Source organism: Pseudomonas rhizozeae (genome assembly GCF_031583775.1).
Lineage (GTDB): Bacteria > Pseudomonadota > Gammaproteobacteria > Pseudomonadales > Pseudomonadaceae > Aquipseudomonas.
In genome coordinates, this window is the sequence record NZ_JAVLSB010000069.1 from 115,002 (window position 1) to 171,483 (window position 56,482).

At 60.3% G+C, this 56,482-nt stretch carries 54 protein-coding genes and 1 pseudogene (2 of these 55 only partly in view); 20 read left to right on the forward strand and 35 right to left on the reverse strand.

The annotated features are described in order from the left end of the window. The 8 genes from aauS to glpK form a co-directional block, all read right to left on the reverse strand. Positions 1–1,212, reverse strand: the 5' portion of a protein-coding gene (gene aauS / locus RG836_RS24095; RefSeq protein ID WP_310850167.1) for a two-component sensor histidine kinase AauS. The gene continues 690 nt to the left of window position 1, outside the view; 1,212 of the gene's 1,902 nt are visible here — the first part of the coding sequence; the start codon lies at positions 1,210–1,212; its stop codon lies off the left edge, out of view. A gap of 216 nt (positions 1,213–1,428) precedes the next feature. Further along, on the reverse strand, positions 1,429–2,163 hold the full coding sequence (locus tag RG836_RS24100) for an amino acid ABC transporter ATP-binding protein (RefSeq protein WP_016773390.1): 735 nt from the start codon (positions 2,161–2,163) through the stop codon (positions 1,429–1,431). Further along, on the reverse strand, positions 2,160–2,831 hold the full coding sequence (locus RG836_RS24105) for an amino acid ABC transporter permease (RefSeq protein WP_310850179.1): 672 nt from the start codon (positions 2,829–2,831) through the stop codon (positions 2,160–2,162). Before RG836_RS24105 ends, RG836_RS24100 begins: the two co-directional genes overlap by 4 nt. Then, the gene (locus RG836_RS24110; RefSeq protein ID WP_310850181.1) at positions 2,831–3,577 is read right to left on the reverse strand and encodes an amino acid ABC transporter permease; all 747 of its coding nucleotides are present in this window, start codon (positions 3,575–3,577) and stop codon (positions 2,831–2,833) included. Before RG836_RS24110 ends, RG836_RS24105 begins: the two co-directional genes overlap by 1 nt. Before the next feature lie 192 nt (positions 3,578–3,769). Beyond that, positions 3,770–4,684 (reverse strand): glutamate/aspartate ABC transporter substrate-binding protein, encoded by a 915-nt coding sequence (locus RG836_RS24115; protein ID WP_310850183.1) that lies wholly within the window; start codon positions 4,682–4,684, stop codon positions 3,770–3,772. Between the two features lie 445 nt (positions 4,685–5,129). Continuing rightward, positions 5,130–6,665, reverse strand: a complete 1,536-nt coding sequence (gene glpD, locus RG836_RS24120; protein WP_310850185.1) for a glycerol-3-phosphate dehydrogenase — start codon at positions 6,663–6,665, stop codon at positions 5,130–5,132. A 239-nt stretch (positions 6,666–6,904) separates the two neighbouring features. Then, positions 6,905–7,660 (reverse strand): DeoR family transcriptional regulator, encoded by a 756-nt coding sequence (locus RG836_RS24125; protein ID WP_310850187.1) that lies wholly within the window; start codon positions 7,658–7,660, stop codon positions 6,905–6,907. Positions 7,661–7,755: 95 nt separating this feature from the next. Continuing rightward, positions 7,756–9,261, reverse strand: a complete 1,506-nt coding sequence (gene glpK, locus RG836_RS24130; RefSeq protein ID WP_310850189.1) for a glycerol kinase GlpK — start codon at positions 9,259–9,261, stop codon at positions 7,756–7,758. Positions 9,262–9,503: 242 nt separating this feature from the next. On the opposite strand from glpK, the gene ybaK reads away from it, so the two are divergent. Beyond that, the gene (gene ybaK, locus RG836_RS24135) at positions 9,504–9,974 is read left to right on the forward strand and encodes a Cys-tRNA(Pro) deacylase (protein ID WP_310850191.1); all 471 of its coding nucleotides are present in this window, start codon (positions 9,504–9,506) and stop codon (positions 9,972–9,974) included. 121 nt (positions 9,975–10,095) lie between these two features. Here ybaK and RG836_RS24140 read toward each other — a convergent pair whose 3' ends face one another. After that, the gene (locus tag RG836_RS24140) at positions 10,096–11,205 is read right to left on the reverse strand and encodes an ABC transporter ATP-binding protein (RefSeq protein WP_310850193.1); all 1,110 of its coding nucleotides are present in this window, start codon (positions 11,203–11,205) and stop codon (positions 10,096–10,098) included. Next, on the reverse strand, positions 11,202–12,122 hold the full coding sequence (gene argF, locus RG836_RS24145; RefSeq protein ID WP_310850195.1) for an ornithine carbamoyltransferase: 921 nt from the start codon (positions 12,120–12,122) through the stop codon (positions 11,202–11,204). The genes RG836_RS24140 and argF overlap by 4 nt, the downstream gene beginning before the upstream one ends. Before the next feature lie 407 nt (positions 12,123–12,529). Here argF and RG836_RS24150 point away from each other — a divergent pair, with 407 nt between their 5' ends. From RG836_RS24150 to grxD, 3 genes are all read left to right on the forward strand, one after another. After that, entirely contained in the window at positions 12,530–12,820 is a 291-nt protein-coding gene (locus RG836_RS24150; protein WP_310850196.1) for a hypothetical protein, read from the forward strand. Positions 12,821–12,951: 131 nt separating this feature from the next. Beyond that, positions 12,952–15,060 carry a molybdopterin oxidoreductase family protein gene (locus RG836_RS24155; RefSeq protein ID WP_310850198.1) on the forward strand — a complete coding sequence of 703 codons (2,109 nt, stop codon included), beginning with the start codon at positions 12,952–12,954 and terminating at the stop codon, positions 15,058–15,060. A 97-nt stretch (positions 15,061–15,157) separates the two neighbouring features. Next, positions 15,158–15,499 (forward strand): Grx4 family monothiol glutaredoxin, encoded by a 342-nt coding sequence (grxD, locus tag RG836_RS24160; RefSeq protein ID WP_310850199.1) that lies wholly within the window; start codon positions 15,158–15,160, stop codon positions 15,497–15,499. 106 nt (positions 15,500–15,605) lie between these two features. Here the strand turns inward: grxD and bfr are convergent, their stop codons facing one another. Together bfr and RG836_RS24170 are read right to left on the reverse strand one after the other, a co-directional pair. Continuing rightward, entirely contained in the window at positions 15,606–16,079 is a 474-nt protein-coding gene (bfr, locus tag RG836_RS24165; protein WP_310850202.1) for a bacterioferritin, read from the reverse strand. A gap of 199 nt (positions 16,080–16,278) precedes the next feature. After that, positions 16,279–16,497 (reverse strand): bacterioferritin-associated ferredoxin, encoded by a 219-nt coding sequence (locus RG836_RS24170; protein ID WP_310850204.1) that lies wholly within the window; start codon positions 16,495–16,497, stop codon positions 16,279–16,281. A 302-nt stretch (positions 16,498–16,799) separates the two neighbouring features. Between RG836_RS24170 and RG836_RS24175 the strand changes: the two genes are divergently transcribed. Next, complete coding sequence (locus RG836_RS24175) at positions 16,800–17,402, forward strand: peroxiredoxin (RefSeq protein WP_310850206.1); 603 nt, start codon at positions 16,800–16,802, stop codon at positions 17,400–17,402. Positions 17,403–17,475: 73 nt separating this feature from the next. Here the strand turns inward: RG836_RS24175 and rnt are convergent, their stop codons facing one another. Both rnt and pyrC read right to left on the reverse strand, forming a co-directional pair. Then, the gene (gene rnt, locus RG836_RS24180) at positions 17,476–18,153 is read right to left on the reverse strand and encodes a ribonuclease T (RefSeq protein WP_310850208.1); all 678 of its coding nucleotides are present in this window, start codon (positions 18,151–18,153) and stop codon (positions 17,476–17,478) included. Beyond that, the gene (pyrC, locus tag RG836_RS24185; protein ID WP_310850210.1) at positions 18,150–19,196 is read right to left on the reverse strand and encodes a dihydroorotase; all 1,047 of its coding nucleotides are present in this window, start codon (positions 19,194–19,196) and stop codon (positions 18,150–18,152) included. The genes rnt and pyrC overlap by 4 nt, the downstream gene beginning before the upstream one ends. 157 nt (positions 19,197–19,353) lie before the next feature. Between pyrC and RG836_RS24190 the strand changes: the two genes are divergently transcribed. Next, positions 19,354–20,274, forward strand: coding sequence for a flagellar protein MotY (locus RG836_RS24190; RefSeq protein ID WP_310850211.1), 921 nt, complete (start codon positions 19,354–19,356; stop codon positions 20,272–20,274). Between the two features lie 129 nt (positions 20,275–20,403). After that, positions 20,404–21,621, forward strand: coding sequence for an argininosuccinate synthase (locus tag RG836_RS24195; protein ID WP_007938916.1), 1,218 nt, complete (start codon positions 20,404–20,406; stop codon positions 21,619–21,621). A 96-nt stretch (positions 21,622–21,717) separates the two neighbouring features. Here RG836_RS24195 and RG836_RS24200 read toward each other — a convergent pair whose 3' ends face one another. Then, entirely contained in the window at positions 21,718–22,428 is a 711-nt protein-coding gene (locus RG836_RS24200) for a hypothetical protein (protein WP_310850212.1), read from the reverse strand. 594 nt (positions 22,429–23,022) lie between these two features. Between RG836_RS24200 and RG836_RS24205 the strand changes: the two genes are divergently transcribed. Beyond that, entirely contained in the window at positions 23,023–23,649 is a 627-nt protein-coding gene (locus RG836_RS24205) for a response regulator transcription factor (protein ID WP_310850213.1), read from the forward strand. 149 nt (positions 23,650–23,798) lie between these two features. Here RG836_RS24205 and RG836_RS24210 read toward each other — a convergent pair whose 3' ends face one another. The 8 genes and pseudogenes from RG836_RS24210 to metG all read right to left on the reverse strand — a co-directional run bounded on the left by RG836_RS24210 (position 23,799) and on the right by metG (position 30,507). Next, a complete protein-coding gene (locus tag RG836_RS24210) occupies positions 23,799–23,978 on the reverse strand; it encodes a PA3496 family putative envelope integrity protein (RefSeq protein WP_310850214.1) in 180 nt (59 codons plus the stop codon). A 107-nt stretch (positions 23,979–24,085) separates the two neighbouring features. Continuing rightward, entirely contained in the window at positions 24,086–24,724 is a 639-nt protein-coding gene (gene nth, locus RG836_RS24215; RefSeq protein WP_310850215.1) for an endonuclease III, read from the reverse strand. 25 nt (positions 24,725–24,749) lie between these two features. Next, positions 24,750–25,337, reverse strand: coding sequence for an Rnf-Nqr domain containing protein (locus RG836_RS24220; RefSeq protein ID WP_310850216.1), 588 nt, complete (start codon positions 25,335–25,337; stop codon positions 24,750–24,752). Beyond that, positions 25,334–25,942 (reverse strand): RnfABCDGE type electron transport complex subunit G, encoded by a 609-nt coding sequence (locus RG836_RS24225; protein ID WP_310850217.1) that lies wholly within the window; start codon positions 25,940–25,942, stop codon positions 25,334–25,336. Before RG836_RS24225 ends, RG836_RS24220 begins: the two co-directional genes overlap by 4 nt. Beyond that, positions 25,939–26,931, reverse strand: coding sequence for an RnfABCDGE type electron transport complex subunit D (locus tag RG836_RS24230; RefSeq protein ID WP_310850218.1), 993 nt, complete (start codon positions 26,929–26,931; stop codon positions 25,939–25,941). The genes RG836_RS24225 and RG836_RS24230 overlap by 4 nt, the downstream gene beginning before the upstream one ends. Position 26,932: 1 nt before the next feature. Further along, positions 26,933–27,754 (reverse strand): annotated as a pseudogene (rsxB, locus tag RG836_RS24235) (electron transport complex subunit RsxB); the annotation flags it as partial. Then, positions 27,751–28,326 carry an electron transport complex protein RnfA gene (locus RG836_RS24240; RefSeq protein ID WP_310850219.1) on the reverse strand — a complete coding sequence of 192 codons (576 nt, stop codon included), beginning with the start codon at positions 28,324–28,326 and terminating at the stop codon, positions 27,751–27,753. The pseudogene rsxB and the gene RG836_RS24240, both read right to left, overlap by 4 nt. Before the next feature lie 129 nt (positions 28,327–28,455). Beyond that, positions 28,456–30,507, reverse strand: a complete 2,052-nt coding sequence (gene metG, locus RG836_RS24245) for a methionine--tRNA ligase (protein WP_310850221.1) — start codon at positions 30,505–30,507, stop codon at positions 28,456–28,458. A gap of 227 nt (positions 30,508–30,734) precedes the next feature. Here metG and apbC point away from each other — a divergent pair, with 227 nt between their 5' ends. Beyond that, entirely contained in the window at positions 30,735–31,829 is a 1,095-nt protein-coding gene (gene apbC / locus RG836_RS24250; protein ID WP_310850223.1) for an iron-sulfur cluster carrier protein ApbC, read from the forward strand. Positions 31,830–31,956: 127 nt separating this feature from the next. Here the strand turns inward: apbC and RG836_RS24255 are convergent, their stop codons facing one another. Further along, positions 31,957–32,715 (reverse strand): SDR family oxidoreductase, encoded by a 759-nt coding sequence (locus RG836_RS24255; protein ID WP_310850224.1) that lies wholly within the window; start codon positions 32,713–32,715, stop codon positions 31,957–31,959. 164 nt (positions 32,716–32,879) lie between these two features. On the opposite strand from RG836_RS24255, the gene RG836_RS24260 reads away from it, so the two are divergent. The 4 genes from RG836_RS24260 (at position 32,880) to groL (ending at position 36,387) form a co-directional block, all read left to right on the forward strand. Further along, the gene (locus tag RG836_RS24260) at positions 32,880–33,611 is read left to right on the forward strand and encodes a HugZ family pyridoxamine 5'-phosphate oxidase (protein ID WP_310850226.1); all 732 of its coding nucleotides are present in this window, start codon (positions 32,880–32,882) and stop codon (positions 33,609–33,611) included. A gap of 66 nt (positions 33,612–33,677) precedes the next feature. Continuing rightward, positions 33,678–34,154 carry an FxsA family protein gene (locus tag RG836_RS24265; RefSeq protein WP_310850228.1) on the forward strand — a complete coding sequence of 159 codons (477 nt, stop codon included), beginning with the start codon at positions 33,678–33,680 and terminating at the stop codon, positions 34,152–34,154. 246 nt (positions 34,155–34,400) lie between these two features. Next, positions 34,401–34,694: a co-chaperone GroES gene (locus RG836_RS24270; protein ID WP_310850229.1), complete on the forward strand. Its 294-nt coding sequence runs from the start codon at positions 34,401–34,403 to the stop codon at positions 34,692–34,694. 49 nt (positions 34,695–34,743) lie between these two features. Continuing rightward, positions 34,744–36,387, forward strand: coding sequence for a chaperonin GroEL (gene groL, locus RG836_RS24275; RefSeq protein WP_305446705.1), 1,644 nt, complete (start codon positions 34,744–34,746; stop codon positions 36,385–36,387). A 123-nt stretch (positions 36,388–36,510) separates the two neighbouring features. Here the strand turns inward: groL and RG836_RS24280 are convergent, their stop codons facing one another. Next, entirely contained in the window at positions 36,511–37,254 is a 744-nt protein-coding gene (locus tag RG836_RS24280) for a phosphatase PAP2 family protein (RefSeq protein WP_310850232.1), read from the reverse strand. Positions 37,255–37,472: 218 nt separating this feature from the next. Between RG836_RS24280 and colR the strand changes: the two genes are divergently transcribed. The 5 genes from colR (at position 37,473) to RG836_RS24305 (ending at position 41,185) form a co-directional block, all read left to right on the forward strand. Next, positions 37,473–38,156 carry a two-component system response regulator ColR gene (colR, locus tag RG836_RS24285; RefSeq protein ID WP_054045155.1) on the forward strand — a complete coding sequence of 228 codons (684 nt, stop codon included), beginning with the start codon at positions 37,473–37,475 and terminating at the stop codon, positions 38,154–38,156. Further along, positions 38,146–39,417, forward strand: coding sequence for a sensor histidine kinase (locus RG836_RS24290; protein WP_310850234.1), 1,272 nt, complete (start codon positions 38,146–38,148; stop codon positions 39,415–39,417). The genes colR and RG836_RS24290 overlap by 11 nt, the downstream gene beginning before the upstream one ends. Before the next feature lie 148 nt (positions 39,418–39,565). Then, positions 39,566–40,234 carry a class I SAM-dependent methyltransferase gene (locus RG836_RS24295; RefSeq protein WP_310850236.1) on the forward strand — a complete coding sequence of 223 codons (669 nt, stop codon included), beginning with the start codon at positions 39,566–39,568 and terminating at the stop codon, positions 40,232–40,234. Positions 40,235–40,238: 4 nt separating this feature from the next. Further along, a complete protein-coding gene (locus tag RG836_RS24300) occupies positions 40,239–40,952 on the forward strand; it encodes a lipopolysaccharide kinase InaA family protein (RefSeq protein ID WP_310850238.1) in 714 nt (237 codons plus the stop codon). A 2-nt stretch (positions 40,953–40,954) separates the two neighbouring features. After that, complete coding sequence (locus RG836_RS24305; protein WP_310850239.1) at positions 40,955–41,185, forward strand: hypothetical protein; 231 nt, start codon at positions 40,955–40,957, stop codon at positions 41,183–41,185. Between the two features lie 69 nt (positions 41,186–41,254). On the opposite strand, the gene RG836_RS24310 is transcribed toward RG836_RS24305, so the two are convergent. The 10 genes from RG836_RS24310 to RG836_RS24355 form a co-directional block, all read right to left on the reverse strand. Then, on the reverse strand, positions 41,255–44,281 hold the full coding sequence (locus tag RG836_RS24310; RefSeq protein WP_310850240.1) for a multidrug efflux RND transporter permease subunit: 3,027 nt from the start codon (positions 44,279–44,281) through the stop codon (positions 41,255–41,257). Positions 44,282–44,294: 13 nt separating this feature from the next. Then, on the reverse strand, positions 44,295–45,443 hold the full coding sequence (locus tag RG836_RS24315; protein WP_310850242.1) for an efflux RND transporter periplasmic adaptor subunit: 1,149 nt from the start codon (positions 45,441–45,443) through the stop codon (positions 44,295–44,297). Between the two features lie 125 nt (positions 45,444–45,568). Beyond that, positions 45,569–46,666, reverse strand: coding sequence for a DUF1513 domain-containing protein (locus RG836_RS24320; protein ID WP_310850243.1), 1,098 nt, complete (start codon positions 46,664–46,666; stop codon positions 45,569–45,571). Positions 46,667–46,677: 11 nt separating this feature from the next. After that, positions 46,678–47,742: an imelysin family protein gene (locus tag RG836_RS24325; RefSeq protein WP_310850244.1), complete on the reverse strand. Its 1,065-nt coding sequence runs from the start codon at positions 47,740–47,742 to the stop codon at positions 46,678–46,680. Between the two features lie 23 nt (positions 47,743–47,765). Beyond that, the gene (locus tag RG836_RS24330; protein WP_310850245.1) at positions 47,766–49,193 is read right to left on the reverse strand and encodes a di-heme oxidoreductase family protein; all 1,428 of its coding nucleotides are present in this window, start codon (positions 49,191–49,193) and stop codon (positions 47,766–47,768) included. Positions 49,194–49,372: 179 nt separating this feature from the next. Next, a complete protein-coding gene (locus RG836_RS24335; protein ID WP_310850246.1) occupies positions 49,373–50,740 on the reverse strand; it encodes an imelysin family protein in 1,368 nt (455 codons plus the stop codon). A gap of 151 nt (positions 50,741–50,891) precedes the next feature. Beyond that, positions 50,892–52,943, reverse strand: coding sequence for a putative bifunctional diguanylate cyclase/phosphodiesterase (locus RG836_RS24340; RefSeq protein WP_310850247.1), 2,052 nt, complete (start codon positions 52,941–52,943; stop codon positions 50,892–50,894). A gap of 323 nt (positions 52,944–53,266) precedes the next feature. After that, entirely contained in the window at positions 53,267–53,863 is a 597-nt protein-coding gene (locus tag RG836_RS24345) for a superoxide dismutase (protein ID WP_078049978.1), read from the reverse strand. A 176-nt stretch (positions 53,864–54,039) separates the two neighbouring features. Next, complete coding sequence (locus RG836_RS24350) at positions 54,040–54,642, reverse strand: LysE/ArgO family amino acid transporter (protein ID WP_310850248.1); 603 nt, start codon at positions 54,640–54,642, stop codon at positions 54,040–54,042. 6 nt (positions 54,643–54,648) lie between these two features. Next, positions 54,649–55,050 carry an ACT domain-containing protein gene (locus RG836_RS24355; RefSeq protein ID WP_310850249.1) on the reverse strand — a complete coding sequence of 134 codons (402 nt, stop codon included), beginning with the start codon at positions 55,048–55,050 and terminating at the stop codon, positions 54,649–54,651. Between the two features lie 96 nt (positions 55,051–55,146). On the opposite strand from RG836_RS24355, the gene RG836_RS24360 reads away from it, so the two are divergent. Both RG836_RS24360 and RG836_RS24365 read left to right on the forward strand, forming a co-directional pair. Continuing rightward, a complete protein-coding gene (locus RG836_RS24360; protein ID WP_310850250.1) occupies positions 55,147–56,046 on the forward strand; it encodes a LysR family transcriptional regulator ArgP in 900 nt (299 codons plus the stop codon). Between the two features lie 94 nt (positions 56,047–56,140). Continuing rightward, positions 56,141–56,482 carry the beginning of an NAD-dependent epimerase/dehydratase family protein gene (locus tag RG836_RS24365; RefSeq protein WP_310850251.1) on the forward strand. 651 nt of this gene lie beyond the right edge of the window, so 342 of the gene's 993 nt are visible here — the first part of the coding sequence; it begins with the start codon at positions 56,141–56,143; the stop codon falls past the right edge of the window.

Here is a 56,482-nt window from a genome sequence, read left to right on the forward strand (position 1 = left end):
GGCCTGGACCAATTCATCCTGAGCGTGGCGCAAGGTCTCTTCGGCCTGCCGACGTTCGCGGATCTGCCCCTTCAAACGGTCGTTGCTGGCGCGCAGGTCGCTGGTGCGTTCGGTAATCCGACGCTCCAGTTGGTTGTTGGCTTGCTGCAAGGCTTCCCGGGCGGCAAGGCGCGTGGCGATGACCTTGCGCCGCTCGTTCCAGGCAATCAGCAGGAAGGCCACCAAGGCAAACGCCACCGCTACCAGAATCCCTTGGTTGATGGCTTCGCGACGCAAATCCTGCAATGGCGTGAGCAGGGTGAAATTCCACGGCGTGTCGATCAATGGCCGGGTTTGCGACAGGTAGCTGATGTCCTCCTCGTCCGACTCCAGCTCGGCGTTGGCCGGGAAGGTCAGTTTCTCCACGCCGTCGGCCAGGTGTTCTCGGGCCAGGGGTTGCAACTCGTTGAGCGGGAACCAGTAGTACTGCAGGCTGCGGGCGAGTTTTTCCTTGGTGTCATCGCTTAACGGCCGCACGGCTTTGAGTCGCCGCGCCGGATCGCTGGACAGAATGATGATGCCGTTCTCGTCGCTGACAAACGCTTCCAGGCGCGCCCGTTGCCAGCGCTCTTCCATGGCTTCGAGACGGACTTTGACCACGGCGACTCCGATGATCTTGCCCTGTTCTTCGAGGCCGTGGGCCAGGTAGTAACCGGGTTCGCCGTTGGTGCTGCCGATGCCGTAGAACCGCCCCGGCTGACCGCGCACGGCGCTCTGGAAATAGGCGCGGAAGGCCAGGTCTTCGCCCAGGTAACTGTCGACATCGCGCCAGTTGCTGGTGGCCAGCACCCGACCCGTGGTGTCCATCACGTAGATGGCACGGCTGCGGCTGCGGCGGTTCAGGCCTTCGAGGTAATCGTTGACGGTTTGCCGGTGTTCCGGCGTCGGATCGCTCAGCAACTGCGAAACACTGGACTCCAGTTCCAGCAGGCTGGGCAGGTAGGTGTACTTGCTGATTTCGCTCTCGACCGCGCGCGCATGCAGTTCCAACTGGCGTTCGCCGTTTTCGCTGAGGCTGCGGATGCCGAAGTGTTCACTGGTCCAGAAGCCGACGTAACCCAGGCCGACCATCAGGGCGATGATCAGGGGCGGCAGAAACAGGTGGCGAATCAGACGGGGTTTCACGGCGAGTGATGGCGACGCGTCGCGATAAGGAGTGGGGTCGCATTTCATCACAGATGCCTTGGGTCAACCAGCGTGGCAACAGCGTTGCTCTGGCTTCCAGTCGAACGCGGACCTGTGACGAGGGAGCTTGCTCCCGCCGGGTCGCGTAGCGACCCCAAAACCTGCACAGGCCGATGGCCTGACGTACCGCATTTGCCGGGTTTGTGACTGCTTCGCAGCCAAGCGGGAGCAAGCTCCCTCGCCACAGAGTTCGGTGTGAAGCTCTTAGTGCTGCAAAATCTTCTCAAGGAAGTGTTGCGCACGTTCGGAGCGGGCGCTGATGTCGCCGAAGAATTCCTCTTTCGGGCAGTCTTCGATGATTTTGCCCTGGTCCATGAAAATCACGCGGTCGGCCACTTTGCGGGCGAAGCCCATTTCGTGGGTCACGCACATCATGGTCATGCCTTCGTGGGCCAACTGCACCATCACATCGAGCACTTCGTTGACCATTTCCGGGTCAAGGGCCGAGGTCGGTTCGTCGAACAACATGACGATCGGGTCCATCGCCAGCGCACGGGCAATCGCCACGCGCTGTTGCTGACCACCGGAAAGTTGGCCGGGGTGCTTGTGGGCGTGGGCGGACAACCCGACCCGCTCCAGCAGCTGCAGCCCTTTCTTGGTGGCTTCTTCCTTGCTGCGGCCCAACACCTTGATCTGCGCGATGGTCAGGTTTTCGGTAATGGTCAGGTGCGGGAACAGTTCGAAATGCTGGAACACCATGCCGACGCGCGAGCGCAGTTTCGGCAGGTTGGTCTTCGGGTCGGCGATGGACGTGCCATCGACCACCACGTCGCCTTTCTGGAACGGTTCCAGCGCGTTGACGCACTTGATCAGGGTCGACTTGCCGGAGCCGGACGGCCCGCACACCACGATCACTTCGCCTTTTTTGACCTCGGTGCTGCAATCAGTCAGCACCTGGAAGTCGCCATACCACTTGTTGATGTTCTTGATAGAGATCATACGGCAAACCTTTTTTGCAGACGCTTGACCAGCAGCGAGGCGGCAAAGCTGATTGTGAAGTACACGATACCCGCGAAGATCAGGAACTCATTGGAGCGACCGATGATGTCGCCACTGGCCCGCGAGGCGTTGAGGAAGTCCACCAGGCCGACGGTGTAAACCAGCGAAGTGTCCTGAAACAGGATGATGCTCTGCTGCAGCAGCAGCGGGGTCATCTTGCGAAACGCTTGCGGCAGAATGATCAGGCGCATCATCTGCCCGTATTCCATGCCCAGCGCCTGGGCAGCGCCCATCTGGCCCTTGGGGATCGACTGAACGCCGGCCCGGACGATTTCGCAGAAGTACGCCGCTTCGAACATCATGAAGGCCACGATGCAGGAGGTGAATGCGCCGATCGGGGTGTCTTCACCGGTGATCCAGCGCAGTACGAACGGCACCGCCAGGTAGAACCAGGTGATGACCAGCAGCAACGGGATCGAACGGAAGTAGTTGACGTAGGCGCCGGCGACGCTCGACAGCACTTTGTTATGGGACAGCCGCATCAGCGCCAGGATCGTGCCGAGAATGATCCCGCCGACGACACCCATGGCCATCAGCTTGAGGGTCATCAGCATGCCGTTCCACAGGCCGGGAATGGCCGGGACGATGCCAGTGAAATCGAATTCCATTATTTACCCCCCACGGAGATCAGGCCCGGCACCGCGACTTTCTTCTCGACCATGCGCATCAGCAGCATCAGGCTCATGTTCAAGGTGAAGTAGATCAGCGTCGCCAAGGTGAAGGCTTCGAACAGGTTGGCGGAGAACTCGGCGGTCTGCTTGGTCTGCGCGAGCAGCTCCATCAGGCCGATCAGCGAGGCCACGGAGGAGTTCTTGAAGACGTTGAGGAATTCCGAGGTGAGCGGCGGAATGATGATCCGGTAGGCCTGGGGCAGCAGCACGTTCCAGTAGATCTGCGGCAGCTTGAAGCCCATCGCGCGGGCGGCGGCTTCCTGGCCGCGAGGCAGCGCCTGGATGCCGGTGCGCACCTGTTCGCAGACCCGGGCGGCGGTAAACAGACCCAGGCACACGACGACGCTCAGGTAGGCCGAGGTAGTCGGGTTCAAATCCTGTTTGTACCAGTCCTGGATGTCTTGCGGCAGCAGGTCGGGCACCAGGAAGTACCAGATGAACAGCTGAACCAGCAGCGGCACGTTGCGAAACAGTTCGACATAGCAGGTGGCGATACCCGATACGAGGCGATTCGGCACGGTGCGCATCACGCCCAGGATCGAGCCCAGCAGCAGGGCGATGATCCAGGCCACGATGGCGATGGCAATGGTCCAGCCCAGACCGGAGATGTACCAGTCGAGATAGGTCTCGCTGCCCACACCGGTGGACTTGAAGAACACACTCCAGTCCCAGTTGTAATTCATTAGGGTCTCCCCTCAGATCAATCGATGTACAAGTGCCCGCTTGGGGAAACTCCGTTCCCGTCTGACCTTGAGGGCCAGGCACACGCGATCGGCTCGACAGCCACCGGTTCGAGTGCTTCCAGAAAATACCAGCAGGGAGTGGCCATCCCCTGAAAGACTGAAGCGCTCTCAGGGGATAAGGTTAGTCAGAAATCAGGATTTCTTGTCGTCAGCCGCTTTATCGGTCGGATTGGCGATCAAGGCCTTGAGCTCGTCGCTCATCGGGAAGTTCAGGTTCAGGCCTTTTGGCGGGATCGGTTGCATGAACCATTTTTCGTAGATCTTGTTGATCGCGCCCGATGCGTAGGTTGCCTTGATGGCGTCATCCACAGCCTTTTTGAATGGCTCGTCGCCTTTGCGCATCATGCAGCCATAGATTTCGTAGGACTGCGGAGTACCGGTCACAGCCCAGTCATCAGCCTTCTTGGCCTTGGCCGCTTCACCGGCGAGCAGGGCATCGTCCATCATGAAGGCTACGGCGCGACCCGATTCCAGCATCTGGAAGGATTCACCGTGGTCCTTGGCGGAAATCACGTTCATGCCCATTTGCTTGTCGGCGTTCATCGACTTGAGCAGGCGCTCGGACGTGGTGCCGGCGGTGGTCACGACGTTCTTGCCTTTGAGGTCTTCAAATTCTTTGTACTTGGAGTCCTTTTTGGACAGCAGACGCGTACCGATTTCGAAGATGCCGACCGAGAAGTCAACCTGTTGCTGACGCTCGACGTTGTTAGTGGTGGAGCCGCACTCGACGTCCACGGTGCCGTTCTGCACCAGCGGGATACGGGTTTGCGAAGTCACCAGGTTGTACTTGACCTGCAGGTTCGGCAGATCCAGGTCTTTCTTGATCGCTTCGACGATGGCCAGCTGGATGTCGTGAGAGTAGCCGACCGGTTTGCCGGAAGCGTCTGCGATGTAGGAAAACGGAATGGAGGCGTCACGATGTCCGAGGGTGATGGTGCCGGACTCTTTGATCTTTTTCAGGGTGCCGGTCAGTTCGGCGGCGAAAACTGGCGTGCTGATCAGAGCGGCAGCAATGGCTGCGCCCAGGAGATGGGGAACGATGCGCATCAAATTTTCCTCGACATTGTTTTTTTTATGGAGCCGGTTCACGGGCCCTTTGAGCTTCGAATGCCTGACGGCTCCTGTTGTGTTGGCGCAACAGGCATTCGTCGAGCAAGTGTAGAGCATGAGTCGTGCCAGGCCAGGGTTGGCAGATCATCTTATTGATCTACAAGGACATTTATTATTTTTCTTGCGGTCGCTGAGGTTGCCACTATCCGGTTATCCGAATGGGCGACGGGATGGCGTTCGGAAAACCGAATGATTGTGGGCCGGGCCCAAAATGATGTAGGAGCGAGCCTGCTCGCGAACGCAGCGACCTGCCACCTTGGCTTTGAATGAAAGTATGTCTTCGCGAGCGGGCTCGCTCCCACATGGGCGAAGGTCGGCGCAGAACGCAAAAAGCCTCTGAATCGTCGGATTCAGAGGCTTTCGTTCATTCAGGTCAAGTCAATCAAGCCGCTTCAATTTTGCTGCGATTCAGTTGCACTGTGGCCAGGTAGTGCTGCAAGCGTTCCTGTTCCACCGGAGTGGTAAACAGCCCCAATTTGCTGCGGCGCCAGAGGATGTCCTGAGCGCTGATGGCCCATTCTTCGCTGCACAAATAATCGACTTCCCGAGTGTAAAGGCCGCCACCCAGGTGTTCGCCGAGGTCGCCGAGGTTCTGCACGCCTTCGAGCATGCGCCAGGTGCGGCTGCCGTAGGTGGTGGCCCAGCGGCAGGCGATTTCGTTGGGCACCCAGTCGTACTTGTCGCGGATCAGCGCGCACAGGGCTTGTGGCGTGGTCATGTCCTCGCCGCCGGGCAGAGTGGCCGTGGCGGTCCAGCTTGGCTTGATGTGCGGGAAGTACGGGGCCAACTGCGCCAGGGCTGACTCGGCAAGCTTGCGGTAAGTGGTCAGCTTGCCGCCGAACACCGACAGCAGCGGTGCTTCTTTAGCGCCGCCGGACAATGCCAAGGTGTAGTCGCGAGTCACTGCTGACGGGTTGTCAGATTCGTCGTTGCACAACGGCCGCACGCCGGAGTAGCTGTGCAGGATGTCTTCACGGCTGAGCTGTTTCTTGAAGTGTTCGTTGACCACTTTGAGCAAGTAATCGGTTTCGCCTTCGGTGATCGCGACTTTCGCCGGATCGCCAGTGTATTCGCGGTCGGTGGTCCCAATCAGGGTGAAATGATTGAGGTACGGAATGGTGAAAACGATGCGCTGATCCTCGTTTTGCAGGATGTGCGCGTGTTCGCCTTCGTACAGCTTCGGCACGATCAGGTGACTGCCCTGGATCAGGCGAATGCCGTAGGGCGATTCCATTTTCAAGTCATCACGGATGAACTTGGCGACCCACGGACCGGCCGCGTTGACCAGCGCCCTGGCGCGAATCGAAAACAGGCTGCCGTCGGCGCGTTCCAGGTGCAAGTGCCACAAGCCCTGGGTACGGCGTGCGCTGACGCAACGGGTTTGCGTATGAATGTGCGCGCCTTTTTCCCGGGCGGCCATGGCATTCAGTACTACCAGACGGGCGTCGTCAACCCAGCAATCGGAGTATTCGAAGCCTTTGGTGATCTCACTTTTGAGCGCGCTGTCGGCGCCGAACTTGAGGCTTTTCGAACCCTGCAGTTGTTCACGCTTGCCGAGGTTGTCGTAGAGAAACAGACCGGCGCGGATCATCCAGGCTGGGCGCAAGTGCGGGCGATGGGGCAACACGAACCGCATTTGCTTGACGATGTGCGGTGCTTTTTTGAGTAGCACTTCACGTTCGGCCAGGGCCTCGCGCACCAAGCGAAATTCGTAATGTTCCAGGTAGCGCAGGCCGCCATGGATCAATTTGCTGCTAGCCGAAGACGTGTGGCTGGCGAGGTCGTCCTTTTCGCAAAGGAACACCGATAAACCACGCCCGGCGGCGTCTGCGGCGATGCCCACACCATTGATTCCGCCACCGATAACGGCGACATCGTAGATCTCGGCAAGCGGTGGAGTCTGGCTGGAAGGGGGCATTGGCAGGCCTCGGGCGTTCATTTTCGGTATTGATTTCGAACATAAATGTTCATTTGCGAAAATAGTAGCCTATTAAGTCGGGCGCAGCCAGTCGCATTCGATTGAAAATACTCATCGAAAGGGCGGGAAAGGAAAATATTCGAACATTTTAGGTGGGAGGTGCAGGGGGCTGCTTCGCAGCCCAGCGGGAGCAAGCTTCCTCGCCACAAGCAAGCGCCCTCGCCACAGGGGGCTTGCTTTTACACGACTTCGAGGCGGATTTTGTTCAGTGCAAGCAGTTGGGCCAGGGCCGGGACCGGTTGCTGATCGGTGACCAGGCAATCGACGAGGCTGATAGGGCCTAGGCGAATCATGGCGTTGCGCCCGAATTTGCTGGAGTCGGCGGCGAGGATCACTTGTCGGGCGTTGGCGATGATCGCTTGCGACACCCGCACTTCCTGATAATCGAAATCGAGCAGGCTGCCGTCTTCGTCAATCCCGCTGATGCCCACCAGCGCGTAGTCGACCTTGAACTGATTGATGAAATCGACACTCGCCTGACCCACCACGCCGCCATCGCGACGGACATTGCCGCCGGTCAGCAGCACGTCAAAATCGTCTTTGGCGCTGAGCATCGAGGCGACGTGCAGGTTGTTGGTGATGATCTTCAGGTGATTGTGGTTGAGCAGCGCGCGGGCGATGGATTCGGTGGTGGTGCCGATATTGATGAACAGCGAGGCGTGGTCGGGAATCTGCTTGGCGATGGCCTCGCCGATCCGCTGCTTTTCATCGCGCATCTGGTCGGCACGCATCGCGTATGCGGTGTTTTCCACGCTTGAATCGTATGCCGCACCGCCGTGATAGCGGCGCAGCAGATTCACTTCTGCAAGCTGATTGATATCGCGGCGAATGGTCTGGGGTGTCACAACGAACAGCTGAGCCATCTCCTCGATGCTGACATAGCCGCGTTCGCGGACCAGCTCGAGGATTTGCTGCTGACGGGGAGGCAGATTCATGGGGCGTCCTTTGGGCTGCCGTACAAAATTTGCCCATGATGCCGTACGAATCTGTTCCCGACCAGTTACAACCTTTTTCCGGCGTGAGGCGCGGGTTATTCCGCGTCTTCGTGGGGTTCCCAGTCGCGGGTGCGGCTGACGGCTTTTTTCCAGCCAGCGTAGAGTTTTTCCTTGGCGGCTTCGTCCAGGGTCGGCGCGAATTCCCGCTCGATCATTGCCTTGCCACGCAGCTCTTCCAGGCTGCCCCAGAAGCCACACGCCAGGCCCGCGAGGTAAGCGGCACCGAGGGCGGTAGTCTCGCGCATTTTCGGGCGTTCGACCTGGGTGCCGAGGATGTCGGCCTGGAACTGCATCAGGAAATTGTTGGCCACCGCGCCGCCATCGACACGCAATGCCTTGAGGCGCTCGCCGGAATCCTGCTGCATGGCGTCGAGCACGTCGCGGGTCTGGTAGGCGATCGACTCCAGCGCGGCACGGATGATGTGGTCGACGCGTACGCCACGGGTCAGGCCGAACAGCGCGCCACGGGCGTAGGGATCCCAGTACGGCGCGCCGAGCCCTGTGAACGCCGGCACCAGGTACACGCCGTTACTGTCCTTGACCTTGCCGGCGAAGTATTCAGTGTCGTGGGCATCGTTGATGATCTTCAGTTCGTCACGCAGCCATTGCACTGTCGAACCACCGTTGAACACGGCGCCCTCCAGCGCGTACGCCACTTCACCGCGCGGCCCGCAGGCGATGGTAGTGAGCATGCCGTGCCGGGATTTCACGGCTTTTTTGCCGGTGTTCATCAGCAGGAAGCAGCCGGTGCCGTAGGTATTTTTCGCCTGGCCCGCCTCGACACACATCTGGCCGAACAGCGCAGCCTGCTGGTCACCGGCGATGCCACCAATGGCGATGCCGCTTTTGGTCCGGCCGTAGATTTCCGACGACGCTTTAACTTCTGGCAACATTTCGCGGGGGATGTCGAGCAGCTCGAGCATCTTCGCGTCCCACTCCAACGTATGGATATTGAACAGCATGGTGCGCGACGCGTTGGTGTAGTCGGTGACGTGGACCTTGCCACCGGTAAATTTCCAGATCAGCCAACTGTCGACGGTGCCAAACAGCAGTTCGCCATTGCGTGCGCGCTCACGGCTGCCTTCGACGTGGTCGAGAATCCACTTGAGCTTGGTGCCGGAGAAATACGGGTCGGTGACCAGACCCGTGGTTTCGCTGATGTAGTGTTCGTGGCCATCGCGCTTGAGTTGCTGGCAGATCTCGGTGCTGCGCCGGCACTGCCAGACCACGGCGTTATAGATCGGCCGGCCGGTGTTTTTGTCCCAGACTACGGTGGTTTCACGCTGGTTGGTGATGCCGATGGCCGCCACCTGATCGTGATGCAAGCCGGCCTGGGCCAGGGCTTCAACCATCACTGCGCTTTGGGTGGCAAAGATTTCCATCGGGTCATGCTCGACCCAGCCGGCTTGCGGGTAGTGCTGGGCAAATTCGCGCTGGGCGGTGCAGACCACATTGGCGTCGCGGTCGAAGATGATCGCGCGGGAGCTGGTCGTACCCTGATCGAGGGCAATGATGTAGTTCTTATTCTGAAGATCGGTCATGTCGATTGCCTTGGACGAAATCGGGTGGGCCCTGTTTTCATTTGTATTCAGATTCGAAAAAATATAGACAAGGAACGGTGCTGTCAAAGGTCGAAAGTGAACATCGGTGCGGTTACAAGCGTTTAATCCACACCGGTGCGTCGCGTCAGGCCCAAACCGGCAGTTTGCCCCAGGAGCCTTTTGCCGCGCCATCCCCTAGAATCGCGCCATCCGTTTGTGTCACTACCAGGCCTGGAGCCGCCATGACCCCCGCATTGGACCTGTTGAAAAAAGTCCGCGCCACCCACCGTGTGCACAGTTACGAGCATGATCCGAAAGCCGCGTCCTATGGGCTGGAAGCCGCGGAAAAACTCAACCTCGACCCGACACGGGTGTTCAAGACCTTGCTCGCCGCCAGCGAGAAAGGCGAGTTGCTGGTGGCCGTGGTGCCAGTGGTCGGAAGTCTTGATCTGAAGGGGCTGGCACACGCGGCCGGGGTCAAGAAGGTCGAGATGGCCGACCCCGCGGCCGCGCAGCGTGCCACCGGGTACTTGCTGGGCGGGATCAGCCCGTTGGGCCAGAAAAAGCGCTTGCGCACGTTTATCGATACGTCCGCGCAGGGCTTCGAGACGATTTTCGTCAGCGCCGGGCGTCGGGGCCTTGAGGTTGAACTGGCGGCAGCCGTGTTGGCTGAGCACACCCAGGCGCAGTTTGCAGATATTGGGCGGGCTTGAGCCCTGCGAAAACAGTGTGGGAGCGAGCCCGCTCGCGAAGAGCGTGTATCAGTCAACAGCGTTGGCGACTGGCATAACTTCTTCGCGAGCAGGCTCGCTCCCACAGGTTTATTCGGTGCTGTCAGCTAGCGGTGCTGTAACGGCGAACGCCGTTTTCCACCACAGGCAGATGCGCCGCTGTGCTGCCGGAGGCCTGGAACAACACCAGGTGCTCCGCTGCCACGCGAATTCCTACCTCTGCTCCCACCTGATGATCGGCATGGCTGGGGAAAATTGATTCCAGCTGGGCGCCGGTCGGCAACTGCAGACGGTATAGGGTAGACGCGCCGAGGAAGGTCTTGCCGACGATCCGCGCTTTCAAATCGCTGTCTGGCGCGTGGACGATATCGTCGGGCCGCAGCAGTACATCCACCGCGCCTCCGATTGGCCAGGTGTAGGCCCGGTTACCGCGCAAGATGCCGAGTTCGGTCTGTACCGATTCCGGGCTCTGCAACTGCCCACGAATGAAATAACCCTGGCCGATGAAGCTGGCGACAAAGGGCGTCAGCGGTTCGTGATAGAGGTTGTAGGGCGTATCCCATTGCTCCAGGCGACCCTCTTTGAAGACGCCGACATGATCGCTGACGGCAAAGGCTTCTTCCTGGTCGTGGGTCACCAGGATCGCACTGGTGCCGCGGGCCTTGAGGATGTCACGCACTTCATGGCTGAGCTTGCGCCGCAGTTCGCCGTCAAGGTTGGAGAACGGTTCATCCAGCAGCAGCAGTTGCGGTTCCGGCGCCAGTGCGCGGGCGAGGGCCACGCGCTGTTGCTGGCCGCCGGACAGCTCATGGGGAAAGCGCTTGCCGAGGTTGGTCAGGTTGACCAGCTCCAGCAATTCTTCGGTGACGCGATCTTTCTGCGGATGCTTGCGAATGCCAAAACCGATGTTTTCCGCGACGCTCAGATGCGGGAACAGCGCGTAGTCCTGGAACACCATGCCGATCCGGCGTTTCTCCGGCGCCAGGGTGAAACCGGCGCTGGAAATGGTTTCGCCGCCGAGCTGGATCTCGCCTTCGTGCACCGGCTCGAAACCGGCGATGGCGCGCAAGGTGGTGGTCTTGCCGCATCCTGATGAGCCCAGCAGGCAGCCGATATCGCCAGCGTTCAGGTGCAGATTGAGATTCTGCACCACGCGTTGGTCCTGGTAGCCGCAAGCGAGGTTGCGCAGGTTGAGCAATAGAGGCTGAGTCATTCCGGGCGGTACGCCGGCTCGACCAGAAACTCGAGCAGGGCCTTTTGTGCGTGAAGACGGTTTTCCGCTTGATCCCAAGCCACGGAGCGTGGGTCATCGAGCAAGTCGAGGCTGATTTCCTCGCCACGGTGCGCCGGCAGGCAATGCATGAACAGCACCTCGGCATCGGCCTGGTCGAGCAGGGCGCGGGTGACCTGGTACGGGGCAAACAGCGCCAGGCGCTTGGCGGTTTCGTCTTCCTGGCCCATGGAGGTCCAGACGTCGGTGCTCACCAAGTGCGCACCGCTGACGGCGAGCGCAGGGTCGCGGACGAGGGTCACGCGATCACCGGCCTTGGCCAGGAATTCCGGGTTGGGCTCGTAGCCCTCGGGGCAGGCGATGCGTAACTGGAAGTCGAACTGGATTGCCGCTTCTATATAACTGTTGCACATGTTGTTGCCGTCGCCGATCCAGGCCACGGTCTTGCCCTGGATCGAACCACGGTGCTCGAGGAAGGTTTGCATGTCGGCCAGCAACTGGCACGGGTGCAAATCATCGGACAAGCCGTTGATCACCGGTACCCGGGAATTGGCGGCGAACTCAGTCAGCGTGCTGTGGGCAAAGGTACGGATCATCACCGCGTCGAGCATGCGCGACATGACAATCGCGCAGTCGCCGATCGGCTCGCCACGGCCCAGTTGGGTGTCGCGGGGCGAGAGGAAGATCGCCTGGCCACCGAGCTGGATCATGCCGGCCTCGAAGGACAGGCGAGTGCGGGTCGAGGACTTTTCGAAAATCATGCCCAGCACGCGATTTTTCAGGGGCTCGAACAGTACGCCGCGGTTACGCAGGTCTTTGAGCTCAATGCCTCGACGGATGACGCTGACCAGCTCTTGGGGCGTGCAATCCATCAGGGAGAGAAAGTGCCTTGCGCTCATCATTGACTACCTTTTTGCTACAAACCGCAGATGCTCAAAGCCTTGTTTAACGGAACAACGGGCGAGACCTGCGGCGTAAGCCGCACGGGGCGACGAAATAGGGGAAGGCGCGATCTTATAATTAAATGTCGCGTCTTACCAATAGGGCTACGGTTTTTCGGGGATTTCAGAGGGGCTACGGGGGATGGGCAGTAGCGCTTTTGAAGCCGGTTTCCAGACAGCAGCCCGGTCTTTGTACACTGGCCCCGACAGGCTTGGCAATCGGCCGCAACGCGAGCGCTGCGGTACTGATCGATTTTTCGCGGGTCGCGCAATGCAACTCGGCGCGAAGGTGTCTGGTCTGAAACATTTGCTAATGCAAACCGCTGGGTTATAAATAAAACACGAGCGACGCAGGAAGCCTCCCGATGGAATCGAAAGAACAGCAATTAATGGAATTACTTGGCCTCACGGCCCGCTCACTGACCCACCTCACTGCTTCAATGACCTCGATGTCCTTTGAATTGTTGCGCAGCAATGACGAAGTGACCAAAGCCGCCGGGCGGCGGATGATCGATCGCATGGCGACCATCAGCGCCGGCCTCGACGAGCATTGGCGGCTGATCGGTGAGCTCACGGGTGTGCATGTCGCCCATGAGCAGATCGAGACCGTCCAGGAAATCCAGTTGCAGGCGCCACCAGGCTTACCGCATCCCTGACGGCGAGCCATCGGCTGGCCTGATGCCCCCCGATTCACAAGACGAACGTCGCTGGCGTGACGCCGGGTGTGGCGCCATAGTTTTGTTCCCGCGGCCGTGATTGTCCGCCACGAATAAAACAGAGACTGGCCATGACCAAGACTCTTCACCGCCGTGCATGCCACCTGTGCGAGGCCATTTGCGGCCTGACCATCGAAACCGAAGCCACCGAAGGCGCCGGCGTACAGATCACTTCGATCAAGGGCGACCATCAGGACAGCTTCAGCCGGGGGCACATCTGCCCCAAGGCAGTGGCTCTACAAGACATTCAGAATGACCCGGATCGCCTGCGCCAGCCGATGTTGCGTATCGGCAGCGAGTGGCAGCCGATCGCTTGGGATGAAGCATTTACCTTGGTGGCCGAGCGCCTGGCGGCGATTCAGGAACGCCACGGGCAGAACGCCGTCGCGGTGTACCAGGGCAATCCCAGCGTGCACAACTACGGGCTGATGACCCACAGCAATTACTTTCTCGGCCTGTTGAAAACCCGTAATCGTTTCTCCGCGACTTCGGTAGACCAACTGCCGCATCACCTCACCAGCTATCTGATGTACGGCCATGGTCTGTTGCTGCCGATCCCGGACATCGACCACACCGATTTCATGCTGATCCTCGGCGGCAATCCGCTGGCGTCGAACGGCAGCATCATGACTGTGCCGGATGTCGAGAAACGCCTGAAAGCCATCCAGGCCCGTGGCGGTAAAGTGGTGGTGGTCGACCCGCGCCGCAGCGAAACCGCAGCGATCGCCGACCAGCATATTTTTGTACGGCCCGGCGGCGACGCGGCACTGTTGTTTGGCGTGCTGCATACGCTGTTCGCCGAAGGCCTGACCCGCGACAGCCATTTGCCGGTGGATGGCCTGGACGAAGTGCGCCAGGCCGTGGCGAGCTTCAGTGCCGAGGCCATGAGCCCCTTGTGCGCAGTGCCGGCGGAGCAAATCCGCCAGTTGGCCCGCGACTTTGCCGCAGCACCGACGGCGGTGTGTTACGGGCGCATGGGAGTGTCGACCCAGGCGTTCGGTACGTTGTGTCACTGGGTGGTGCAGTTGATCAACCTGGTGACCGGCAACCTTGATCGGATCGGCGGCGCGGTGTGTACGACTCCGGCGGTGGACCTGGTGGCGACCACCTCTGGCGGGCATTTCAACCTGTGGCAGAGTCGGGTGTCGGGGCGGCCGGAATACGGCGGCGAGTTCCCGGTGTCGGCGCTGGCCGAAGAAATGCTCACCGAGGGCGATGGCCAAGTGCGCGCGCTGATCACCGTGGCGGGCAACCCGGTGCTGTCGACGCCCAACGGCCGGCAACTGGAGCAGGCGCTCGATGGCCTTGAGTTCATGCTCAGCGTCGACCTCTATATCAACGAAACCACGCGTTACGCTGACCTGATTCTGCCGTCGACCTCGGCGCTGGAAAACGATCACTACGACACCACCTTCAACATGTTCGCGGTGCGCAACGTCAGCCGTTTCAACCGCGCGATCCTGGCCAAGCCCGACGGTGCGCTGCACGACTGGGAGATTTTCGTCGGCCTGGCCCAAGCCTTTGCTGCGCGCACCGGCAAGGAGCTGAAACCGACCATCGCCCCGGCGCAAATGATTGAGCGCGGGTTGCGTGGCGGCGTCTACGGCGATGGGTCGGAATACGGATTGTCCCTGGCGACCCTGGCCGAACATCCGCACGGGATCGATTTGGGGCCGCTCACGGCGAACCTGGCATCTCGCCTGAAAACCCCTAACCAGCGTGTCCAGGCCGCGCCGCCGGAAATTCTCGCCGACCTGGCGCGTTTCGCCGAACTGCAAGCACCGGCCGCCGATGAGTTGCTGATGATTGGCCGGCGCCACGTGCGCAGCAATAATTCGTGGATGCACAATTTCCATCGGCTGGTGAAGGGCAAGCCCCGACATCAGTTGCTGATGCACCCAGAGGATTTGCTCAGCCGTAGCCTTGCCGACGGCCAACGGGTGCGGGTGACCTCACGGGTCGGGGTAATTGAAGTAGAAGTGCTGGCCAGCCTGGACATGATGCGCGGCGTGGTCAGCCTGCCCCACGGTTGGGGGCATGCGCGCCCGGGCGTACGGATGACCATTGCCAGCGGCCAGCCCGGATCGAGTGCCAATGACCTGACCGATGAGCGCCAGCTCGACGAGTTATCGGGCAACGCAGCGCTCAATGGCGTGCCAGTCACCGTGGCAGCCGCGTAGGCATGTCTGTCGGGGAGACCGAGCATGGCGCTCGGGTTTCCGTTACAATGCGCCACCGTGCCGACCCCAGCGTCGGAAAGTTCAGCCGAGGTGCTCCATGGATATCATCGAAACGATTAAAGAGCAGATTGCCAACAACACCATTCTGCTTTACATGAAAGGCTCGCCGAATGCCCCACAGTGTGGCTTCTCTTCGAAAGCCGCACAGGCAGTGATGGCCTGTGGCGAGAAGTTTGCTTACGTGGACATCCTGCAGAACCCGGAAATCCGCGCCAACCTGCCTAAATACGCCAACTGGCCGACTTTCCCGCAACTGTGGGTCGGTGGCGAGCTGGTCGGTGGTAGCGACATCATTACCGAGATGCACGCTGATGGGTCGCTGCAAAGCACCATCAAATCTGCTGTCGAAGCCGCTGCCGCAAACAAGACTGAAGCCTGATTGGCGGGTTAGGGTTTCAGGTCAGCCTGAAGCCCGGCCAACAAAAAGCCCCGCACTCTTAACAGAGGCGGGGCTTTTTAATGCCTGGCGTTCAGCGGGCGCTGACTTACTCTTCGCCCATCTGCGATTGCAGGTAGTTCTCGATGCCGATTTTGTCGATCAGGCCTAGTTGGGTTTCCAGCCAGTCGATATGCTCTTCCTCGGATTCGAGAATGTCTTCCAGCAGTTCACGGCTGCCGAAATCGCCGACGGTTTCGCAATGGGCGATCGCGACCTTCAAATCCGCATGACCGGTGCGCTCGATACGCAGGTCGCATTCCAGCATCTCCTGGGTGTGCTCACCGATGTGCAGCTTGCCCAAGTCCTGGACGTTCGGCAGGCCTTCAAGAAACAAGATGCGCTTGATCAGCTTGTCCGCGTGTTTCATCTCGTCGATGGACTCGTGGTACTCGTGTTTGCCCAGCTTGTTCAGACCCCAGTCTTCGTACATGCGCGCATGCAGGAAGTATTGGTTGATCGCGACCAGTTCATTGGCAAGGATCTTGTTGAGATGCTGGATGACTGTAATGTCGCCTTTCATGATGGGGTCCTGCCCTTTAATAGCTGTCTATAAGCCGGAGTTTGAGCCGCGTAATTCCAAGTGTCAAACCTAAGTTATTGAATAATAAATGAAAATTAATCGGAATAAGAATGTTTGTGTTCCGCGTCTTGAGCGTAAACAGTTGATTTAAAGGCATAAAAAAACCGGACACTAAGTCCGGTTCTTTGAATTCAGGTATTTAGGCGGCAGTAAATTCGACGGGATATGGAATCGCTGCCTGGGCGGTCTGGACTTTGGTCAGGGTTTCGCGAACCACTTCCTTGGCCAGGCAAGCGCATTTGCCGCATTGGCTGGCGACGCCGGTGGCTTGGCGTACTTCGCGGTAGCTGCAGCAACCTTCGTAGATTGCATCGCGGATTTGTCCGTCGGTGACGCCAGTGCAGAGGCAGACATACATAAAGGAAAACCGTCGCTGGGTTATGGCTCAGTTGCGACGGATCTTAATGTTAACGAGAATGATTGTCAAAGTGCTTTGAGAAGGTATTTCCGCCTGTCGATGAACGGTTTTTCTAAGCTGCTGCTTTAGAAGAGAATTCCAAGTCGCGGATTTTTTCACGGCCCGGGGAAATCCGTTAAAGACAGGGCAAATGTGCAGTGTATGATGGTCGGTCCTTGCGAAGTGGGCACCGTCACGCAGCTGTCGCGTCATTGTGACAGCCTCAAGTGCCCGTCCTTCAATCATCACACCAGGAGATATCCATGAGCGTACTCGTAGGCAAACAAGCCCCTGACTTCACCGTACCCGCCGTCCTCGGCAATGGCGAAATCGTCGACAGCTTCACCTTGTCGTCGGCTATCAAAGGCAAATACGGCCTGGTGTTCTTCTACCCGTTGGACTTCACTTTCGTCTGCCCGTCCGAGCTGATCGCCCTGGACCACCGCATCCCTGACTTCAAGGCGCGTAACGTTGAAGTGGTTGCCGTGTCGATCGACTCGCACTTCACCCACAACGCCTGGCGTAACACCCCGATCAACAACGGCGGGATCGGTCAGGTCCAGTACACCATGGCCGCCGACATCAAGCAGGACATCATGAAAGCCTACGACGTGCAGTCCGCTGACGGCGTGGCCTTCCGTGGTGCCTTCCTGATCGACGACAAAGGCGTGGTTCGCTCGCAGATCATCAACGACCTGCCGCTGGGTCGTAACATGGAAGAGCTGATCCGTCTGGTCGACGCCCTGCAATTCCACGAAGAGCACGGCGAAGTCTGCCCGGCCAACTGGAAAAAAGGCGACAAAGGCATGACCGCTTCCACCGAAGGTGTTGCGGCTTACCTGACCGAGAACGCTGGCAAGCTGTAAGCCACGCGTCAGGCAAAAAAAACCGGTCTTGATGGCCGGTTTTTTTTACGGGCTGGATTCAGTCGGCGACGCTTCAGTCGTCGAAATCAGCCCAGCCGCCCATTTGTTTCCAGCGATTGACGATGCCGCAGAACAGCTCGGCGGTCTTCTCGGTGTCGTACCGCGCGGAGTGTGCTTCACGGCCATCGAAGTCGATGTCGGCAGCCTGGCACGCCTTGGCCAGTACGGTCTGACCGTAGGCGAGGCCGGCGAGGGTTGCGGTGTCGAAGCTGGAGAACGGGTGAAACGGGTTGCGTTTCATGTCCAGGCGCGCGACGGCGGCGTTCAGGAAGCCGAGGTCGAAGCTACTGTTGTGGCCCACCAGAATCGCCCGTTTGCAGCCGTTGGCCTTCAGTGCCTTGCGGATGCCACGGAAGATATCGGTCAGCGCGGTTTCTTCACTCACTGCCATGCGCAGCGGATGATCGAGCTTGATCCCGGTGAACTCCAGCGCCGCCGCTTCAATATTGGCGCCTTCAAAGGGTTCCACGCGAAAGAAGTAGGTGTGGTCGGGATATACAAAGCCTTTTTCGTCCATGCCGATGGTGGTGGCAGCGATTTCCAGCAAGGCGTCAGTGGCCGAGTTGAAACCACCGGTTTCAACGTCGACGACAACCGGCAAGTAGCCACGAAAACGCGCGGCCATCGGGTGGCGCGAACCACCTCCGCCGCCTTGGCCATCCTGTTCGTCGTCGAAATGGTCTTCACTCACGCGTGTTCCTCCAGCAGGCGCCAGCGCAGTTTTTCACCGGCGCGCAGCGGGATGACAGTCAGCTCGCCGAAGGGCAGGCTGGCGGGGGCGGTCCATTCTTCACGAACCAGGGTAATGCGATCGGTGTTCACCGGCAGGCCATAGAAGCGCGGGCCGTTGAGGCTGGCGAAGGCTTCGAGTTTGTCCAGCGCGTTGCGTTGTTCAAACGCTTCGGCGTACAGCTCGATCGCCGCGTAAGCGGTGTAGCAACCGGCGCAGCCGCAAGCGGCCTCTTTGGCGTGCTGGGCGTGAGGCGCCGAGTCGGTGCCGAGGAAGAACTTCGCGCTACCGCTGGTGGCGGCGTCGAGCAGGGCTTCCTGGTGCGTGTTGCGCTTGAGGATCGGCAGGCAATAGAAGTGCGGCCGAATCCCACCCACCAGCATGTGGTTGCGGTTGTACAGCAAGTGATGCGCGGTGATGGTTGCGCCGACGTTGGCCGAAGCCTCGTTGACGAACTGCACGGCGTCACCGGTGGTGATGTGTTCGAACACCACCTTCAAGGTCGGGAAACGCTCGACCACGCGGCGCATGTGTTCGTCGATGAAGATTTTCTCGCGGTCGAACACGTCGACATCGCCACGGGTGACTTCACCGTGGATCAACAGGGGCATGCCGACTTCGGCCATGGTCTCCAGCGCCGGGAAAATCTTGTCGATGCTGGTGACGCCCGAATCCGAGTTGGTGGTCGCGCCGGCCGGGTACAGCTTGGCGGCGTGGACGAAACCGCTGGCCTTGGCTTCGCGAATTTCTTCGGGCTGGGTGCGGTCGGTGAGGTACAGGACCATCAGCGGTTCGAAGCGGCTGCCGGCGGGGCGGGCGGCGAGAATGCGCTGGCGATAGCCGTCGGCTTCGGCGGCGTTCCGCACCGGTGGTACCAGGTTCGGCATGATGATGGCGCGACCAAAGGTGCGCGCGACATCGGCCACGGTATTGGGCAACACGGCACCATCGCGAAGATGAATATGCCAGTCGTCGGGACGCAGCAGGGTCAGGCGGTCGGACATGAGGGGATTCCAGGCGGGTCAAACTGAGGGGAATGCTACCGGAAAAGACTCTCTCAGGCACTCGCTATCAAGTTTTGTAGGAAGCAACCGATATCCAATAGGTATGCCGTAAACATCTGTATCGGTCTTTTTGTTGTAGAAGCCAGTGGAGCCTCCCGTGCGCCAGCGTTATTTAGCCTTGCTCAGTGTGTTTGCCAGCCTTCCCGCGATGGCGCTCACTTTCCAGACCCGTCTGGAGAGCATCGAGTGGACGGTCGAAGGGGACAAATTTGAATGCCGGTTGACGCAGCCGATCACTGATTTCGGTACCGGAGAGTTCGTGCGCCGCGCCGGCGAGCAGGCGACATTCCGGCTCAAGGCCTACAACCCGATGATGGGCGGCGGTTCGGCCACGCTGTTGGCCGCCGCCGCGCCTTGGCAACCGGGCCGCGGCGACATCAACCTCGGCTCGGTACGGCTCGGCAGCGGCGACGTATTGTTCAACAGCTCTCAAGTACAGGCCGGGCGCCTGATCAGCGGCTTGATGGATGGGCGCAGCCCGGTGCTGCGGCGCAGCACCGAGGACGGTCGCGTGTCGGAAGTGCGGTTGTTGCCGGTACGCTTCAGCAAGGCCTACAACGATTATCAGGGTTGCGTCGCCAAGCTGCTGCCGAAGAATTTCGAGCAGATCAGGCAGTCCGAAATCGGCTTCCCCGGCGAAGGCATCGAGCTCGACTCGCAAGCCAGGGCCAAGCTGCAAGTGATGCTGGACTTCATGAAGGCCGATCCGACGGTCAATCACATCGAACTCGATGGCCACTCCGACAACAGCGGCAATCGCCTGACCAACCGTGAGCTGTCGCGTCGACGTGCGTTGGCGGTGGTGGATTTCTTCAAGGCCAACGGCGTCCAGGAGTCGCAGATTACCGTGCGTTTTCACGGTGAGCGTTATCCATTGGTGCCAAACTCCAATGCCGCCAACCGGGCGAAGAATCGTCGGGTCGCGGTGCGCCTGGAGCGAGGTGCGCCGGTCGAGAAGGTCGCCCCGCAAACCACCCCGCCAGCCACTACGGCATCCAACCCGGCGGCGACGTCCTGACCGCACGGTCATCGTCGCGCGCTCGACAGATTCTGTCGCTTCGTCGTCATAAGCTGTCGCGCCTCTGTAAATTAGTGCGCATGACCGGTAGACTTCACGGCTTTCCGTAGAACCCCGTGGAGTGATGGCATGGCGGACGTAAACAAGGTCGTTCTGGCGTATTCCGGCGGCCTGGACACTTCGGTGATCCTCAAGTGGCTGCAGGATACTTACAACTGTGAAGTGGTGACCTTTACCGCTGACCTGGGTCAGGGCGAAGAGGTTGAACCTGCACGCGCCAAGGCACAGGCCATGGGCGTCAAAGAAATCTACATCGACGACCTGCGCGAAGAATTCGTGCGCGATTTCGTGTTCCCGATGTTCCGCGCCAACACCGTTTACGAAGGCGAGTACCTGCTGGGTACTTCCATCGCCCGTCCGTTGATCGCCAAGCGCCTGATCGAAATCGCCAACGAAACCGGGGCTGACGCCATTTCCCACGGCGCCACCGGTAAAGGCAACGACCAGGTGCGTTTCGAACTCGGCGCCTACGCCCTCAAGCCCGGCGTGAAAGTGATCGCCCCTTGGCGCGAGTGGGACCTGCTGTCCCGCGAGAAGCTGATGGACTACGCCGAGAAGCACGCGATCCCGATCGAACGCCACGGCAAGAAAAAATCCCCGTACTCGATGGACGCCAACCTCCTGCACATCTCCTATGAGGGCGGCGTGCTGGAAGACACCTGGACCGAGCACGAAGAAGACATGTGGCGCTGGACCGTCTCCCCGGAGAACGCTCCTGATAAACCGCAATACCTGGAACTGACCTACCGCAACGGCGACATCGTCGCGCTTGACGGCGTCGAAATGACCCCGGCCACGGTGCTGGCGACCCTGAACCGGATCGGCGGCGAACACGGTATCGGCCGTCTCGACATCGTCGAGAACCGCTATGTCGGCATGAAGTCCCGTGGTTGCTATGAAACCCCGGGCGGCACCATCATGCTGCGCGCGCACCGTGCGATCGAATCGATCACCCTGGACCGTGAAGTGGCTCACCTCAAAGACGAGTTGATGCCTAAATACGCCAGCTTGATCTACACCGGTTACTGGTGGAGCCCTGAGCGTTTGATGCTGCAACAGATGATCGACGCGTCCCAGGCTCACGTGAATGGCGTGGTTCGCCTGAAATTGTACAAAGGCAATGTGATTGTCACTGGGCGCAAGTCCGACGAGTCGCTGTTCGACGCCAACATCGCCACGTTCGAAGAAGACGGCGGTGCGTACAACCAGGCTGACGCGGCCGGCTTCATCAAACTCAATGCCTTGCGCATGCGCATTGCTGCCAACAAAGGCCGCAAGCTGTTCTGAGTGATGCCGTGGTCGATACCACAGCGCTGAAATGACGAAGGCCCTGTCTTGCTCCAAGACAGGGTCTTCGCGTTTCTGGAGGACACCGGGCGGATTTCACGCCGGATGCACTCGTGTCAGGTCCAGGGTGCTCAGGTTGTACATCAGGTGCAGCGATGAATGGCCTCGCGGCAGGTGCGGCGGCTCGTTGGGCACCGACAGGCGATCATCGATCAGGTACAGCACCATTTGCGCGACCGTACCGTTCTGAGAATCCTGTATCAGCGTCGCCAATTCCTCGCCACTGCTCAGGCATCGAGCATCGATCAACCGTACCTGTTTCAAATGCTTGGGTGGCGCCCAGTGAAACTCAGTGCACTGACAGTCACCCCCGACGTTCGCCACGGGCGGATCGGTGGTGGTTCGCGGGCGATGTCTGGGTTTTCTCGAACCGCTGCTCTCCGGTTGCGCGCAGGTTGAAGGGTTGGCCGGGCTGCGCTTCTTGAGGCTCTGGCGCATAGCCGTCCTTTTCTTCGGCGTCGCGCTGGGCGTTTTACCGTTCTCCGTGCGCGGGGCGTCGTCCATAGCCTTGATAAAGTGCTTGCCCTTTTCAAAGTCCGACGGTGCATACAGTGAGCGGTAGTTGAAATTCAGCGTGATAAAGAAAAGAAACAGCAGATAAAAAGGAAAGCTGATCAGGAACCAGACATAGGTTTCCCTCTCCTGATTGCCCAGAAAAGGCAAAGACACGGCTGCCGAGGTTTCAGATATTGCCGCAAAGATAGCGATAACCGTCATGGGGTTGGATATTCTCTTTTGAGATTTCATCTATAAGTGTGCTCGTGGGTGGTGAGTGGTCTCGAATATAAAGTTATGAGTGTTGTTGGATGTGCCGTGTTGTTGGTTCGTTAAGTTATTCCGTTGTATTAGCACTCGTTGTTGTCTGATTAATAGTGATGAATTCAGTACAGCTAAGATCAAACGCTTGCTTGATTCTATTTTAAGTATGGATAAGTAAGTTTTTTTGTGGGTGGCCATGTGTTATCAATTGTTTCAACTTGATCAATTGAAATATTCGAGTATTCAACGCCTGCGCAGGGGCGGCGCTGTTATTGAAAATATCGGTAACTCATTGAAGGTATTGTCAGCAGGGCCAAGTCACGAGAATGGCGTGTTATGGCGAATGTGGCCTGCTCCTCAGGTCGCTTAACGATACAAAATCAAATTGATTTTTTGCCGGGTGCCTGACTGAATGAGGTTTAACAGTGATTGTTTCCTCGTACTTCTTGTAGGACCGTTCCGCGTTGCTTGTAGGGAATGTCTCTCGCTGCAAGTGGGGGAGGGGCACGGCATCCCAAGGCGCAAGTGACTAGGCTATTGTGCGGGCTCTAAAAATTCGAACAGCGAAAATTGGACTTGCCCATGAATAAAGTGCTGATCGTGGATGATCACCCCGTCATTCGTCTTGCGGTGCGTATGCTGATGGAGCGCCATGGCTATGAAGTCATTGCAGAGACCGATAACGGCGTCGACGCATTGCAACTCGCTCGCGAACTAATGCCGGACATTGTCGTTCTCGATATCGGGATACCCAAACTTGATGGGCTCGAAGTCATCGCACGCCTGACATCGGCGGCCATGCCCATGAAAGTGTTGGTCCTGACTTCCCAGGCGCCGGGGCACTTTTCCATGCGCTGCATGCAGGCAGGGGCGGCGGGTTATGTCTGCAAGCAGCAGGACCTGACCGAAATGTTGAGCGCCATCAAGGCTGTTCTCTCGGGTTACAGTTACTTTCCCAATCAGGCTTTGCACACCGTTCGTTCAAGCCTGGGCAATGCCAGTGAGTCGGACATGGTGGATCGACTGTCTGGCAGGGAAATGATGGTTCTGCAGCAGTTGGCTCGGGGCAAGACCAACAAGGAAATCGCTGATGGCATGTTTCTCAGCAATAAAACCGTCAGCACTTACAAGACACGCTTGCTGTTGAAATTGAACGCGCGGTCGCTGGTCGACCTGATCGAATTGGCTCAGCGCAATGGGCTGGTCTGATGGTTTCCACGCCAGGGGCGAGGCGTGGCGGCTTCAGGGTTGGCGTAGTGGAAAATAGCGCGTTGACTACGCTTCAGGTTTTTCCAAGAACAGACCGTCGAGCGGCACACATACAGTAAAAAGCCTCCACATTGGGAGGCTTTTACGTACTAAAGATCAAAGTCGTAATCGGCCAATTGCTTTTGCAAACGGCGCTCTTCCAGCAAATTGTCGATAGTGCGGCGCTTGCTGAGATTGGTCTTCGCCACCTCCACCACGGGCTCGGCATCGTCGGCTTCGGCCGGGGTGAAGTCGTCTTCTACTTCCAGTTGTTCTTTGCCAGTGCTCATAACGTTAACTCCAGGCTAAGACTGCCGTTGGCGCTCCTTATATCGACATTCCACTGGCGGGTAAAAAAGATTTTTTCAATCGATAAATCAATAAAGCCAATAGCGCCTCAATCGTCGGAAGTTTTGTGCTTGTATTCGCACAGGTCCTCGATTCGGCAGCTGCCACACCGCGGCTTGCGCGCCAGGCACACGTAGCGCCCGTGCAGGATCAGCCAATGGTGGGAGTCGAGCAGGAATGGCTTGGGCACGAACTTCATCAGTTTGGCTTCGACCTCCACCACATTCTTGCCCGGTGCCAGCCCGGTGCGGTTGCTGACCCGGAAAATATGGGTGTCCACGGCCATGGTCAGTTGCCGAAACGCCGTGTTGAGCACCACATTGGCGGTTTTGCGCCCGACGCCGGGCAAGGCTTCCAGCTCTTCACGGGTTTGCGGCACTTCACCGCCGTGACGCTCCACCAGCAGGCGGCAGGTCTCGATGACATTCTTGGCTTTGCTGTTAAACAGGCCGATGGTCTTGATGTATTCCGACAGCCCTTCCACGCCCAAGGCATAAATCGCTGCCGGCGTATTGGCCACCGGGTACAACCTGGCGGTGGCCTTGTTGACGCCGACGTCGGTCGACTGCGCCGACAGAATCACGGCGATCAGCAACTCGAATGGCGAGGAATAGGCCAGTTCGGTCTTCGGTTCCGGATTGTCTTCGTGCAGCCTGCGGAAAATTTCCAGACGTTTTGCGGCATTCATGGGCCAAACGTTTCCTTGAAAGCGGTCAATGTGAACGATGTCTGCCGGTCCAGGCTTGCCGGGCGGCGAATAACAATCCCAGTAGCAGCAAGCCACCCGGCACCAGGACCGCCAAGCGCAATCCGCCATCGGCCGCCAGTACCCATCCGCCAGCATTGGAGGCGCTGACACCGGCGAGCCAGGCCAGATGGCTGCCCAGAGTGCCGTGGCCGATCACTTCCCGCAACAGGCCCAGGCCGATCAGCAGGGCGCCAACCCAACCGGCCTGGCGCACGCGCTCAGCCAAGCGTTGCTGGAAAAAGCCGTTGTACTCCAGCACCAGGCATTGCAGGGCAATCAGGCCCAGATAGAGACCGAGCCGTTGCTGCAACTCGAGCGACCACACCTGGACCGCCAGTTGCGCGCAGGTCGTTAAGCTCGCGGCCAGGATCACCGCGCCGATCGGCCGAAGCGTGTTCAGCAACCGGGGGCGCAACACAGCCATGCCCATGCCATACGCACCCAGGATCGCCACCGCCAACATCCATAGCGCCAGCGCCGTGACCAGCGAATCAGTAACCCCCAGCAACGGCGCCAGTACCAGTGAGTGACGCAGATTCGCGGTGCGGCTCATGGCGCCTTCTCCCCGAGCAACGCCAAACGGTGCTCATCGAAATAGCGCAGGCCGTCATGAATGGCGTTGACCGCCGCCCGAGAGGTCAGGGTCGCGCCGGCGATCTGATCGAACGCGCCCGCATCCTTCTTCAAGGCCCACTGATTGGCCGCAGGCTCGGCGAGGGATTTTCCGGTGAACGTCTGCAGCCAGGCGTTAGGCCACTCGCCAATGCGCCCGCCCAACCCCGGCGTCTCGCCTTGCTTAATCGTCTTGACCCCGAGCAAGTGTCCATTGACGTCGATGGCCAGCAGCAACTCGATGGTGCTGCTGTATCCCGTGGTCTGGCTGCGCAACAACACCGCCGCCGGGCGGCCGGTGCGAGTCGCCAGATATCCGCCGAGCAATGTGCTGTGAGCGAGTTCGGTATTGCTCAGGGCCAGCGGTTGTTGCAGCGGTTGGTTGTCGAAACTCGACGGTGGCAGCAAATCGAACAGTTGGCGGCTGTCGATGGCGTGTCGTTGCGCCTCGACCGGGCCGGCGCTGAGCCGTTGCAACCCATAGCTCGCCGCCAGTCCGAGGCTGGCGAGCGTGGTGAGTGCGACGATGCTCAGGGTTCGGTTCATGCCGTACTCCGGACCCGACGGCGCTCGGCGAAACGGTCCAGCGCGGGCACGCACAGGTTCATCAACAGCACGGCGAATGCCACGCCGTCGGGATAACCGCCCCACGTGCGAATCAAGTAAATCAGGACGCCCATGGCGACACCAAACCACAGCCGCGCCAACGGGTTTTTCGCTCCCGAAACGGGCTCGGTGGCGATAAAAAACGCGCCGAGCATAGTCGCGCCGCTCAGCAGGTGAAACAACGGCGAGCCATGGGAGTCCGAACCGGACCCGTTCCAGCACAGCAAACTGATGATGAACAAGCCGCCGAGCACGCCCACCGGGGCATGCCAGGTGAAGACTTTGCGTTGCAGCAGGAAAATGCCGCCGAGCAGAAAGCCGAGGTTGATCCATTCGACACCGTGCCCGCCGAAGCGGCCAAATCCGGGATTGTTGGCGAACAATTCATCCATGGTCAGGCTCTTGTTGACCCGCAGGCTGTCCAGCGCCGTAGCCTGTGCCCAGGCATCCGGCGCGGCGCTCGATTGCCAGCCAAAGATTTGCGCCAGGCCCGCCGACAGATCTACGCCATGGACGACCGGCCAGTGCGTCATCAATGACGGGAAAGCCACCAGCACCAGCGCATAGCCGAGCATCGCCGGGTTGAACGGGTTTTGCCCGACACCGCCGAACAGGTGCTTGCCGAACAGCATCGCGGCGGCGCAAGCACTGACGGTCAGCCACCACGGGCAATACGGCGGCATCGCCAGCGCCAGCAGCGTAGCGGTGACCAGCGCACTGCCGTCGCTCAATGCGGCTCTCAGTGCTCGCCCGCGTAGGCGCAACACCCAGGCTTCCACCGACAGTGCAGTTATGGCGGCCAGCGCCAGGTTCAGCAACACGCCCCAGCCAAACACCCAAAGCATCGCCAACGAACCCGGCAGGGTCGCGAGCAGGACCATTTTCATGGCCTGTTGCAGGCGCTCGTCCACAGGCTCAAGGGGCGGCATGGGCGGATTCCAGCCGGGCGAGGGCCTGCTCCGCCGTTTCGAATTGCTGCTGCAACAGGATCAGTTGCGACTGCTGTTCGAAGGTCGGCGGATGGCCGAACGCCTTGAGCGATTTGTTCAATTGCGCACGACTCATGGCCAGGTCGATCTTGGCTTTTTTCAGCGCCGCGTCGGCATTCGCGGCTTTTTGCGCGCGTACCCGCTCAAGTGCGGCCTGGACCGGATTCGCAGTGACGGCGTTTAGCTGGGCCTGCGGCGGGTGCTGCGCGCGGGCCAGGCGTTCGGCCTGCTTCTGCAGTTCTTCGCGAAGCAGGCGGGCGTTGCGTTGTTCGAACCGGCGCCGGGCGTGAGCACGCTTGGCGTTGCGGGCCCGTTGCTCATCGAGACTGGCTGCGAGACCGCCGACAATCGGCAGTACCTCGGCAGTATTCAATGGGCGCATTTCAATGCAGTCCACTGGGCACGGTGCCACGCACAGGTCGCATCCGGTGCACTCATCGATGATCACCGTGTGCATCAGTTTTGCCGCGCCGACGATGGCATCCACCGGGCAGGCCTGGATACACTTGGTGCAGCCAATGCACTCGGTCTCGCGGATGTAGGCGATTTGCGCTGGCGCCGAACCACGGCTCACGTCCAGTTGCAGCACCGGCACTCGCAGCAGTTGCGCCAGTGCCGCGATGGTTTCATCGCCGCCCGGTGGGCACTTGTTGATCGACTCGCCGCTGGCAATGCCTTCGGCGTAGGGCTTGCATCCGGGATGCCCGCACTTGCCGCATTGGGTTTGCGGCAGCAGGGCATCGATGCGTTGAATCAGACTCATGTTTTGATCAGCCCGCTGAATCCGAGAAAAACCACGGCCATCAGTCCGGCGCCGATCAACTCGATCGGCAGGCCGCGAAAGGGCGTGGGGATATCGTTGTCGCGGATGCGCATCCGCAGGTCACTGAACAGGCTCAGCACCAGCCAGAATCCCAGGCCGCCGCCGAGACTCAGCGCGATGGCTTGGGCCAGCCCCGGATCGTGCTGGGCGTTGAGCAGGGCCACGCCGAGGATCCCGGCATTGCCGAGCAATAGCGGCCAGAGCCCGGTGAACGACCAACCCGGCAGCGCTCGGCCAAGCAGCCGCAACACCGGAGCAATCAGCAGCACGCTCAGCGGCAGAAACACAAACAACTGCAACGCGCCCAGTTCCAGCGGCACTAGCAGCCAATGATAGAGCGCATAGCCAACGCTGCCGCTGATCAGCATCAACACGGCGCTGGCCAGCCCCAATGCGTGGACCCGTCGGCGCACCTGCGGCGCATTCAGCAGCGGATCGACGCCCAGCGGCCAGTGCAACGCGAGGTTGTTGAGCAGGGCGGCGCTGATCATCGTTAGCAGAATATCGGTCATGTTCGTGTCGGTTCGGCGAAGGCCTGTCGCCTCAAGGTTAGGCCTTATCCGGCCCGCGAGGAGGGCCGCGCCGATATGAAAATCCCCCCGACGCGGCACGCCGCGCGGGGGGATCGATGTTACCGGGGCTTACTTGATCCGTTGACCCGGCTTGGCGCCGCTGTCCGGGCTCAGCAGGTAAATTTCTTCACCGCCAGGGCCGGCCGCCATCACCATGCCTTCGGAGATGCCGAAACGCATCTTCCTTGGCTTGAGGTTGGCGATCATCATGGTCAGGCGACCTTCGAGCTTGGCCGGATCCGGGTAGGCACTCTTGATCCCGGAGAACACGTTGCGCTGCTCGTCACCGATGTCCAGGGTCAGGCGCAACAGTTTGTCGGCACCTTCCACGGCTTCGGCCTTGAGGATCAGCGCAACCCGCAAGTCGATGGCGGCAAAGGCGTCGAACTCGATTTCCGGGGACAGCGGATCCTTGGCCAGTTCGCCGTTGCCGGCAGGCATGGTTTCACCGGTGTCGGTCTGGCTGGCGGCCAGGTCTTCCTTGGAGGCGTCGGTCATGGCTTGCACTTTTACCGGGTCGATGCGGGTCATCAGCGGCTTGAATTCATTCAACTGATGGTTGCTGAGCAGGGTGGCGTGGTCTGCCCAGGTCAGCGGCGCGACGTTGAGGAACGCCTCGGCATCGGCGGCCAGCAGCGGCAGCACCGGTTTGAGGAAGATCACCAACTGGCGGAACAGGTTGATGCCCAGCGCGCAGATGGCCTGGACTTCATCATGCTTGCCTTCCTGTTTGTTCAGCGACCACGGCGCCTTGTCGGCGATCCAGGCGTTGGCGCGGTCGGCCAGGGCCATGATTTCGCGCATGGCGCGGGCGAAATCGCGGTTTTCATAGGCGTCGGCGATGCTTGGCGCCGCAGCGAGGAAGGCGTCGGTCAGTTCCGGCGCGGCATTGCCCGCCACCAGCACGCCGCCGTTGCCTTTCTGGATGAAACCGGCGCAACGGCTGGCGATGTTGACGACCTTGCCCACCAGGTCCGAGTTGACCTTCTGCACGAAGTCCTCGAGATTCAGGTCGAGGTCATCGACGCCACGGCCGAGCTTGGCCGCGTAGTAGTAGCGCAGGTATTCCGGCGACAGGTGATCGAGGTAGGTCCGGGCCTTGATGAAGGTGCCACGGGACTTGGACATTTTCTGGCCATTGACGGTCAGGTAGCCGTGCACGTTGATCCCGGTCGGCTTGCGATAGCCGGCGCCTTCCAGCATCGCCGGCCAGAACAGGGCGTGGAAATTGACGATGTCCTTGCCGATGAAGTGGTACACCTCGGCGGTCGAATCCTTGTTCCAGAACGCGTCGAAGTCCAGCTCCGGCGTGCGGTCGCACAGGTTCTTGAAGCTGGCCATGTAGCCGATCGGCGCGTCCAGCCAGACGTAGAAATATTTGCCAGGCTCGCCGGGAATTTCGAAACCGAAGTACGGCGCGTCACGGGAGATGTCCCACTGGGTCAGGCCAACGTCCAGCCATTCGGCGAGCTTGTTGGCCACCGCGTCCTGCAAGGTGCCGCTGCGGGTCCATTCCTGCAGCATCTGCTGGAAGTCCGGCAGCTTGAAGAAGAAGTGCTGGGAATCCTTGAGCACCGGCGTCGCCCCGGAAATCGCCGATTTCGGGTCTTTCAGGTCGGTTGGTGCGTAGGTGGCGCCGCATTTTTCGCAGTTGTCGCCGTACTGGTCTTCGGTGCCACATTTAGGGCAAGTGCCCTTGATGAAGCGGTCGGCCAGGAACATTTTCTTTTCCGGGTCGAAATACTGGGTCACCGACCGTTGGTCGATGTGCCCGGCGTCACGCAGCTTCAGGTAGATCTGGCTCGACAGCTCACGGTTTTCTTCGGAGTGGGTGGAGTGGAAATTGTCGAAGTCCACCAGGAAATCGGCAAAGTCGGCGCTGTGTTCAGCCTGGACGTTGGCGATCAGTTGTTCCGGGGTGATGCCTTCCTTCTCCGCGCGCAACATGATGGCCGAACCGTGGGCGTCGTCGGCGCAGACATAAATGCACTGATTGCCGCGGTGCTTCTGGAACCGCGTCCACATGTCGGTCTGGATGTATTCCAGCATATGGCCGAGGTGAATCGAACCATTGGCATAGGGCAGGGCGCTGGTGACGAGGATCTTGCGTGGCTCGGACATGGGGCTCGGCTACTTGATGAAACGGAGGTCGGCCACTATAAAGCGCCGGCGCATATTTTTCACCCCGTGTGCCTGTTTCCGAATGCGGCATCTGCAAAAAAAAACGGCTATGGATGAACTCGCTCCGGGCGCGCTTTTGTGGCGAGCGAGCAAGCTCCCTCGCCACGGGAATCGGTTCGCCGTAGGATACCCGGCATCTTTTCCCAGTCTTGTTACCGGAGTTGCCCATGAGCGCCGTCAATCGCGCAGCGGTGGAAGCCGTCCTTAGCCAGTACACCGACCCTTACCTGAATCAGGATCCGGTCAGCGCCGGGTGCGTGCGCAACATCGAGATCCAGGGCGACCGTGTCACGGTGCAACTGGAAATCGGCTACGCCGCCGGGCTGTTCAAAAGTGGCTGGGCGCAGATGCTGCAAATGGCTATCGAGCACCTCGACGGCGTGACCACGGCCCGGGTCGAGGTCACCAGCGTGATCGCCGCGCACAAGGCCCAGGCGCAAATTCCTGGCCTGGTCAACGTCAAGAACGTAGTCGCCGTGGCGTCCGGCAAGGGCGGCGTCGGCAAGTCGACCACCGCCGCCAACCTGGCGCTGGCGCTGTCGCGCGAGGGCGCCAAGGTGGGGATTCTCGACGCCGACATCTATGGCCCGAGCCAAGGCATCATGTTCGGCATTGCCGAAGGCACGCGGCCGAAGATCAAGGATCAGAAATGGTTCGTACCGATCGAGGCGCATGGCGTGGAAGTCATGTCCATGGCCTTCCTGACCGACGACAACACGCCGATGGTCTGGCGCGGGCCGATGGTCTCCGGTGCGTTGTTGCAACTGGTCACCCAGACTGACTGGGGCAACCTTGACTACCTGGTGATCGACATGCCGCCAGGCACCGGTGACATCCAGTTGACCCTGGCACAGAAAGTCCCGGTGGCCGGCGCCGTCATCGTCACCACCCCGCAAGACCTGGCGTTGCTCGACGCACGCAAAGGCGTGGAGATGTTCCGCAAGGTCAACATCCCGGTGCTGGGCGTGGTGGAAAACATGGCCGTGCACATCTGCTCCAACTGCGGCCATGCCGAGCACCTGTTCGGCGAAGGCGGGGGCGAGAAGCTGGCGACCCAATACGGCGTGGAACTGCTGGCGTCGTTGCCGCTGGACATGGCCATCCGCGAACAGGCGGACGGCGGAAAACCCACGGTGATCGCTGAGCCGGACAGCCCGATTGCCATGGTCTACCAGGAACTGGCGCGGCACGTTGGCGCGCGGATTGTGCTGCAGGAAGCGGCCAGCCCGGCGATGCCGACGATTACCGTGAGTGACGATTAATCACTGAACAAACGCGGTCCTGAGTTGGAGCGAGCCTGCTCGCGAATTCGGTATGTCAATCAACAGAAGTGTTGGCTGACAAGCACCTTTCGCGAGCAGGCTCGCACACATTTGTCAGGCGGTGATTCTAGATCCGCAACCCGCCATCCATCTCCAGAATCCGCCCGGTGTAGTAGTCGTTCTCGAAGATGTACACCGCCGAATGGGCGATTTCTTCGGGTTTGCCCATGCGCTTGAGCGGAATCCCGGAAGTCATTTTCTCCAGCGCTTCCGGCTTCATGCCCAGGGTCATCTCGGTTTCGATGAAGCCCGGGGCGATGCCCGCCACGCGGATGCCGTAGCGCGCCAGTTCCTTGGCCCAGGTCACGGTGGCCGCGGCGACCCCGGCCTTGGCGGCGGAGTAGTTGGTCTGGCCAACGTTGCCGGCGCGGGAGATCGACGAAATGTTGATGATCGCGCCGCTGTTGTTCAGCTCGACCATTTTTGCCGCGACCTCACGAGTGCACAGGAACACGCCAGTCAGGTTGACGTCGATCACCGCCTGCCACTGCGCCAGGGTCATCTTGGTCATTTCGCCGTCCTTGACCTTCAGCAGCAGACCATCGCGCAGGATCCCGGCGTTGTTGACCAGACCGTGAATCGCGCCAAAGTCCTCGGCCACCTGGGCGACCATGTGCGTCACCTGTTCTTCATTGGCGACGTTGCACAGGTAGCTGCGGGCCTCGACGCCCTTGGCCTGGCACGCGGCTACGGCGGCGTCGAGTTTTTCCTGATTCAGGTCCACCAGCGCCAGGCGGGCGCCTCTGTCGGCGAAATACTCGGCCATCGAGCGGCCCAAACCCTGGCAACCGCCAGTGATAATGATTACTTTGTCAGTGAGTTGCATTCGCAGGCCTCGGTCGCAGGTCGAAGGGTTTCCTTGGTCTAGAGAGCCTCTCGATCTGCGCCGCACAGGCTGGCTGCACATGAGAACTGCCCCGATGGCGTGCTGGAACCAAACCCCAGGCGCCCGTCCGTTTTTTCGACGGATTCTATTTAAGGAGTCATAAATTGAGCGTTGAAGCTGCCAAGCATGCCCGAGAATTGCTGCTCAAGGAATACCGTGGAGTGCTCTCGACGCATTCCAAAGCAATGCCCGGTTTTCCCTTTGGCTCGGTGGTTCCTTATTGCCTGGACGAGCAGGGCCGGCCTTTGATCCTGATCAGCCGCATCGCCCAGCACACCCACAACCTGCAAAAAGACCCTAAATGTTCATTGTTCGTCGGCGAACGCGAGGCCGATGACGTACAGGCAGTCGGTCGCCTGACTTACCTGGCACAAGCGCACAAGCTTGAGGACAGCGCCACCGTCGAGTCCGCCGCCGAACGTTACTACCGATATTTCCCGGAATCCCAGAGCTATCACACGGCCCACGATTTCGATTTCTGGGTGCTGGAGCCGGTGCGCCACCGTTACATCGGCGGTTTTGGCGCGATTCATTGGGTGGATCAACTGACCCTGGCCAATCCGTTTGCCGGCAAGGCGGAGATCAGCATGGTCGAGCACATGAACGCCGACCACGGCAAAGCCATCGCGCACTACGTGCAACTGGCTGGCCTGCCGAACGCCGAGCCGGCGCAACTGGCGGGTATCGACACCGAAGGCATGCACCTGCGCATCGGCCAAGGGCTTTACTGGCTGCCGTTCCCGCAAGTTTGTAATACGCCGACACAAGTGCGCGAAGCCTTGGTTTTCCTGGCTCACGCTGAGTCCTGGCCGAAAAAGGCCGCCGTCGACGCTTGAATTCACGAAACGGCGACGTCATCTACGGTCTACTAGCAAGGCATTCTTGCGTTGAGGAACCATTTGATGCGCCCTTTTTTATTGCTCTTTCTGCTGTTTCCGGTGTTGGAGCTGTTCGTTTTCGTCAAAGTCAGCGGTGCGATCGGGTTTTTCCCGGCCCTGCTGTTAATCATTCTCGGCTCGATGCTCGGCGTGTTCGTGCTGCGCATCGCCGGGCTGGCCACGGCACTGCGTGCCCGTGAAAGCCTGAACCGCGGCGAGTTGCCTGCGCAGACCATGCTCGAAGGGCTGATGCTGGCTCTGGGCGGCGGGCTGTTGATCCTGCCGGGGTTCATCAGCGACGTCTTGGGCCTGGTGATGTTGCTGCCGATCACCCGCCGGGTGCTGGCCAACAAAATGCGCCGGCGCGCCGAAGAGCAAGCCATGCGCCAACGGGCGTTCGCCGACGACCTGCAACCGCGCGGCGGCCCTGTTCCCCGTGAACCGCTGGGGCGTGAGCCGAACGTGATCGAAGGCGAATTCGAACACCGCGATTCCAAGTAAACCGTTTCACCGACACGGCACCTTCGGGTGCCGTGTTTTATTTGCGGCCCATGATGAAAAAAATCAGCGGCCTGCCCTTGTAATAAGCTTATGCGCCCTTATGTAACGGTCACCGCAAGGTTTCTGGCAATCACGCCAGACAGACTTCCGCGGTTCGCTTGACGAACCGCACCCGGCACCGCCGGATTTGTTAAACCCGCCGGGATTACACCGGCCGATGAAAACCACAATTAGGAGAGATCGACAATGAAGCTTCGTCCTCTGCATGACCGCGTCGTCGTCCGTCGCAGCGAAGAAGAAAAGAAAACCGCTGGCGGTATCGTCCTGCCAGGTTCGGCTGCTGAAAAGCCAAACCAGGGCGAAGTCCTCGCCGTAGGTCCAGGCAAAGCTCTGGAAAACGGCGAAGTGCGTCCGCTGTCTGTAAAAGTAGGCGACAAGGTTGTGTTCGGCCCTTACTCCGGCAGCAACACTGTGAAAGTTGACGGCGAAGACCTGCTGGTTATCGGCGAAAGCGAAATCCTCGCTGTTGTCGAAGGCTGATTCCCCGCTCATTTTCCCGCTACTACAAAGTATTTAAGGAATATCGATCATGGCTGCTAAAGAAGTTAAATTCGGCGATTCCGCCCGTAAGAAAATGCTCGCCGGTGTCAACGTCCTGGCTGACGCAGTAAAAGCGACCCTAGGCCCGAAAGGCCGTAACGTGATCATCGAGAAGAGCTTCGGCGCACCGACCATCACCAAGGACGGCGTGTCCGTCGCTAAAGAAATCGAGCTGAAAGATCGCTTCGAAAACATGGGCGCGCAGCTGGTCAAAGACGTTGCCTCCCGTGCCAACGATGACGCGGGCGACGGCACCACCACCGCCACCGTTCTGGCTCAGTCGATCGTCAACGAAGGCCTGAAAGCCGTCGCTGCCGGCATGAACCCGATGGACCTCAAGCGCGGCATCGACAAAGCGACCATCGCTATCGTCAAAGAGCTGAAAGCCCTGTCCAAGCCTTGCGCTGACACCAAGGCAATCGCTCAGGTCGGCACCATCTCTGCCAACTCCGACAGCTCCATCGGCGACATCATTGCTGAAGCCATGGAAAAAGTCGGTAAAGAAGGCGTGATCACCGTTGAAGAAGGCTCGGGCCTGGAAAACGAACTGTCGGTTGTCGAAGGCATGCAGTTCGACCGTGGCTACCTGTCCCCGTACTTCGTCAACAAGCCGGAAACCATGACCGCCGAACTCGACGGTCCGCTGATCTTGCTGGTCGACAAAAAGATCTCGAACATCCGCGAAATGCTGCCAGTGCTGGAAGCCGTTGCCAAAGCCGGCCGCCCACTGCTGATCGTGGCCGAAGACGTTGAAGGCGAAGCCCTGGCGACTCTGGTTGTGAACAACATGCGCGGTATCGTCAAAGTCGCCGCCGTCAAGGCGCCAGGCTTCGGCGATCGTCGCAAGGCCATGCTGCAGGACATCGCTGTCCTGACCGGCGGTACCGTGATCTCCGAAGAGATTGGCCTGAGCCTGGAAAGCACTACCCTGGAACACCTGGGTAATGCCAAGCGCGTGATCCTGTCGAAAGAAAACACCACCGTGATCGACGGTGCCGGCGTTGAGGCTGACATCCAGGCTCGCGTTCTGCAGATCCGTCAGCAAGTGGCCGACACTTCGTCCGACTACGACCGTGAAAAACTGCAAGAGCGTCTGGCCAAGCTGTCGGGCGGCGTTGCAGTGATCAAGGTTGGCGCTGGCTCCGAAGTTGAAATGAAAGAGAAGAAAGCCCGCGTTGAAGACGCCCTGCACGCTACCCGTGCAGCCGTTGAAGAAGGCGTGGTACCTGGCGGCGGCGTGGCACTGGTTCGTGCCCTGCAAGCCATCAGCGAGCTGAAAGGCGACAACGATGACCAGAACGTGGGCATTCAGTTGCTGCGTCGCGCTGTTGAAGCGCCACTGCGCCAGATCGTTGCCAACTCCGGCGACGAGCCAAGCGTTGTGGTCGACAAGGTCAAGCAGGGTTCGGGTAACTACGGTTACAACGCTGCCACCGGCGAATACGGCGACATGATCGAAATGGGCATCCTGGACCCGGCCAAAGTGACCCGTTCGGCTCTGCAAGCGGCTTCGTCGATTGCCAGCCTGATGATCACCACCGAAGCCATGATCGCCGAGATCAAGGAAGACGCTCCAGCTGGCGGCGGCATGCCTGACATGGGCGGCATGGGCGGTATGGGCGGCATGATGTAAGCCAGCCTTACCCCTGAACTGAAAAACCCCGCCGGCGCAAGCCAGCGGGGTTTTTTATTGCCCGAATTTCTTCAGCCCACCCGGGATCCCCGTGGGAGCGGGCTTGCCCGCGATGGCGGCAGCTCAGGCGCCGATGGGGTCCGCGGTGACGGCTTTCTCAGCCCTCAACCCCGGCCGATACAAAATGTAGTAGTAAGACCCCAGGCAAATCAGCCAACAAAAAATCGCCGTCCACACGTTGTGCGAAAAGAAATGCGCGCCTTGCATCATCCGGCTCACGGAAAACACCGTGCCCAAGGCGAAGGCAAATATAAATGCTCGGCGCGCCAGTTTCGGGCGACGATCACGCAGCGCGAAAAACAACGCAAACAGAGTAAACCCGGTCGCCGCATGGCCACCCGGCCAGCACCGCCCTGGCTTGTCCGTAGCCGGACGTGGGCTGAGCAATTCGCTGTAGGTTTCATGGCCACCGAATTGCTCCAGGCTCCACGGGCATTGCACCGCCGTGACCACTTTCACTGGGGTGACAAAAGACGTGGCCAGCCCCAGCGACAGCACCAGGCAACCCAGTTCGCGCTTGAACGGTTTGAGCCGCTGGGAAAAAAACGAACCGATAAAACCGAGGACCGCCAGTAACGAGAAAACGATCACCCCCTCCTTGGCGCGGTCATGGAGGATGTCTTCCAGAAAGTAGCTGTGGCGACCGATGAAGTCGCCGGCGACCGGGTCGTAAAACAGCTTCGCCAGGTTCATGTCCAGGTCGGTCAGTTCCAGCAATACAAGAATTGCCGCGGCGACCGCGGGCATGCCCAGGCACAGCCAGAAATTCAAGGGCCGGGAGGCCGGACGCAGAGCAGTTGAGGGCATGGCATTTCCTTCAGGAGGGCAGGTGGAGACAGCGCATTGGGGGCGAGTCTGGCGTCTCGGCTGTCGGCGCTCCGTGAACCGAGGGTGAAAAACTCGTCAAGCGCGCCTCGCTCCTGCCGGCCGAGATTGGCCAACGCACGCAGGCCTAGCGGCGAGCTACGCTTGGCCGTAAGCTGCGCGGGCCATGACGGCCGAAACGGCCTAAGCAGGAGAACCCGATGCGAATTCTGTTGGTTGAAGACAACCGCGATATTCTCGCCAACCTGGCGGATTATCTCGGGCTCAAGGGCTACACCGTCGATTGCGCGCAGGACGGTCTGTCCGGTTTGCACCTGGCCGCCACCGAGCATTACGACCTGATCGTGCTCGACATCATGCTGCCAGGCATCGACGGCTACACCCTGTGCAAACGCCTGCGCGAAGACGCCCGCCGTGACACGCCGGTGATTATGCTGACCGCCCGCGACCAACTGGATGATCGCCTGCAGGGCTTCAAGTCTGGCGCCGACGACTACCTGATCAAACCCTTCGCCCTGTCGGAGCTGGCGGCGCGCATCGAAGCGGTCATGCGCCGTGCCCAGGGCGGCGGTCGCCGGGCCCTGCAGGTCGGGGATTTGAGCTACGACCTCGATACCCTCGAGGTCACCCGCGAAGGTCGCTTGCTCAAACTCAATCCGGTGGGCCTCAAGCTGCTGGCGGTGTTGATGCAGAAGAGCCCGCATGTGCTGCGGCGTGAGATTCTCGAGGAAGCCCTGTGGGGCGATGACTGCCCGGACAGCGATAGCCTGCGCAGCCACGTTCACCAATTGCGCCAGGTGATCGACAAACCGTTCGCCAAACCGCTGCTGCAAACCGTGCACGGCGTAGGTTACCGCTTGGCCGAGGGCCGAGATGGAGTTTAAACAGAGCCTCGCCCAACGGATCATCATCGCCTTCGCGTTGATGAGCGCGTTGGTGGCGGGAGCCTTCGCCATGGGCATCGTGGCGACCGTGCACCTGGTCGAAGAAAAGCTGATTTCCGCTGGCCTCGGCGGCGACTTGCAGCGGCTGCTGCTGATGGACAGTGTCTCGGACTGGAGCCATCGGCCAGAGCCCGACCAATTGTTCTATTTCAGCGGCGGCCCCGGTGATTTCGATGTGCCCAAGGACTTGCGGCATCTCGATCCGGGCTTCCATGAGGTGTTTCGCGAACAGCTGTCGTACCACGCCATGGTCGAAGTGGTGGATGGCCGCCGCTACGTGCTGCTGCAGGACCAGAGTGACTTCGAAGAACGCGAGCGAGTGTTGTTTGCCGTGGTGTTGGTGGGCTTTGTCCTGAGCCTGGCGCTGGCGGTGTTCCTCGGCTGGGTGCTGGCTCGTCGGGTGATGGCACCCGTGGTGCGCCTGGCCCGCCAGGTGCGCCACCGCGACCAGTTGCTCGGGCTGGCGCCACCCTTGGCCCCGGATTACGCCGCCGACGAAGTCGGTGAATTGGCCGTGGCGTTCGATGCCACCTTGGGCCGCCTGCGCCAGGCCTTGAACCGCGAGCGGCTGTTCACCAGCGACGTTAGCCACGAATTGCGCACGCCGCTGATGGTGCTCGCCAGTTCCTGCGAGTTGTTGCTGGAAAACCCCGGCATCGATCAACGGGGCAAGGCGCAAGTCGAGCGGATTGCCCGTGCCTGCGAAGAGATGCGCGAATTGGTGCAGACCTTCCTGATGCTGGCCCGCGCGCAACACGAAGACTCTGGCATGTCTCCGCAACTGTCGTTGGGGCAGGCGGCTGAGGAATTGCTGTGCATCTGGCGCGAGCCGATCGAAAAGAAAGGTCTGGAGCTGATCTTCGTGCGCGGCGAGCCCTCCGAAGTGCGGTACAACGCGACTTTCCTGTTTGCGGTGATGGGCAACCTGCTGCGCAACGCGCTGCACTACACCGAACATGGCTTCATCCGGCTGACCCTCACCCCCAGCGGCTTTATGGTCGAGGACACCGGGGTGGGCATTCCCGAGGAAAAACGTGAGGCGATGTTCGAACCGTTCGTGCGAGGCACCGAAAAACGCGGCGAAGGCCTCGGCCTAGGGCTTTCCCTGGTGCAGCGGATCTGCGAGAACCAAGGCTGGGTGGTCAGCCTCAGCACCATGGACCCGAGTGGCTGCCGTTTCCAGGTAGAACTCAATCCCTAGCGCGCCGAATCGGCGCTGGCCTTATACTGGCCCCTGTAAAACCTTGAAATAGTTCGGGGTTTTACATGACAAAGTTTTCACAAAGTCATGACCTGACGCTGACGTGCGGCTACCTAAGGTAGTCGTCATCAGTTCAGGAGACATGATGATGAGCACCCCGATCAAACTCGACTTTTCCGAAAAATACGATGACGCCCACGCCCAGCGTTATTTGCGCAAGCATCAGGACGGCCTTGGCCGAAAGCTTTCGCACTGGCGCGATGAACAACTGGCGCGGCGCGCATTGGCCATGGCGGGCGAGCCTGGGCTGGTGCTCGATTTGCCCTGCGGCGCGGGCCGCTTCTGGCCGCTGCTGGCGGAGAAACACAACCGTGTGATCATCGGCGCTGATAATTCCGAGTCGATGGTCAAGATCGCCACGGCCGCTCAACCGGCCGAAGTGGTAAAACGGGTACAACCCTTGCACACTTCTGCGTTCGACATCGCCTTGCCTGATAACGCCGTCGATAGCATTTTCTGCATGCGTTTGCTCCATCACATCGGTGAAGCCGAGCATCGACTGGCGATTCTTCGTGAATTCCAGCGCGTGACCCGTGACAGCGTCATCATTTCCCTGTGGGTCGATGGCAATTTCAAAGCGTGGAAACGCAAGCGCGCAGAGCGCCGGCGTGGGCAGGAAGGTTACCAAAACCGTTTTGTGTTACCGGCGGCTACGGTCGAAGAAGAATTCAAACAGGCCGGTTTCCGTATTCAGGAACAACTGGACTTTATCCCGCTCTATGCGATGTGGCGGGTATATGTCTTACGCAAGAGGTAACAGGATGGTAGTGCAAGGTGCAGCAGAACATGAGGCGGTTCCTGAGGATCGCTTTGAATACTTCTGGAACCAGCGGGGCGAGTGGGTCGAAGAGCCCAATGTGCGCCGCGGTGGCGAAAGTGGTGTGCAGCGCATCAAAAGTGCGGACGGCCAGTTACTGTACGCCAAGCGGCAGACCGGGCACATCTATCGCAGCTACCTGCATCCGTTCGGTCGCCCGACCGTGCTGCGGGAGCTGGATGCGCTGACCGGCCTGCACAAACTCAAGGTGCGAGTCCCGGAAATCGTTTTCTGTGGTGCCCAGCGTGATCCGGTGCACCAATGGCGCGCGTTGCTGGTGACCAAGTCGCTGGACGGGTTCGAGGAAATCGAACACTGGTACGCCGGTGGCGGTCGTGAGCGCCACGGCGAAGCGGTCCACGACCGTGTACTCAAAGACCTGGCCGAGAACCTGGCGCGCATGCATCGCGGCCGCTGGCAGCACAGTTGCCTGTATATCAAGCACGTGTTCGTGCGCGTAGTCGGCGAAGGCGAGAACGCAGTAGTCGAAACGGCTTTGCTGGATCTGGAGAAGTGCCGTCAGCGCCTCACTGCCCGGCGCGCGGCGTCCCACGACATGAAGCAACTGCGCCGCCATTCGTCGTTCGCGGCGGCAGACTGGAAGAAACTCGTCTACTTTTATGAGACGGCGTTTGGCAGCGCTATCAAAGGTTTATAGCGATGAAACTCGAAATTGCACGAGGTTTGTTTCTAGTGGGAGCCTTGGCAGTTGCATCGTTAGCGGTGGCGGCCTGGGAGCAGCCTCGCTCGCAGGTCATCGGGGCGGATCACAATGACTGTCCATTGCCCCGGTTGAGTAAGTCACCCATGGCCTCGGAAGTTACCAGTCCGGACCATGACTTGCTGTTGTTCATGTTCGGCTTGTCCCAGGGCATGAAACCGCAGAGCTGACCGATTGCAGGTTACACAAAAGGCCTCGCTCAAATGCGAGGCCTTTTTTGTGCCCGGATTTGTACCCGGTCAAACCTTATCCGGCTTCGCCAGCAACGTGTAAACGCAGGGCAGTACGAACAGGGTAAACAAGGTCCCGATCGACATGCCGGTGGCGATCACCGTGCCGATGTCGAAGCGGCTTACCGCACCCGCGCCGCTGGCCAGGATCAGCGGCACCATGCCGAACACCATCGCCGCGGTGGTCATCAGCACCGGTCGCAGACGAATCGCCGCGGCTTCCTCCACCGCTTCACGGGCAGACAAGCCTTTGTCCTTGCGCAACTGGTTGGCGAACTCGACGATCAGAATGCCGTGCTTGCTGATTAACCCGATCAAGGTCACCAGCCCGACCTGGGTGTAGATGTTCATGCTCGACCAGCCGAGGAACAACGGGATCAACGCCCCGCAAATCGACAGCGGCACCGTCACCAGAATCACTAGCGGGTCGCGGAAGCTTTCGAACTGCGCCGCCAGCACCAGGAAAATGATCGCCAGCGCCAGCGCGAAGGTCACCCACAGCGCACTGCCTTCCTGTACGTATTGCCGCGAAGCGCCGGCGTAGTCGAAGGCAAAGCCCGCCGGTGCTTCTTCCTGGGCGATCTGGCGCACAGTGTCGATCGCTTCGCCCATGCTCACCAAGGGGAAGCCCGAGATCTTGGCCGCGTTGAGTTGCTGGAATTGATTGAGCTGGCGCGGCCGGGCGCGATCGCTGACTGTGATCAGTGTCGACAGCGCCAGCCGTTCGCCCTTGTTGTTCTTCACGTAGTAGTTGTTGAGCCAGTCGGGATTCTCCCGGAACGGCCGTTCGACCTGGGCGATCACCTTGTAGCTGCGGCCATCAATGGTGAAGCGATTGATTTCCGCTTCGCCGAGCATGGTCGCCAGGGTGCCGCCGAGGTCCTGCATCGACACGCCCATTTGCGCGGCTTTGGCGCGGTCGATATCGACCACCACTTCCGGTTTGTCGAAAGCCAGGTCGACGTCGACAAACGCGAACTTACCTGACTCCACGGCGCGTTTTTTCACTCGGTCCGTCACTTGCAGCAGCGACTCATAGTCGTTGGCGCTGTTAATGATGAACTCGAACGGCAGACCCTCACCGGTGCCGGGAAGGGACGGCAGGTTGAAGCCGAAAATCTGCAGGCCTGGGATGCTTTCCAGTCGCGCTTGCACTTGCGGCAGGATTTCCATCTGCGTGCGGTCGCGCTCGTTCCAGGGTTTGAGCAGGAAACCGCCAATCCCCGATTGCACGCCGTTGTAGCCGTTGATCTGGAACGAGGAGTAGTACTCGGGAAACTCTTTGAAAATCGTGATGAATTGGTCGGTGTAGGTGTTCAGGTAGTCGAGGTTGGTCGGCTGCGGGGCGTTGGCGATCATGAAGATGATGCCCTGATCCTCGTCTGGCGCCAGCTCCGATTTGGTGAATTTAAGCAGCACCGGGATCAGGCACAGCACGATCACCGCGAACACCAGAACCACCGGCCGGGTATTGAGCGTGCCGTGCAGGGCGCTCTGGTAGCGGCGCTTGAGGCTATCGAAGATCAGGTCGAGGCGATGGGCCAGGCCAGACGGGTTTTCGTCGTGGCGCAGCAACACGGCACACATCATCGGCGACAAGGTCAGGGCGACGATCCCGGAAATGACCACCGCCCCGGCCAGGGTCAGGGCGAACTCCTTGAACAGCGCGCCAGTCAGCCCGGTCAGGAAGCCGATTGGCGCGTACACCGCCGCCAGGGTAATGGTCATCGACACCACCGGCATGGCGATCTCCCGGGCGCCTTCCAAGGCGGCGTCCATCGGCGTCTTGCCTTCCTCGATGTGGCGGTGAATGTTCTCCACCACCACGATCGCGTCGTCCACCACCAGACCGATCGCCAGAACCATCGCCAGCAAGGTCAGCAGGTTGATCGAGTAGCCCATCAACTGCATGAAAAACATCACGCCGATCATCGACAGCGGAATGGTCACCACCGGGATCACCACCGAGCGGAACGCCCCGAGAAACAGGAACACCACGACGATCACGATCAGCACTGCTTCGAACAGGGTTTTCACCACTTCGTCGATCGAGGCCTGGATGAACAGGGTGGCGTCGTAAGCAATTTCGCTCTTGAGGTTCGGCGGCAGCTGGGCTTCCAGCTCCGGCATGATCTTGCGTACTTCCTTGATCACGTCCAGCGGGTTGGCGCCGGGGGTGGCCTTGATACCGATGTACACCGATGGTGTGCCGCCGAACGAGCTGATGGAGTTGTAGTTCTCTGCGCCCATTTCCACCCGCGCTACGTCCCGCAGCAATACGCGGCTGTCGCCGTCGACCTTGAGCGGGATCGCGCCGAACGCTTCGGCGGATTTCAATTCCGTGTTGGCGTTGATGCTGGTGACCACGTACTCACCCTTCACTTCGCCGGCGGCGGAGAGAAAGTTGTACTGGCGCACCGCCGTGCTGACATCGCTGGCGGTCAGGCCGAAACCGGCGAGTTTTCCCGGGTCTAGCCACAAGCGCATGGCGAACAGCTGGTTACCGAGGATTTCCGCCTCGGCCATGCCGGGCAGGGTGGCGAGTTTCGGCTGGATGACCCGCGACAGGTAATCGGTGATCTGCGGGTTGTTCAGTTCCTTACTGAAGAAGCTGATGTACATCAGCGCCGACGCATCCGCCGCCTCTTTGCTCAGGACCGGGTCTTCGGCGTCCTGGGGCAACTGGTTCTTCACCTCGTTGGCCTTGGCCAGCAACTCGGTAAACAAACGGTCGCTGTTGGAACCGATGCGCGCGTAGATCGAGATCACCGAGAAATTCTGGCGGCTGACCGAGGTCATGTAGTCGATGCCTTCCGCGCTCGCCAGGCTTTGCTGCATCGGCTGGGTGATGTAGCCCTGGATGGTTTCCGCGTTGGCCCCGGGGTAAGCGGTGGTAACGGTGATCAGGGCGTTTTCCATCTGCGGGTACTGGCGCAGCGGCAGCTTGCTCCAGGCCTGGAAGCCCAGCAGCACAATCAACAGGCTGACCACGGTGGCGAGCACCGGGCGGCGGATGAACGGATCGGTAAAAGCCATGGGAATTCCTTGATCAGTCGGTACGTGGCCGGCTGTTCTTATCGGTCAGGGTCTTGTCGTCGCTGATGGCGATGTGCGCGCCATTGTCCAGTTTGATCTGGCCGGCGGTGACCACTTGCTCGCCGCTTTGCACGCCTTTGGTGATCATCACCCAGCCATCGCGGCGCTCACCGGTTTCAATGAAACGTCGCTCGGCGATCAGGATCGGCTGGCCCTTGTCGTCTTTTTCGAGGCTGCCGTCACTGGCCTTTTTCTGCGCCACTACATAGGCGGAATTACCGTAGAGGGTGTAGGTGATCGCGCTCTCCGGCAGCACGATGCGGTTCTGCGGGTCGGGCAAGATCACTTGCAGGCTGGCGAACATGCCGGGGAACAATTTGCCGTCCGGGTTGGCCAGGGTCGCGCGCACCAGCACATTGCGCGTGCTGTCTTCGACCTTGGGATTGATCGCGCTGACAGTGCCGGTGAAGGTCTCGGCGGGGTAGGCGGAAACGTTGATCTGCACCCCTTGGCCGATGGCGATTTTCGGCAGCGATTGTTCCGGGATATAGAAGTCGGCATAGAGGCTGCTGAGGTCCTGCAGAGTTGCGATCACCGTGCCGCTGGCCAGGTAATCGCCGACGTCCACCTGACGAATGCCGATGGTGCCGCTGAACGGCGCGACGATGTGTTTCTTCGCCAGCGACGCCTTGAGCTGGTTGACCGTGGCTTTATTCTTCTGCAACTGCGCCGAAAGGCGGTCGTACTCGCCTTTGGATATCGCCTGGCTGCCGATTAACTGGCTGCCCCGGCCAAAGTCCAGTTGCGCGAGCCCGAGGTCGGCCTGGGCGGTTTCCAGCAGAGCGCTTTCGACGGCGCTGTCGAGTTGCACCAGCGGTTGTCCGGCCTTGACCTTCTGCCCTGACTGAAACTGCACGTCTTTGACGGTGCCGGCGATCTCCAGGCTCAGGTCCACCCCTTGCAGGGCCTTGAGCGAGCCAATCGTGGGCAAGCGACTTTGCCACGGGCGTTCGGACGCAGTAGCCACGGCTACATTGATCGGCGGTTTCGGGGCGGAAAAGCCCTGGATCAGGGTGTACACAGAGAAAGCTTTGTAACCGGCCAGGACTAGCACGATCAGCAACACGATACCCAACATGATCAGCATGCGGCGGCGCAGCATAGTTCCATTTCCTTGGACAGAATCAGGTGAGACAGGCGGGCACATTACTCTGAGTGCGACGGTGATTCCAGAGACCCGTTTTTACCGGATATGCCCCGCGCCGGAGAAGACGCGGGAACCAGCGCTTAGATCAGGTGCAAGTGGTTGTCCCAGAGCCCTGCAGGCAAGTCGAGCGGTTTTGCGACAAGGTTTTGCTGGCGGCAATCGTAGTAGCGGCAGCGACCCTGGCCGGAAGTCACGACGAAACCGTCCGCCACCGCCCCGACCCCGGCGCAGTCCGGCAATGGTGCGTCGAGGCGCACTTCACCGCTGTCCAGGTCCCAGATGAAAAAGCGGTTGCCCCGTGGCGCAGTGAGCGCGACCAGTCGCAACTCGCTGTGCACCGCGACGCTGGCGGTGTAGTGCCCCATGGCCTGCAATTGCTCATCGGCCACCGGGAAGGCCACGAACGGCTGCCCTGGGCGCTTGATCGCCAACAACTCGGAGCGCTCCTGGGAGGGCCCCATGAATTGCTGGCCGGCGACGATCGTGCCATCGCTGGCGATCCCCATATGGCGCACGCTGTTCATCTGCTGGCCGAGTGTTTCCTTGCTGATCAACGTGCCGTCGCGCTGCATCAGCACCAGGCTCGGCTCCATGGCGTTGAGGTTCATCTCGACCCGGCTTTCAGCTTCAGTGCGAATCCCGCCATTGGCCACCACCAAGGTCTCGCCATCGGGCATCCACGACACCTGGTGCGGGCCGATGCCATGGGTAGAAATCTCGCCGCTGTGCACCAGCCGTTCGCCTTCGAACTTGTACACCCCGAGCAGGCCACGGCCCGGGTCAGTGGTGTCGTTTTCAGTGGCGTACAGCCAGTCGCCGTCCTGGTGAATCACTGCATGGCCGTAGAAATGCCGGTTGGGCTGCGAAACGATGGTTTGCAGCAGCGTCCCGTCGCGCAGGTCGACCAGATAGCTTTCAGTACCCGGCCGCCGCGCCACAAATAACGCGATCGGCTGGGTTGGGTGGTTGATGATGTCGTGGCAACGCTGGCCAACCTCAGTGGCGAACACCTGGGTGCCATCCAGCCGATAGCCGACCGCGTAGTGCTTGCCGTCAGTGTCGTCCCTTGCGGACAACAGCAGCGGGCTGTGGTCCTTTTGCTTGAACAGCTTCCAGCCACCCAGCGTCACTGCTCCCAGCAGCAAACTCCCTAAAGTCAGAGCCTGACGTCGCAGCATGGCGCTCACCCTCAGTCACCGTCGTTGGCATTGAAGCCCAGTTGAATACCCAGCGCCTTGGCCAACTCGCCTTCGTGCAGGCGATGGACCACGTTGAGGCTGTCGTAGATATCGTTGAGTTGCTGGCGCCCGGCGTCGTCGTTGAGCATTTCGGTCAACGAGCGCTGGTTGCTGGCGAACAGTTTGAGCGACGCGGCGTACGCAGCATCGATCTTGTCGGCCAACGGCTTCTGCTCGCTTGGCAACAGGCCGCGCAAGCCTTTGTTGTCGACGCCTTCCCAGACCGTTTTCGCGGCGTTGAGGCTGGCTTCGAGACCGCTCAGGGAAGACTGGCTGCGCCAGGCATCTGCCTGGAACGGCTGCGGCACACCTTTGCTCTGGCGGCCCATGGGCGTGCCGAGTTTTTTCTTCAAGGTATCCAGGGCGGTGACCTGGACCCGCAGCAGATCGGCGATCGCCTCGTGGGAATCGGCATAGCGCTGGTTCGGAAACTTGCTCATCTGCGCAAGCATGCCGTCGGTACTGTTCCAGCTTTTGAGAATGTCCTCGGCCAGCAGTTTCTGCCGTTCGGCGATGGCTTTGAGCAGCGGGCAGTACTTGGCTTTCTGAGTATCGTCGGCGACGCCAGGCTTGCTGTCGAACAGGATGTATTCGTAGGCCGACAGGCCTTGGACCACGACGCTGGACTTGGCCAATGCCGCCGCATCAATCTGCGGCTCGGCGACGACCAATTGCTCAACCTGACGGCCGACCAGGTTTTTCTTGTCCGGCCAGAACTGCACCTGCCAGGCACGATTGCCCTCGGCCAGCGGCCCGATCAACAGGGGCTGCAACTCGGCCCAGGCTTTTTGCGCGTGGAGGAAATCGGCGCGGGCGGTGTCGAGGTTTTCCTTGCCTTCGCAGTAGGCCAGGGCGCTGACCGCGAGTTGGCGATCGGCTTCGACCCAGCGGGTGTAAGTCGGCAGGATCACTGATTTGGCGATGGCCGCTGACGTCACTGCTTGCGGATCCTGCGGCGAGCAGGCACCGAGGGCGAGGGCGGCAAGGCTGGTGAATAGCAGTTTCGGTCGGAACATGTCGGGCTCTCGCTTTTAACGGTCTAGAGAGAATTCAGGAACGCCAGCAACGCGGCACGCTGCTCGGCATTAAACGATAAAACCTGTTGCTGCGCCGCTTTCGCTTCACCGCCGTGCCAAAGCACCGCCTCGAGCAGGTCGCGGGCGCGGCCGTCGTGCAAAAACTGGGTGTGACCGCTGACGGCCTGGGTCAAGCCGATGCCCCATAACGGCGGGGTACGCCAGTCGCGGCCGCTGGCTTTGAATTCGCTGCGGTTATCCGCCAGGCCTTCGCCCATGTCGTGCAGCAGCAGATCGCTATAAGGGCGGATCACTTGATTGGCCAGTTCGGGTTCGGCGGCCGTGGCAGATGTGGTGAAACTCGGCGTGTGGCAGGCCTGGCAGCCGGCCTGGAAGAACAGATTCTTACCCGCCAGCACTTGCGGCGCACCGACCTCGCGCCGCGCGGGCACGGCCAGGTTGCGGCTGTAGAACAGCACCAGGCGCAGAATGTTGTCGCTGACTTCCGGCTCGCCGTCGGCGCCGTTGCCGTTGGGCGCCTGTTTGCAGGCGGTTTGGCTGTCGGTGCAGTCATCGGCAAACTTCAGGCTCGTGGTCAGGCCCATGTCGCCGGAAAACGCGTGCACGTTCTGTTGATTCAGATTTGGCTGTCCGGCCTTCCAGCCAAAGCGGCCGAGCACGGTTTTCTGCTGGGCGTCATCCCACACCTGATTCGGCCGGCCGTTAATACCTTTGTGCGCCTTGGCCTGCGCGGCGGCGTTGGCCAACAGGTCGGCTTCGGGAATCGCTTCGAGCAGACCCAGGCCAATCATCGGTGGCGCGACGCGGGCCGAGAAGCGGGTGTCCGGGTGCATCGGGCCGTAGCCCAGTTGCGTGATGCTCAGGGTCGGCTTGCGCAATTGCACTTCGGTGCCGTCCTTGAAGCGCACCGGTACGGCGGTGTAATCGACCCGCACCTTGCCCTCCGGGATCACGCCGGGGATGGCCATGTCCTGGAACTGGCCGCCGTAGACTGGCTCGGGCACCACGCCCAACTGTTCGATGACCTTGGCGTATTGCGGCGCGTCGGGAATCGACAGACGCACCAGCATCGACACCGCGTTTGGCGCATCGGGCGGCGGCGGATGACCGCGACCGTCCTTGATGTGGCAGTTCTGGCAGGCATTGGTATTGAACAGCGGCCCGAGGCCGTCACGGGCGGTGGTGGTCGACGGGGCGATGACCCAGGGGCTGCGGAAGAAGCTGTTGCCGACACTGAAATCCACACGCCGCGAGGGCGGCAGATTGGCGGAGGGCAGGGAAAAGGCATTCTGATCGGTCTTGCGCACGGTCGCCTGGCCGCCGGATCGGGCTTCGCCGGGTTCAGCCTGGGTGAAACGCGGGGCGTCATCGCAGGCACTCAGGCCCAGGGCCAGCAGCAGAGTGGACAAGCGAAGAGACAGCGACGGCATCAGACATCCTGGGAGAGGGGCAAAATCAAGGCGCAAAGTCTAACAGGGCGATGGGCTTTGAATAAGAGGAATTATCGTTTGGTTGCTGTGGCGCAGGATTTGAGAGCGTTCCCACAGGGGCCCATATGAAAAAGGCGACCCGAAGGTCGCCTCTTGTTCACGTACTCAGCCAGCGTTGATCAGAACTCGTGATCAGCGTTGTCCGGGTTCAGGTCGCTGATGCCGAGTTTACCGGCAGCGGCTTCGATCGAACCGGTCTGCTTGACCAGCGAAGCGATGGCGTCGCGTACGATCTGATTACCAGCGGTGTTGCCCGCGGCGATCAGTTGGTCGTAGTGCTCACCCTTGTTGGCGTGATCGACGATCACCTGCATCTTCGCCTCGGTGGCGGCCAGGTCGGCCTTCAGCGCGGTGTCGGTGGCGGCATCGGCTTTAGCAACCAGGGACGACAGGCTGGCGCCGGTCATTTTGGTGCCGTCAACGCGGGTGTACTCGCCGAGGTAGACGTTACGCACGCCTTTGGCATCGTAGAACTGCGAGTAGTGGGTGTTGTCGCTGAAGCAGTCGTGTTCGTCTTCCGGGGAGTTGGCTTCCAGGGAAACTTTCATCCGTTCGCCGGCCAGTTCGCCGAGGGACAGGCTGCCCATGCCGAACAGCATTTTGCGCAGGCCGGTTTCCGCCGGTTCGGCTTCCAGGGTGGCGCGGTAGTTGTCGGCCACGTTTGGCTTCCAGTTACCGACCATTTCTTCCAGGTCGCTGACCAGCAGTTCGGTAACGGCTTTCAAGTACGCACGACGACGGTCGTTATGACCACCGGTAGCGCCGGCGCCTTCCAGGTAGTCGGACGCCGGACGGTTGCCGGCGCCAGGGCCGGTGCCGTTCAGGTCTTGGCCCCAGAGCAGGAATTCGATGGCGTGGTAGCCGGTAGCGACGTTCGCCTCGGAGCCACCCAGTTCATTCAGGCTGGCGAGTTTTTCTGCGGTGATGTCCTTGACGTCAACCTTGTCTTCGCCGACCTGGATTTCGGTGTTGGCGATGATGTTGGCGGTGGCACCGGGGTTGCCCAAGGCGTGTTCGTAGGACTTGTCGACATAGTCGATCAGGCCTTCGTCCAGGGGCCAGGCGTTCACTTGGCCTTCCCAGTCGTCAATGATGGTGTTGCCGAAGCGGAACACTTCACTCTGCAGGTAAGGAACGCGGGCAGCGACCCAGGCAGCCTTGGCGGCTTTCAGGGTGTCGGCATCCGGCTTGGCGAGGAACGCGTCGATGGCGGTTTGCAGGGTTTTCGCAGTGGATTCGGCATCGCTGTAGACGGCGAAGACGATGTCGGCGTAGTGCGCGACAACGGCTTTAGCAGCGGCTTCGTCAACCGCGCCAGCGGCTGCGGGCGCAGCGGCCGGGGTTGGCGCTGGAGCCGGTGCAGCGGCGCTGGCGGCTGGAGTCGGCGCGGGAGCGGCAGCCTTGTCCTTGTCTTTGCCTTCGCCGCAACCGGCGAGGGAAATAGCGATGGCCAGCAGACTGGCGGTAGCCAAAGGCATACGAATCATGGCGAACATCCTGCTTCGTTGAATGATTGGACAGGCGCGGGGGTGCGCAAAACTGCGACATAATGCAAATCTTTCGCATTATGTGTAAAGGGTTGTAGCTGGAAATATTTCTTATTTAGCCGCCGGTTGCGCTGGTGTATGGCCCGGGGCGTTAAAGGATCGCGGCATTGGTGCGTTGCGCTTGCTTGAGATACGCGGCCAGCTCACGGGCCGGCAGCGGTTTGCTGTAGTGGTAGCCCTGACCTTCGTGGCAGCCTTCGGAGATGATGTAGGCCTCTTGCTCGGCAGTTTCCACGCCTTCGGCGATCACCTGCATGCCCAGGCTTTTGCCCAGTTGGATGATGGCGCGCACGATGGTCGCATCGTCGTCGTCATCCAGCAGGTCCTGAACGAAGCTCTTGTCGATCTTGATCTTGTCCAGCGGCAGGCTCTTGAGGTAACTGAGGGAGGAATAGCCGGTGCCGAAGTCGTCGATGGCGATCAGGGCGCCGGAGCGGCGCAGGCTCAGCAAATGTTGAGCCGCCGTGCTGATGTCTTCCATCAGGCCGGTTTCGGTGACTTCCAGCTCGAGGCTGCGCGGTGGCAAGCGGTACATCTGCAACAGGTTGTTGACCACTCGCGGCAACTCGGCGTGGTGCAGCTGCACGGTCGACAGGTTGACCGCCATGCGCAATTCGGCGAAGCCTTGGTCGTGCCATTCGCGCAACTGCTTGCACGCCTGGTCCAGCACCCATTCGCCAATCGCAATGATGGTGCCGTTCTGCTCGGCCAGCGGGATGAACAGGTCCGGCGGCACCAGGCCATGCTCCGGGTGCTGCCAGCGAATCAATGCTTCGACGCCGACCACCCGGTGATCGCGGTAGCTGATCTGCGGCTGATAGACGAGGTAAAACTGATTGCGGCTGAGGGCATCGCGCAGGTCTTTTTCCAGCTCGCGGCGCCGACGCATCTCGCTGTCGACACTGGCGATGTAGAACTGATAGCGGTTGCGCGATCGAGTTTTGGCCAGCGTCATGGTCTGTTCCGCTTTCTGCAGCAACTTCTCGGTGCTGTCACCGTCTTCGGGGAACAGGGTGATGCCGATGGTCGCGCGCAGACGGATTTCATGATGATCGAGGGCGAACGCCGCTTCCAGGTCATCGAGGATGCTTTGCGCCAGTTCGGCGGCTTCGTAAGGTTGTTCGATGTCGGCCTGGACCAGGGCGAATTGGTCGCCACCGAGGCGGGCGAGAGCGCCGAGGCGTCCGCTATGGCCGCGCAGGCGATCGGCCAGGGCCAGCAGCAGTTGGTCGCCGGTCTGGTAGCTGAATTGTTCGTTGATGCCTTTGAAGTCATCGAGGCCGACGCATAACACCGCGACCCGGCGCTGCAACTTGCCGGCGTCCACCAGGATTTTGTCCAGTTGGTGCTGCAATTGCTGACGGTTCGGCAGCCCGGTCAGGAAGTCGTACTGGGCCATGCGTAACAGGCTGTTTTCCGCTTCGTGACGCAGGTGCGTGTTGCGCTCGATCGATTCGAGCAACTGGTTGGCGGTGTTGATCCAGATCCCCAGCTCGTTTTTCTCGTGGCCCTTGAGTTGCGGAATCTTGTGCTCGCTGGGGCGATCCGGGTTGATCTCGGTCAGGTGTTCGATGATCCGCGACAACGGTTTAGTCAGCAGCCAGTGGTAGACCAAATAAAGCACCAGCCCCATCGCCAGGGCGCGAAGCACGCCCGAGATAAAGATAATGACCGAGCTGACAATGAAGCCCTGGCCATACGTGGCGGTGTCGAGGGTGATGCTCAGGTCGCCGTAATATTCGCTGTACGGACCGCGACCCACCAGTTGCGTGGTGAAGGTGCGTTCCTGGCCGAGAATCAGATCGGTAAGCCAGCGGCTGGGGGCGTGTTGCAGGTCACGGGATTTTTCCGCCAGCATGGTTTCATTGGGATGGCCGATCGAGGCCTGGCGCACGGCGTCGTCCTGAAACAGGCCTTCAATCACTTGCATACCCATCTCGCGATCAAGGCTGTAGACGGCCTGGGTCGAAGGGTCGCGAAACATGTCGAGGATGCGTTCGGCATCACTGGCGACGGCTTGACGGGTTTTGTAAGCATCGAAAACGATCTGAGCACAGCTCAAGACCACGCCGACGATCAATGCCGACAGGAGCACGACCCGGAGCAACTTCACCGACAAGCTGTTCTTGAGTTCCAGCTTCAAAGGGGTATTCCTTGTTCCGTGCGGGTAGCGTCAAGTTGCCATGAGTATTGGCAATCCCGGTGTGGCAGTCAAAGGGACAATCCATCACAGCACAATCACTATGCCATTACCGGGGTTTGGTCTGAAGCTTCGGCCACGTTGCAGTCATCCGCAGCAAGGCGGGCCATTAGTACTGTGTCGGTTGGCGGTGCCTGGAACTTGAGCGCCTCGAACCAATTTTCGTCGTGTTGATGTTAGTTGGCCTTGGCGTGGGAGCAAGGCAATGAATCCGCGGCATAAAAAAACCCGGCCATGTCAGCCGGGTTTTTCATGAGGCGCGAAACTTAAGCGGTGAAGGTTTTGCCTTCGAACTGCTCAGCAACGAACTTCCAGTTGACCAGGTTCCAGAACGCTTCGACGTACTTAGGACGAACGTTGCGGTAGTCGATGTAGTAAGCGTGTTCCCAGACATCGCAGGTCAGCAGCGGAGTGTCGCCGCTGGTCAGCGGGTTGCCGGCGCCAATGGTGCTGGCCAGGGCCAGGGAACCGTCAGCTTTTTTCACCAGCCAGCCCCAGCCGGAACCGAAGGTGCCGACGGAAGTCTTGGTGAATTCTTCTTTGAATTTGTCGAACGAACCGAACGAAGCGTTGATGGCTTCAGCCAGGGCGCCGGTTGGTTGACCACCGGCGTTTGGCGCCAGGCAGTTCCAGTAGAAAGTGTGGTTCCAGACCTGAGCGGCGTTGTTGAAGATGCCACCCGAGGAAGACTTGACGATTTCTTCCAGGGTCTTGCCTTCGAACTCGGTGCCTGGCACCAGGTTGTTCAGGTTCACGACGTAGGTGTTGTGGTGCTTGTCGTGGTGATACTCCAGGGTTTCCTTGGAGATGTGCGGCTGCAGGGCATCGTGTGCGTACGGCAGCGGCGGCAATTCGAAAGCCATGATAATTCTCCTAATCAGGTCAGTTGCGGTGAGCGCAAGGCCGATCACGGGCGGCCAAACAAGCGCCGGGGAGTTTGTACTCTTTGCGGCGCAGGGTTCGGATCATAGCACCGGGGTGGCGGCATAACCACGCAACAACTGTGTGGAATAGAGGTTCCAGAGCCGTTTGGAATAAGTCACGGCGCCCTGATTAATTGAAACGCTACCGCGAACATCATCAACGCCACCAGCAGGTCGAGAATCCGCCAGGTACCTGGCCGTGCCAGCCAGGGTGCCAGCCACGCAGCGCCCAGGGCCAGGCTGAAAAACCACAGCAACGACGCACTGGCCGCGCCCACCACGTAGGCCCCAGGCTCAGTTTGTTGCGCACCGAGGGAGCCGATCAGCAGCACAGTGTCGAGGTAGACGTGCGGGTTGAGCAGGGTCACCGCCAGGGCGCTCAATAACACCGCCCGCAGTGAGCGCACGGTCTGTCCTTCACCTTGTTGCAGACTTTGCCGGGAACACGCGCGGCGCAGGGCTTGGGCTCCGTACCACAGCAAAAACAGCGCGCCGCCCCAACGCGCCACCGCCAGCAATGTTGGGTTGTGCGCCAGTACAGTCGCCAGGCCGAACACCCCGGCCGCCACCAACAGCACATCGCAGACCACGCACAGCGTTGCCACCGGCAAGTGGTGTTCGCGGCGCAGACTTTGCGCCAACACAAAGGCATTCTGGGTGCCGATGGCCATGATTAACCCGGCGGCCACCAACAGACCATTTACGTAGCTTTGCCACATATCAAGTTACTCCGCGTCCGCCGCCAGTTGCCGCAGCACCGCCATCGCATGCTCGGCGTCGGCCTGCCCGACGAACAGATGATCGTGGTAGTAGCCGGCAATTACGTTGCAACTGATCCCGGCCTGACCCAGCGCGGTGGCGAAAGCGGCGGTCAGACCCACGGCTTCGAGAGCCGAGTGCACGTTCAGGGTGATCCACGCAGCGACGTAATCGAACGGCAAACCGGCCCGATCGGCGTGGGAACGTTCGAGGATCACCGTCAGACCTTCCTGTTCGCGGAAGCTGCCAATCAACTCCACGCCGGCGGGCAAGCGACCATCGGCCAAGGTGCAAAACACATACTCTCCGGGGTTCAACTGGGGGCTCATGCTGCGCAGCAGGGTCGCGAGGGAAGTTTCGCCGGCCATGGAAAATGTCCTGTAGGAAAGAAGCGTGCTGGCCATTCTCCTTAACGAGGCTGTATAAGGAAAACCAATAATCCTGATCGCTCATTAGGAGAACTGATGTTTGACTACAAATTGCTCTCCGCCCTGGCTGCCGTGGTCGAGCAGGCAGGGTTCGAGCGTGCGGCACAGGTGCTGGGGCTGTCGCAGTCGGCGATTTCCCAACGCATCAAGTTGCTGGAAGCACGGGTGGGCCAACCCGTGTTGATCCGTTCAACGCCGCCAGCCCCCACCGACATAGGCCGACGCTTGCTCAACCATGTGCAGCAGGTGCGACTGCTGGAGCGCGACCTGCAAAGCCTGGTCCCGGCACTGGACGAAGAAGGTCTACCGGATCGCCTGCGCATCGCGCTGAACGCCGACAGCCTGGCGACCTGGTGGGCTGAGGCAGTGGGGCCTTTTTGCACGGAGCAGCGAGTGTTGCTCGACCTGGTGGTGGAAGACCAGACCGTTGGCCTCAAACGGATGCGCGCCGGCGAAGTCGCGGCCTGCGTCTGCGCCAGTGAACGGCCGGTGGCGGGGGCGCGCAGCGTGTTGCTAGGGGCGATGCGTTATCGCGCACTGGCCAGCCCGGCCTTTATCGCCCGGCATTTCCCCGAGGGTGTGCGTGCTGAACAACTGCCGCGCACCCCGGCCCTGGTGTTTGGCCCGGACGATTTCCTACAGCATCGCTACCTCGCGTCCTTAGGCGTCGACGGTGGTTTCGAGCACCACTTGTGCCCGTCGTCTGAAGGCTTTATTCGCTTGGTCGAAGCCGGGATGGGTTGGGGCCTGGTCCCGGAGTTGCAGGTGCGCGAGCAACTGGCGCGGGGCGATTTGCTGGAGCTGCTGGCAGATAAGCCGATCGATGTGCCGTTGTACTGGCATCATTGGCGCAATGGTGGCCAGTTATTGGCGCTGTTGACTGAGCGTCTGACCCGATCGTCCCGACAATGGCTGGTGCCTCTGCAGCAGCCATAAGCGTCAAGCTGCAAGCGGCGAGCGAAATGCTTGCGGCGTTTTTAACCGGCGGCTTGTTGTTTGAAGTTCGCCACTGCATTCGTTGGAGCACTACATGAAAATTCTGGTTACCGGCGCAAGCGGCTTCATTGGCGGGCGCTTTGCGCGTTTCGCGCTGGAGCAGGGCCTGGACGTGCGGGTCAATGGTCGCCGGGCCGACGGCGTCGAGCATCTGGTGCGCCGTGGTGCCGAGTTTATTCAGGGGGATCTGAGCGACCTCGAGCTGGTGCGCGACCTGTGCGTCGACGTCGACGCCGTGGTGCATTGCGCCGGTGCGGTGGGCACCTGGGGGCGTTATCAGGATTTCCATCAAGGCAACGTCCAGGTCACGGAAAACGTGGTCGAGGCCTGCCTCAAACAGAAGGTTCGGCGCCTGGTGCACCTGTCGTCGCCGTCG

Excerpts from the sequence above, each read along its gene's own strand:
- RG836_RS24100 (WP_016773390.1), bottom strand. The coding sequence starts at position 2,163 with ATGATCTCTATCAAGAACATCAACAAGTGGTATGGCGACTTCCAGGTG.
- RG836_RS24105 (WP_310850179.1), bottom strand. The coding sequence starts at position 2,831 with ATGGAATTCGATTTCACTGGCATCGTCCCGGCCATTCCCGGCCTGTGG.
- RG836_RS24110 (WP_310850181.1), bottom strand. The coding sequence starts at position 3,577 with ATGAATTACAACTGGGACTGGAGTGTGTTCTTCAAGTCCACCGGTGTG.
- RG836_RS24115 (WP_310850183.1), bottom strand. The coding sequence starts at position 4,684 with ATGCGCATCGTTCCCCATCTCCTGGGCGCAGCCATTGCTGCCGCTCTG.
- glpD (WP_310850185.1), bottom strand. The coding sequence starts at position 6,665 with ATGCCCCCTTCCAGCCAGACTCCACCGCTTGCCGAGATCTACGATGTC.
- RG836_RS24125 (WP_310850187.1), bottom strand. The coding sequence starts at position 7,660 with ATGAATCTGCCTCCCCGTCAGCAGCAAATCCTCGAGCTGGTCCGCGAA.
- glpK (WP_310850189.1), bottom strand. The coding sequence starts at position 9,261 with ATGACCGATCTTCAGAATAAGAACTACATCATTGCCCTCGATCAGGGT.
- ybaK (WP_310850191.1), top strand. The coding sequence starts at position 9,504 with ATGACCCCCGCATTGGACCTGTTGAAAAAAGTCCGCGCCACCCACCGT.
- RG836_RS24140 (WP_310850193.1), bottom strand. The coding sequence starts at position 11,205 with ATGACTCAGCCTCTATTGCTCAACCTGCGCAACCTCGCTTGCGGCTAC.
- argF (WP_310850195.1), bottom strand. The coding sequence starts at position 12,122 with ATGAGCGCAAGGCACTTTCTCTCCCTGATGGATTGCACGCCCCAAGAG.
- RG836_RS24150 (WP_310850196.1), top strand. The coding sequence starts at position 12,530 with ATGGAATCGAAAGAACAGCAATTAATGGAATTACTTGGCCTCACGGCC.
- RG836_RS24155 (WP_310850198.1), top strand. The coding sequence starts at position 12,952 with ATGACCAAGACTCTTCACCGCCGTGCATGCCACCTGTGCGAGGCCATT.
- grxD (WP_310850199.1), top strand. The coding sequence starts at position 15,158 with ATGGATATCATCGAAACGATTAAAGAGCAGATTGCCAACAACACCATT.
- bfr (WP_310850202.1), bottom strand. The coding sequence starts at position 16,079 with ATGAAAGGCGACATTACAGTCATCCAGCATCTCAACAAGATCCTTGCC.
- RG836_RS24170 (WP_310850204.1), bottom strand. The coding sequence starts at position 16,497 with ATGTATGTCTGCCTCTGCACTGGCGTCACCGACGGACAAATCCGCGAT.
- RG836_RS24175 (WP_310850206.1), top strand. The coding sequence starts at position 16,800 with ATGAGCGTACTCGTAGGCAAACAAGCCCCTGACTTCACCGTACCCGCC.
- pyrC (WP_310850210.1), bottom strand. The coding sequence starts at position 19,196 with ATGTCCGACCGCCTGACCCTGCTGCGTCCCGACGACTGGCATATTCAT.
- RG836_RS24195 (WP_007938916.1), top strand. The coding sequence starts at position 20,404 with ATGGCGGACGTAAACAAGGTCGTTCTGGCGTATTCCGGCGGCCTGGAC.
- RG836_RS24200 (WP_310850212.1), bottom strand. The coding sequence starts at position 22,428 with ATGAAATCTCAAAAGAGAATATCCAACCCCATGACGGTTATCGCTATC.
- RG836_RS24205 (WP_310850213.1), top strand. The coding sequence starts at position 23,023 with ATGAATAAAGTGCTGATCGTGGATGATCACCCCGTCATTCGTCTTGCG.
- RG836_RS24210 (WP_310850214.1), bottom strand. The coding sequence starts at position 23,978 with ATGAGCACTGGCAAAGAACAACTGGAAGTAGAAGACGACTTCACCCCG.
- nth (WP_310850215.1), bottom strand. The coding sequence starts at position 24,724 with ATGAATGCCGCAAAACGTCTGGAAATTTTCCGCAGGCTGCACGAAGAC.
- RG836_RS24220 (WP_310850216.1), bottom strand. The coding sequence starts at position 25,337 with ATGAGCCGCACCGCGAATCTGCGTCACTCACTGGTACTGGCGCCGTTG.
- RG836_RS24225 (WP_310850217.1), bottom strand. The coding sequence starts at position 25,942 with ATGAACCGAACCCTGAGCATCGTCGCACTCACCACGCTCGCCAGCCTC.
- RG836_RS24230 (WP_310850218.1), bottom strand. The coding sequence starts at position 26,931 with ATGCCGCCCCTTGAGCCTGTGGACGAGCGCCTGCAACAGGCCATGAAA.
- RG836_RS24240 (WP_310850219.1), bottom strand. The coding sequence starts at position 28,326 with ATGACCGATATTCTGCTAACGATGATCAGCGCCGCCCTGCTCAACAAC.
- metG (WP_310850221.1), bottom strand. The coding sequence starts at position 30,507 with ATGTCCGAGCCACGCAAGATCCTCGTCACCAGCGCCCTGCCCTATGCC.
- apbC (WP_310850223.1), top strand. The coding sequence starts at position 30,735 with ATGAGCGCCGTCAATCGCGCAGCGGTGGAAGCCGTCCTTAGCCAGTAC.
- RG836_RS24255 (WP_310850224.1), bottom strand. The coding sequence starts at position 32,715 with ATGCAACTCACTGACAAAGTAATCATTATCACTGGCGGTTGCCAGGGT.
- RG836_RS24265 (WP_310850228.1), top strand. The coding sequence starts at position 33,678 with ATGCGCCCTTTTTTATTGCTCTTTCTGCTGTTTCCGGTGTTGGAGCTG.
- RG836_RS24270 (WP_310850229.1), top strand. The coding sequence starts at position 34,401 with ATGAAGCTTCGTCCTCTGCATGACCGCGTCGTCGTCCGTCGCAGCGAA.
- groL (WP_305446705.1), top strand. The coding sequence starts at position 34,744 with ATGGCTGCTAAAGAAGTTAAATTCGGCGATTCCGCCCGTAAGAAAATG.
- RG836_RS24280 (WP_310850232.1), bottom strand. The coding sequence starts at position 37,254 with ATGCCCTCAACTGCTCTGCGTCCGGCCTCCCGGCCCTTGAATTTCTGG.
- colR (WP_054045155.1), top strand. The coding sequence starts at position 37,473 with ATGCGAATTCTGTTGGTTGAAGACAACCGCGATATTCTCGCCAACCTG.
- RG836_RS24290 (WP_310850234.1), top strand. The coding sequence starts at position 38,146 with ATGGAGTTTAAACAGAGCCTCGCCCAACGGATCATCATCGCCTTCGCG.
- RG836_RS24295 (WP_310850236.1), top strand. The coding sequence starts at position 39,566 with ATGAGCACCCCGATCAAACTCGACTTTTCCGAAAAATACGATGACGCC.
- RG836_RS24300 (WP_310850238.1), top strand. The coding sequence starts at position 40,239 with ATGGTAGTGCAAGGTGCAGCAGAACATGAGGCGGTTCCTGAGGATCGC.
- RG836_RS24305 (WP_310850239.1), top strand. The coding sequence starts at position 40,955 with ATGAAACTCGAAATTGCACGAGGTTTGTTTCTAGTGGGAGCCTTGGCA.
- RG836_RS24310 (WP_310850240.1), bottom strand. The coding sequence starts at position 44,281 with ATGGCTTTTACCGATCCGTTCATCCGCCGCCCGGTGCTCGCCACCGTG.
- RG836_RS24315 (WP_310850242.1), bottom strand. The coding sequence starts at position 45,443 with ATGCTGCGCCGCCGCATGCTGATCATGTTGGGTATCGTGTTGCTGATC.
- RG836_RS24320 (WP_310850243.1), bottom strand. The coding sequence starts at position 46,666 with ATGCTGCGACGTCAGGCTCTGACTTTAGGGAGTTTGCTGCTGGGAGCA.
- RG836_RS24325 (WP_310850244.1), bottom strand. The coding sequence starts at position 47,742 with ATGTTCCGACCGAAACTGCTATTCACCAGCCTTGCCGCCCTCGCCCTC.
- RG836_RS24330 (WP_310850245.1), bottom strand. The coding sequence starts at position 49,193 with ATGCCGTCGCTGTCTCTTCGCTTGTCCACTCTGCTGCTGGCCCTGGGC.
- RG836_RS24335 (WP_310850246.1), bottom strand. The coding sequence starts at position 50,740 with ATGATTCGTATGCCTTTGGCTACCGCCAGTCTGCTGGCCATCGCTATT.
- RG836_RS24345 (WP_078049978.1), bottom strand. The coding sequence starts at position 53,863 with ATGGCTTTCGAATTGCCGCCGCTGCCGTACGCACACGATGCCCTGCAG.
- RG836_RS24350 (WP_310850248.1), bottom strand. The coding sequence starts at position 54,642 with ATGTGGCAAAGCTACGTAAATGGTCTGTTGGTGGCCGCCGGGTTAATC.
- RG836_RS24355 (WP_310850249.1), bottom strand. The coding sequence starts at position 55,050 with ATGGCCGGCGAAACTTCCCTCGCGACCCTGCTGCGCAGCATGAGCCCC.
- RG836_RS24360 (WP_310850250.1), top strand. The coding sequence starts at position 55,147 with ATGTTTGACTACAAATTGCTCTCCGCCCTGGCTGCCGTGGTCGAGCAG.